Raw genomic sequence first — 51130 nt, 5'->3', positions numbered from 1 at the left:
TAAGGCTAAGTTTTTACTAAAAATAGCAAAAATATTCCTATTCATAGAAATTGAAAGATTTATTCAACAGTCTTTCTTATGATGTGGGTTAGGATTATTATAATAGGCTTTTTAACATTTATTTTGATTGAAATTGAAAAAAAGTTAACAAAAAAATACTTAAAGTAAATTAAGTTATTTACCTTCTTCCTCCAGCCATTCTCATACCCATACCCATTGGGTCTGACATTTGAATACTTCTATTAGAATTCATATTTTGGTGAACATAATAGTTTGTTTCTTTATTCATACTATACGACTTTCTCTTAGCAACATTATCAAGTTGATAATCATGTCTATGAAAGAAATATTCACACATATATGGAACATAACTATAGGAGGAGTAATAATTATTATAGTATTCGGAACAGTAACTTGGATAGTAATTGTCTTCTAATTGACTGTTATTATTACTCTGATTTGAAATGTTAATATTATTTTGTATTGTAACCTTATCAGGACTTGAAGGCTCATTAATTACATTTATATTACCAAGATCTATTTTTTTAGAGTTTTTAGTTGGAGTGTTAGAAAAAGAGGGTACTCCGTTATCGTTATTTTCATATATATCAGATGCAAAAGAGCAATTAAAAATAAGACTAAAAATGTTAATTAAAAATATCTTACTTTTCATTTGATACTCCTATGAAATTCTTTATTTAAGAATAGAATTTTTTCTTTTTTGTGTTATTTCTTTTAAGATTACACCAATAATTAAGCTAAGTATTATAAGACCAAAGATAAGGTTCATACCTATCTGCATCCATATGGTTTCATGACTATTCAAATATATGGTTTTTTCTAATATTCCTCGAGTATCTTTAGGTAGTTCTTTTTCTATTTTTCCTTTTGAGTTTATAACAGATGTTATACCATTACTTGTTGTTGTTAAAACAAACTTAGAATTTTCAATGGCTCTTACTTGAGATATTTGTAGTTGCTGTTCACGGGCTATAGAATCGCCAAACCATGAATCATCACTAATTACAGATATTAGTTTTGCTCCTTGTAGTTGATCTCTTACTTGTTCAGGGTAACCTACTTCATAGCATATGAAATTAGCTAAAGGATAGCCAAAAGCATTCATTATCGGTTGAATTTCTTGTCCAGCATTAAAATTACTAAGACCAGCACTATCAACATAGCCGAAAAACTTAATTGGGAAATACTCACCAAAAGGTACAAGATGATGTTTATTATAAACTCCATGACCTTTACCAATTATAATAGAGCTATTGTATATTTTAGAAGAATCTTTTGATTGTTCTATGCTTAAGGAACCAATTAGTAAAGCACTATTATTTTTATTAGCTATTTTGGCAAGATTATCAAAATAGGAGCTTAAATATTGTCTATAGCTAGGAATTGCATTTTCTGAAAATATAATCAAAGCATTTTTATGTTCTTTAGCAACGGTTTCGTAATATTGCTGCATTCTTACAAAGTTATCTTGATCCCATTTAAAACCTTGGATAAAGTCACCTTGAACTAAATCAACTTTTTGTGTTTGATTCGTTTTTACTAAAGGTTGATTGTGTTGAATAGCAAACCCACATATATATAAAATAGCAATAACAACTATAGATGAAATGACCTTTTTGCTATTACTTTTGTTACAGATATAAAAAGTGATTAAACAAGCAATAAAAGCAATGATATAGCTAACTAAGTAAACACCACCAATATTTGCAAACCATATTAAAGGAGATTCTGTTTGTGAGTATCCTAATGAAACCCAAGGGAATCCGCCCCATAGCAAGTTTGCTTTAACTATTTCAAAAAGAGTCCAAAGTGCAGGGTATATTAGTACTTTAGTAAAATTATTTGCCTTTCTAGTTAGTATATAACTAAAAGTTCCAAAGGGAATAATATGCAAAAAGTTTAAAAGAATAACTAGAGCAACAGCTGCTGCTAAGCCTGCTGCTACAGATTGAGTAAATAGATGAATACTTATATAAACCCAAGATATACTAGTTCCAAAAAAACCAATTCCAAATAAAATAGAAGTAAGAAAAGCTCCTCGAATTTTTTTAGAATTATTTAATATATAGAAAAATATTACTAAAGATATTATCGCTAATATATCTATACGGAAAGGTGCAAATGCTAGCGTTAACAGAGCACCACTTAAGATTGTGATTATTGCTTTAAATATACTACTTTTCATTATTCTTTAAATTTTCGATTAAAACTTTAATAATTTTACGATTATCAGCTTCTTGTATTGTGAATTTTAATCCATCAACAACAATGCTATCACCTTTTTGAGGTAGGCATTCTAGAGTTTGGATAATCATACCAGCTATAGTGTCATAGTCATTATCATCATCTATTGATGTATTAAAATATTCATTAAAATCTTCTATAGATGTTGTAGCATCAATTACAAATTTATTACTAGCAATTTTTACAATATTTTCACTAGTTGTATCAAACTCATCCTCAATGTCACCAACAATTTCTTCTAAGACATCTTCTATTGTAATTAAACCAGAAATAGCTCCATATTCATCAACTACTATAGCTATATGATTTTGACTATTTTTAAAATCTTTTAACATAGAGTTTAGTTTTTTTGTTTCTGGTATGAAAATAGCTGGACGAAGAATATTTTTGATATCTTCTACTTTTAACTCTTCATCTTCTGAAGATTCTACTTCTTTTTCAAAAATTAATTTTAATAAGTCTTTTGAGTGTAATATTCCTAGAACTTCAGATTTATCTTCACAGTATACAGGCAAACGTGTATGACTAGAGTTTATAGTTTTTTTTAGAATTTCCTTAATAGACATAGACATATCTACAGCAACTATTTTAGTATGCGAGATCATGATATCACCAACATCTAATGATGATATTTTCATTGCACCAATAAGCATATTTTGAGAAGTTTTATCAATTACTTCATTATCTGCTGCTTTATTAATAGCATCTATAAGTGCATTTTCACTTTTAATATTAAATATGCTTGATGCAATTCTTTTTATGAAAAGGTTGTTTTCTGACATTGATTAGTTCTCTTGTATAAAATATGGATTATCTATTCCTAGCTTGGCTAATAATTCTATTTCTAAACTTTCCATTTCCTCGGCTTCTTGGTCATTTAGATGATCATATCCTAATAGATGCAATAAGCCATGTATAAATATATGTTGCCAATGATTTTCTAAAGCTTTATTCTGCTCTTTTGCTTCTTGTTCTAGTACTTTTGGAGCTATAACAATATCTCCTAAGAAATCATCTACTATATGATCTGGTAAACCCTCTGGTTTTTCAAATTCAAAAGATATTATATTCGTAGGTTTATCTTTGTTACGAAACTGTTTATTTATTTGTTGAATTTCATCATTTGAAATAATACTTACATTTACTTCAGCTTGATCAATATTATGTTTATCTGCAACAAGTTTAAAGCATTTGATTAGAAGATCTTTACCCGGTATGGGGTGTTCATCATCATTGATTATATTTAGAGTTAAATTATCCATTCCTATATTTTTCTCTTTATACTTTTTAGTATATGTTTTAGTCCTTTATATTATTTCTTAGATAAATAAAATACTTATAGTAAATCTAAGATCTTCTGAAATATTAATTCATTCTAATTCAGAAGTTACGAGTTAGATTCCTAGAATATCATAAACAAGAATAATATCCTATACATTGATATATTATATAGACAGAAAGCAAAAAATACGTTATGAAGATAACATATTTTTTATGTCCCCTCATGTTATAGTAAAGGTAATTCATTGTTGAAATTGTGATACATAATCTTACAAATTACAACTTTTAGTAAATGGTTAAGACTTATTTTATGTTTAACTTTTAATAATATAGGTAAAATAATCATATTTATCCAGACTTTAAATATAGAAAGAGCTACAAAAGCTTAAGAGAAGATATAGTCTATGACAAACAATAAAGAAGATAATTTAAAAGAAGTAGAAACTATTCTTGGAACTCCCTTTGAATGTTTATATGATGAAAAAGATAATAAAATTAGAACTAAACTTTTAGCATTTAGCTTTATAACAATTATATTCAAGTGGTTTAAGCTAAATGTAAGTAGTGATTCATCATTTATTGGGATAAAAATATCAGGGTTATCTAATCAAATATTTGATTTAACTTTATTTATTCTTGTATCTTATTTTTTAATAATTTATATAATTACTTTTTATGAAAAGTTTACAGAATGGAAAATCCGTCTTACAGGAACTAGATTAATATTTTCTCCATATCAGTCAGGAACTTATGCCGATGGTGGACATGATTGTAAGGATCATCATAATGATCCTAGGCAATCTACCTTATATAATTGGATTCAACAAAGATTTATTCTACCTAAAGATTTTCAAAAAAACTTAAATAAACTTGAAAAAAAATTAGAAGACCCTAACTGCAAAATTACTTTAGAAGATATTAATAAAATAAAATATGAGATAACTAGTCTTAAAAGTTCTTATGATAACTTTTATTGCTTACTGGAAAATCCAAGGTTAGAAGTTTCATTAAAAAGGTTTGATAATTGGTTTAAATATTTTAATAAACTCCAGAATTGGAGATGGTTGATAATAGATTCGTTATTACCTGTATTATTGGGAGTTATTGCAATAATAATGTTATTTAAATAAGTGTTTTATCTAATCTTTATTCTCATACTTATCATAAGCATTAACAATTTTTTGAACTATTTGATGGCGAACAATATCTACTGATTTTAGATAAGTAATCGCTATACCATCAATATTATCAAGAATTGATAAAGCATGCCTTAAGCCAGATGTTACATTTTTAGGTAAATCAACTTGAGTAATATCACCTGTTATAACAGCTGTAGTATTAAAACCAATTCTTGTTAGAAACATCTTCATTTGCTCTTTAGTAGTGTTCTGACTTTCATCAAGCACTATGAAAGAGTCATTAATTGTTCTACCACGCATATATGCTAATGGTGCAATCTCAATAGCTTGTTTCTCAATTAGTTTTGTAACTTTTTCAACGCCCATAAAATCAAATAAGGCATCATACATTGGACGTAAGTATGGATCTATCTTTTGTGCAAGATCACCTGGTAAGAATCCAAGTTTTTCACCAGCTTCAACAGCAGGGCGTACAAGTACAATTCTTCTAACTTCACCTTTTTCATACGCAGATACCGCACAAGCTATAGCCATATATGTCTTACCAGTACCTGCTGGACCAACTCCAAAAGTTACAAAGTTATTTTTAATATTATCAAGATATATTGCTTGATTATGAGTGCGGGCTTTAAGTTTTTTACTTCTAAGTTGAACTTCAGCTTCTTCTAATTTCTTTTTAGATTTTGCTTGAGAGGTTTTCTCTTTTGCCGTTGCATTTAGAATGGTTGTTATTTGCTCTAGATCTAACTCGCTATTGCCTGCTAAAATCTCAGCATAACATGATTTAATAAATCTTTTTGCTTGAGTATTATTAGCACTTGAATCACTTGATATTTCAAACTCATCAGCACGGTGTTTGATTTCAACATTAAAATAGTTTTCGATAGCACGAATATTTTCATCAAGATTGCCACAAAGTTGCATCATGGAATCATAATTGTAAGGCTCTAAAACAAATTGAGTTTTATTCATATATTAAACAAGCTCTCCTCTTAGAGAATTTGGTAGGCTTTCTGTTATTGTAACTGTAGTAAACTGACCAATCAAAGATTTATCACCTTTAAAGTTAACAATTCTATTATTTTCAGTTCTACCTGCTAAAACATTTTCATCTTTTTTAGATGTTCCCTCAACCAATATACGCTGCTTTGTATCAACCATTTGTCTAGAGATAATTTGAGCATTACTATTTAATAGGTCTTGTAATCTTTTTAGTCTATCTTTTTTAACTTCCATAGGAGTATCATCAGGTAGATCAGAAGCTGGAGTACCTGGACGCTTACTATATATAAAGCTAAAAGATTGATCAAAGTTAACATCTTTTACTAGATCAAGAAGCTTCTGGAAGTCTTCCTCTGTCTCACCAGGGAAACCAACAATAAAGTCAGAAGATATTGTAATATCTGGACGGATAGCTCTTAGCTTTCTAATTTTTTGTTTGAATTCTAAGATAGTGTGGTTTCTCTTCATATTTGTAAGAATCCTATCCGAGCCATGTTGTACAGGCAGATGTAGATGATTTGCTAACTCTGGAACACTACCATAAGCATCAATCAAATTTTGTGAAAATTCAACAGGGTGAGATGTTGTAAATCTAATTCTCTCAACACCATCTATTTCAGCGATAAAATGTATTAATAAGGCTAAATCAGCTATTTGACCATTTTCCATTGGGCCTAAATAATGGTTTACATTTTGTCCTAATAGTGTGATCTCTTTAACACCTTGTTCTGCTAATATAGCACATTCAGCTAATACATCTTCAAATGGTCTATTTACCTCAGGCCCTCTTGTGTAAGGAACTACACAGTAAGAACAATATTTATCACATCCTTCCATAATAGAAACAAATGCTTTAGCTCCTTCAGCTTTTGGCTCAGGCAAATAGTCAAATTTCTCAACCTCTGGAAATGATATGTCAACTTGAGACTGTTGAGTTTGTCTTTTTTGTTTGATCATTTCTGGAAGTCTATGAATAGTCTGTGGACCAAAAACCAGATCAACAAAAGGTGCTCTTTTAATAATGTTTTCACCTTCTTGAGAAGCAACACAACCGCCTACGCCTATAACTAGATCTTCTTTAGTTTTTTTAAGATTTTTCCATCTTCCTAACTCATGAAATACTTTTTCTTGAGCTTTTTCTCTAATAGAACATGTATTGATTAAAATGATATCAGCATCTTTGTAATCATCTGTCTTTACTGTATGGAAATGTTCATCTAGAACTTCATGCATTCTAGCAGAATCATATTCATTCATTTGACAGCCTAAAGTTTTTATAAAAACCTTTTTTTGTTCTTTCATTTATTAAAACCTTTAATTTTAGTTATTTCTCATTATTAAAATATGAGAGAAGTTTATTTATAGTAAAATGCGCACAAATTCTATCATAAAAATAAAATAAAAGCACTTTTTGAGGCTAGACTAATTATTTGCATTAATGCAAAATACTAAAAGTTTTTATAAAAAGCATCTATATGATGAAGCAGAATCAATTTACTCAAGATGATATTTGGCAATACTGTCTTGATCATACTAGTGAATTATCGACAGATCTTAATCAGCTAAGTTCTCAGACGAAAGAGCAAGTTCATGGAGCTCAAATGTTATCTGAAAAGATAGTGACTAAATTACTTCAGTTCTTTGTATTTGCTAGTAAAGCTAAAATATGTGTTGATGTTGGTACATTTACAGGAATGTCAGCTATAGCAATGGCTGAAATTTCAGCTGATATTGATGTATATACTATTGATAGGCCTAATCAATCAGGTGAGAAAGTAGCAAAAGAATTTATATCCAAATATCCAAATATAAAATATCTTGAAGGAAATGCGATAGATATATTACCAAATTTACCTGATAATATTGATATAGTATTTATTGATGCTGATAAAAAGCAAACTCAAAGTTACTTTGATACTCTAATAAGTAAAATATCTGATAACGGTATAATTATCGTGGATGATATTCTATGGAGAGCAGAAGTCTTAGATCCACAGGATAAGCGCGCTAAGGCTCTTGATGAATTTAATAAATATGTAAATCAAAGAAATGATTTAGAAACATTAGTTTTACCTATCCGCCATGGTATTAATATAATTAGGAAAGTTTAGATTTAGGAGAAATTATGATATTAAAAAAAGTAAATTTAGCATTGTTTTTAGTTGTTGGAGCTTCAAGCTCTGTATTTGCTGTAGGTTGTAATCCTAATGTTGATGGTGTTAAGTGGTATCATGTTTCAGCTGAAAAAAAAGCACTATATTATCAAGCATATAATGTGGCAAGTCAAAAAATAAAGCATGAAGTCAAAAAAGATAATCTTAAAAAAGACACTTGGGGTGTCATATTAGATATAGATGAAACTGCATTAGATAGCTATGCAAATGAGTATAAGAACTATAAAGATTATAAGTTTAAAGAAAGTATGTATAATCAAGCAGATGCCATAGCTACTCCTGGAGCAGCTAAATTTACTCATTTAATCCATGAGCTGGGAGGTTATGTGAGCTTTGTTACTAATAGAGGCGGTAATGATAAAAAAGAGTTTGATGCAACTGTTAGAAATCTAAAACAGCAACATATTTACTTTGATCAAGTTCTTTTTTCAAACGAAAAGGATGGTAAAGAGCAATTTAATAAGAATCCAAGGTTTAATGCTGTAAAAACAGGTGAGTATAACAAAGATATAATTCTAACAAATGAACTACCTGCTCATAAGGTTATAGCTTATTTCGGTGATAATATTCAAGACTTCCCTAATTTGCAGCAAAAGAACATGCAAGTTGCAGATTCAAAGGCATACAAAGAGTTTGGCTCTAAATATTTTATTCTGCCAAATCCAATGTATGGTAGTTGGCAATAAATAAGGAATTTAGCGTGGCAAAATTATATTTTAGGTATTCATCAATGGATGCTGGAAAAACTTTAGATCTTTTGAAGGTTGCATATAACTATGAAGATCGTGGAAGAAAAGCATTAATTTTAACTTCTGCAGTTGATAAAAGAGCAGGGTTAAATAAAGTTAAATCACGAATAGGCATTGATCAAGATGCTTACTCTTTGACAGATTATGATAATATTTATGATTTTGTTAAAAAATATAATCAAGAAGTTTCTATTGATTGCATACTAATAGATGAAATTCATTTTTTTAAACCTAATCAGATTTGGCAATTATCAGAAATTGTTGATGATTTAAATATTCCAGTAATTTGTTATGGTTTACGTACTAATTATTTAGGACAGCCTTTTGAAACAGCTGCTTTATTACTAGCTATAGCAGATACATTAGAAGAGGTTAAGACAATATGTCATTGTGGTAAGAAAGCTAGCTTTAATATGATGGTGCAAAATAGTAAAGCTATAAAAGAGGGTAATCCTATAGTTGTAGATGATGATTCATTAAAAGAAATAGATACTAGATATGTCTCAGTATGTCGCAAACATTGGAAAGATGGTGTATATGAATAGTTTTGGAGTAGAATAATTTATTAGTTCATAAGCATTAATAGCTGTTCAGCATTTGTAACTCCTAGATCTGCAGCCTTTTTATAGTACATCATAGCTTTTTCTTTATTAAAAGATACGCCATTTTCTTGTTCATCATAATACATATTTCCTAGCTCATAATATGCAGGGCCGTAGTTTTTATTAGCAGCTTCTTTGAAATACTCTATAGCTTTTTCATAATCTTTAAGATTATAGTAGTATATACCTGTATAGTATATTGCATAAACGTCTCCTTTTTGTGCAGCATGCTCAAGATTATAAAGTGCTTTATAGTCTCCTTTTTGTGCAAAGACCTGCATTCTTTGAACCTTTTCTTTAGGTGTCAATTGAATCTCTTTATTTGGATTTGCTGCTTGTTGAGATTGTTTATCCTGCTCTTTTATTGTTTTAGTATTATTTGAGTTTATAGTAGTATTTTGTTGTTGTGTTTTTTGGTTATTTTTAGTTGACAAATTATCAAAGACTACAGAATTATTGTTATCTAATTTTGTTGGTGTTGTTAGAGTTGATTGTTTTGGCTTATTCTTTGTAATACTATCAATCAAGTTTTGTATAAATTCATTTTTATTATTATAGAAGTAATATCTTAAACCCGCATATCTATTATTACTATCTTTATCACCTAAGTTTGTATTTAAAGATGAATTATTATTTTTAAATTTAGAGATTTCTAAAAATTTATTTATATAATTAAACTCAGTGTTTTTAGAGTTAATTATCCAATCATTTTCAATTTCTATGTCAGATATATTTTTATAAAATTCTTGTAGTTTATTTTTATCAGTATTTAATAAGTTGATATATATTAAACCATCTAAGTTTTTAAGTTTTTGTTTAGAGAGAATAGAGGGGTCAAGTTGTTTTCCCTGAGTCTCAGCTTTCTCTTTTTCCCCTAAAGCTTTTTGACGTTGTTTTCTTAATAGATCTTCAGACTTATCAATTTCTTTTTGAGCAAGATCTGCTACTTTACGATCAGAGCTATAAAGTAAAGATTGCCATAGTATTAATGCTTCTTTATGATTTTTTGCTTTTTCAAACATTATAGCTTGATCTATCATTGCAGGCTCATATTTTTTAGTTACAGCAGCTGCTAGATATTTGTCTTTAGTATTTGGCTCTTTTGCAGTTATTTTATTAGAGTCATATGCCAAATATATTTGATATAGAAGTTTTGGATCAGTTGTTGATATTAATCTAGGATTCGTCTCAAGAAGTTCAGCTAAACCTAAAATGGCTTTTTTATTACCAGCATCATATGACTTTTTGAAATATTCAATGGATTTCTGGTCATCTTTATTAACACCTTCTCCATACCTATATAAAATTGCTATTTGATTAAATGCTTGAGATGTATTAGATTTTTTATAATATTTATATGCATTTGAGTAGTTTTTTTGTGTTCCTAGGCCATACTGATATAAGTATCCAAGATAATAATAATCTAAATCTGTAGCTTTATTATCATCAGCAAGTTCTTTTAATATTTCAAAAGCAGCTTCATAACCTTTTGAATTTTTATTTTTGATATCAGATATGGCTTTAGAATGAGCTTCTAAAAAAGTTTGGTGAGTATAGTCTATATAGCTATTAACCCCTATAGCACAGGCACCAACTACCACAATCCCTATTAAGACTTTAATAATTCTTTTCTTTTTTGAGACTATTGGTTTAGTTTCTTCAGAAGCTTCAGGCATGTTATCTTGTTCAGACATTGATATATGAGTTTCTAATAAAATATTACTGTAAATTATATAACAGCTTTATCTTATATTTAAGAAATTTAGGTATTTTATATATATAAAAGTGTAATGATTAAATTAAAATTTAGTATAAATATAAACTATTCTTCAGAGGGAGTATTTTGTTTACTTTTATCTATTAACATTTGTTCTTTCTCAGCTTGTATAGTTTCAGGATCTTCTAAAGAAATCTTACCAAAATGTCCAGCTCTAAAATCATGAACTATATTTTTAGCAGCTTGTTTAATATTAAAATTAGTCTTTATTCCTGAGATATCTTTAATTATCTCTTGAGGATGTTTTTCTAGAAAATCTTTCTGATTTAAGAAATTATAGCGGACTAAGAAATTCTTAGTGTTTTTTTCTTTAAGAAAATCTAATAAGTAGCATGCGGTAGCTTCATAATCCATAGCTGTATCACGAATAGAACCTATACTTGCGATCCTAAAACCACTAGCTTCACTTTTGGGACTAGGAAACATAATCCCTGGAGTATCAAAGATCATGAAGCTTTTACTTATATCAATGCGTTGCTGAAGCTTTGTTACAGCAGGTTCATTCCCAGTTTTTGCAACTTTTCTGCCTGCTAATTTATTTATCATAGTAGATTTACCAACATTAGGTAGACCAAAAATAATAGCTCTAATTGGTTTTAAAACTGTGCCTCTATTAGGACATTTCTTCTGTGCAAGATCTATGATTTTTTTAACAATATTTTTATCCCGTAAGGTATTTACAGCAATAGCATTACCATTGTAGTAATTAAGCCATTCTTTAGTGATTTTAGAATCTGCAAGATCATTCTTTGAAAGTATTTTTATAATAGGCTTATCACCAACTATTTGTTCTAGAACTTGATTACTACTAGAGTCTGGAATACGAGCATCAACAATTTCTATAGCAATATCAATAGAGGGCATTTTCTTGCGAAACTCTTTAGTAGCTTTATGCATATGCCCAGGAAACCAATGTAACATTGTAGATAAAAATAATAAATTTAGTTAATATAAACCAAGATTTTACCTATTAGGGGGTATATATGCAAAGCTATATTTTAAAAGATGCTAGAATTTATTCTGATGAAGGTTTTGAAAATAAAGATATAGTAGTTAAAAATAATGTTATTCATGCTGTAGTTAAGCAAGTAAAAGTTACAGAATTTAATTTACCAGTTATTAATCTGACATCAGATGATTTTGTTCTACCTGGATTTATTGATATCCATATTCATGGATCAAAAGGTGCTGATGTAATGGATGGTGATGTTGATGCTCTTGAATTGATTTCAAAATCAATTTATAAGCAAGGTGTTACAAGCTATCTCGCAACAACAATGACAGCTCCAAATGAGCAGATTCTAAAATCTATGGATGCAATTAAGTCATTCAATAATAGATCTTATAATGATAGTGCAAAAATAGTTGGAGTTCATTTAGAAGGGCCATTTATATCTCCAGGTAAGATAGGAGCTCAAAACCCAAACTACCTTCAGGAAGCAGATGTTAATAAGTTAGCAAATTGGCATACAGCTTGTGATAATTTGATAAAAAAAATAACGATAGCCCCTGAAATAAAAAATGCTAATAAAGTAATTGAGTTTTGTAATAGTAAAAACATAGTAAGCTCTATAGGACATACTAATTGTACAATGGCTCAAGCTCTTGATGCTATAGAAAATGGCTGTACTCATGCAACCCATTTATTTAATGCAATGAGTCCAATTGAGCATAGAAATCCAGGAGCTGCTACGGCACTATTGATGTCTAAAAAAGTTTTAGCAGAATTAATTGTAGATGGCATACATTTACATCCTGATATGGTTAAATTCACATATGAGATAAAAGGTTCAAATAATATTGCTTTAATTACTGATGCAATGTCAGCACAAAATGCTGGAGAAGGTATTTTTGAACTTGGTGGACAAAAAGTAATAGTAAAAAATGGTCAAGCAAGATTGGAAAATGGAGTGCTTGCAGGTAGTGTCTTAACTATGAATAAAGCCCTAGAAAATGTGATAAAGTTTACAAGTTGTACTTTGCATGATGCCGTTAAAATGAGTAGCACAAACCAAGCAAAATCATTGGGATTAAAAAAAGGTCATATTAAAGTAGGATTCGATGCAGAGTTCGTTGTCTTAGATAAGAATTATCAAGTTAAACAAGTTATTGGTTAAAATATGAATTTTTTAGTATTAGATACATCAAGTAGATATTGTTCAGTTGCTTTATCTGTGAATGGTATCATTTATAATGATACAAGAGAAATACCTCGACAACATAATAAATACCTTTTAGAAATGATAAAAGGTGTTTTTGAAAAAGCAAATGTTGATAAAAAATCATTAGATTTTATTGCTTATGGGGTAGGTCCAGGAAGCTTTGTTGGAGTTCGACTTGCTGCTGCTGTTTGTCAGGGTTTTGCAGTTGGATTAGATATTCCAATTATTGGTTTTTCAAGTATGTTTACAATTGCAAAAAGTACAAAAGGTAACTTAGAAAAAATAGCAGTTATCCTTGATGCTAGAATGGGAGATTTTTATCTTGGTCTATATAATATACAAGAAGATAAGATTATTTCTGAAAACGTTCATAAACTAGAAGAATATTCTCAATACTTGCATGAGGGTTATAGATTAGTTGGTGATTCAATTGCAGAATTAAATATTCAAAATGATGATTTTAAATTAGATGTTGGTAATATTGTTGGATATGTTTCTGATTTATATACTAAACAAAAATCTCAAGGAAAACTAACACAAGAGGTATTCCCTATATACCTGAGAGGGACATCTCATTGGAAAACTAAGGAGTAATATTTTATGTGTAGATGGATTATGTATCATGGCGATAAGATAAAAATGAGTGATCTTTTAGTAGATCCAGAAAATTCATTAATGCATCAAAGTATACATTCATCTCAAGGAGCTGTGCCTGTTAATGGTGATGGTTTTGGGGTTGGCTGGTATACAAGTTTACATAAAGAGCCAGGGATATATAGAGATCCACTGCCAGCTTGGAATAATCAAAATCTAATATCTCTATCAAAGCATATAAAGAGTAGAAATTTTATGGCTCATGTTAGAGCTAGTACTATTGCACCAACATCTCGCTTAAACTGTCATCCTTTTAGGTTTGAAAGACATATGTTTGTACATAATGGCTCAATAGGTGATTTTGATGATATTCGTCAAGAGATTGAGCAATTAATTAAGCCTATGTATTTTAAGGCAAGATTTGGATCTACAGATTCAGAGGCAATGTTTTTATTGGCATTATCAAATGATTTAGAAAATGATCCAAAGGCAGCTATAATGAAATCTGTTGATCAGATTTTGAAAATCCAAGCAAGAAATGGTTTAGAAGAAAAAGTTAAAGCTAGTATTGCATATTCAAATGGAGAAACCTCATATTCTCTAAAAATCTCTACCATTGGAGATAAGCCATCATTATACTATATAAGTTATAATGACATTATAGATACTCTTGAAATAAAAAAGAAAAATAAACTAAAAAATGGTTTTGTAGTATTGTCAGAGCCTTTAGTTAAATCTGACTTGTATACATATATAGATAATTATACTTGTGTTGAAATTAAAGAAAATAAATTTAAAGTAGAAAAGTTATAAGGAACAAAAATGGCATCGCTAAATAAGAAGATTCAAAATGTTTCAGTTTCACCAACTAATGCAATGGCTGCATTAGCTAAACAAATTAAAGATGATGGTAATGACGTAGTCTCTCTGGCTATTGGAGAACCTGGTTTTAATACGCCTGATATTGTTAAGCAAGCAGGTATTGAAGCTATTAATAAGAATGTTACAAAATACACTAATGTTGATGGTTTAAAAGAACTAAGAGAAGCAATAGTAACACGTTACAAAAGAGAGTATGGTGTTAGTTTTGCTGCAGATCAGGTATGTGTGACATCAGGAGCTAAGCACAGTTTACATAATATTTTTAATTGTATTTTAGAAGAAGGTGATGAGGCAATTTTCTTTGCACCATATTGGGTATCTTATCCTGATATGATTGCTTTAACAGGAGCTAAACCTGTAGCTATTGAAACTAAGTTTGAAAATGATTTTGAAATTGATGTGGCAGATTTAGAAAAACATATTACAGATAAAACTAAAGCTGTAATTATTAATTCTCCAAATAATCCAACTGGTCTGATTTATTCAAAAAAATGTATTGAAGATTTAGCTAAACTTTTAAGAAAATATCCAAATATTTGGATTATTGGTGATGATATATACGATCAATTATTCTTTAAAGATAGAATTACATTAATTACAGAAGTAGCTCCAGATTTAGCAGATAGATATGTAATTGCTAGTGGAGTATCAAAGAACTTTGCTATGACAGGGTGGAGAGTAGGCTTTACAATTGCTCCTAAGATTTTGAATGATGCTATAAAGAAATTCCAATCTCAATCTGCTACGTGTGCTTGTTCAATATCTCAGTATGCAGCAATTACTGCTATGAACATGCCAGCTGAAGATTTGTTATACTTTGCAGAGTCTTATCAGCAAAAAGAGCAATTTGTTTCAAAATGTTTAAAAGATATGCCTTATATAGATGTTAAAAGTGCAGATGGTACTTTTTATTTATTTCCAGATCTTAGAAATCTAATTAAACATACTAATTTTAATAGTGATATTGAATTATGTAGTGCTTTGCTAAAAGAGGAATATGTTGCTATGATGCCAGGTACAGCATTTGGCTTGTCAGGCTTTGCAAGAATTAGTTGCGCAAATGAGATGTCTGAGTTAGAAAAAGCAATGGATCGGCTAGCTAAATTTGTTGATAGACATATTTCCAAATAATTACTTTTAAAATTAATACTCTTATACTTCTAAATCTATATATCTATTTAAATATTATAAATAGTTTCGACACATCAATTAATTACTGTTAAAATCGTATTATTATTGCTTTCTAAAATTCTTATATGAAAAAGTGTGGTTACATTTCAATAATTGGTAGGCCAAATGTTGGTAAATCTACTTTACTAAATAATATCCTTAAATATAAGGTTAGTATCACTTCTCGCAAACCTCAAACTACAAGACACCAAATTACGGGAGTCAAAACTATTGGTGACACTCAGTTTATATATGTAGATACTCCTGGAATTCATACTAAAGAGCCAAAAGCTATTAATAGATTTATGAATAAAGCGGCAACAACTATGGTGAAAGATGTTGATGTAATTTTATTTGTAGTAGAAATGGGTAAGTGGACTGAGCTTGAAGATAATATAGTTGAAAAGTTAAAGTACTCAGAAATACCAATATTTCTTGTAGTTAACAAAGTTGATAAAAAGAAATCTTTAGAAGCATCGATGTTTATTGAGTCTGTTAAAGAAAAATTAAGTTTCTATGATGTGATTTATGTATCTGCTAAGCAAGGTCATAATGTAAATGAGCTGGAGTCAAGAATAGAAAAGCTTTTGCCTGAGTCAGAGTATTTCTTTTACGAAGATGATCAAGTAACTGATAGAAGTATCAAATTTTTAGTTTCGGAAATTATTCGTGAAAAGATAATGCGTACAATAGGTAATGAAGTTCCGTATCAAATAGCTGTTGAGATTGATAGCTATAAGGTAGATCATGAAAAAAATATTGTTGATATTTATGCAAGTATCTTGGTTGAACGAGATAGTCAAAAAGGTATTGTTATAGGAGCAAAGGGAGCTAAACTTAAAAAGATTGGTACAGATTCACGTATAGATATTGAACGTCTAGTAGATATGAAAGTTAACCTTAAAACACATGTTAAAGTTAAAAGTGGTTGGTCTGATGATGATAGAGCATTAAAATCACTTGGTTATGACCTTATGTAAATTATGCAAAAACTTATTATTAATAAGTCGCGAAAGTATCGAACTATATTTTATGGATGCTTAATATTTTCAGCTAGCTTTATTTTGATAGTTTATTTTAGTGGCAGTAATATTAAGTATTTAGGATTATTGTTTATTCTAGGTTCAATATTTTTTGAATTTAAAGATAATAAACGATCTATAGATGCTATTGTTTTACCTGAGTTAGATGATAATAGTTTGAAGTTTATTATTGATAATAAATTAAGTGACTTTTGGCTAATAAGAAGACATATAATTATAAATGACTGGATATATTTATATGTTATCCAGCAAGGCTCAAATAAAAAGTTAAAGATATGGTTTCATAAGTCTAATTTTAATGACCAAAATGATATTAGAGATTTAGCAAGATATCTTTTATTTAATTAAAATAATTAATCTTTATCGTTCTATTGTGTATACTTCTAAATTAAGATATTTCCAATATATATTTTCTGATGTTACAGGAATTTAAATCTAAAATTAATAGCTTTTTAAATAGCACTCAAATAATAGAAAATGAGCTTCTAAGATATGCATATTCTACAGATGCTAGCCTTTATAGAATGGTTCCTAAGCTTGTATTATTTGTGAAAAATGAGCAAGAGGTAGTTGAGCTTATAAGAGTTGCGAATCAATATGACATTAAACTTACTTTTAGAGCTGCTGGGACTAGTCTATCTGGTCAAGCTGTAACTGATGAGGTATTGGTTGTATTAGCTTCTGACTCTTGGTTAGATTATGAAATTTCTGATAATGGTAAGAAAATTAAATTACAACCAAGTATTATTGGTGCTGAAGCAAATAAATATCTTAAAATCTATGATAGAAAGATAGGACCAGATCCTGGATCAATTAATACAGCTAAAATTGGTGGTATTATAGCAAATAACTCGAGTGGAATGTGTTGTGGAACTGCTAAAAACTCATATGCAACGTTAGAATCTATGCGAGTTGTTTTTGCAGATGGTAGTATTCTTGATACATCAGATCAAACTAGTATTATCAATTTTAAAACTACTCATAAAGAGTTTATTGATTCAATTTTAGAAATTAAACAACAGCTAGTAAATAATCCAGAGTTGGTTGATTTTATAACTAAGAAATTTGCTATTAAAAATACTAGTGGCTATAGCTTGAATGCTTTTCTTGATTTTAAAGATCCTATAAAGATTATTGAACGGCTTATAATAGGTTCTGAAGGTACTTTAGGTTTTGTAAGTAATGTCACATTAAATACAGTCCCAGAGTATAAGTATAAAGCTTTAAATCTAATATATGGAGATTTGGAGGATTTAATAAAATTAACAACGAAATTAGAACCTTTTTCACCATCATCTGTAGAGTTGCTTGATTATTTATCTTTAAAGTCTGTATCAAATGTGGCAGAACTGAAACCTTTTTTGATTCCTCTAGAAAATCCAAATATTGCTGCAATAATGGTAGAGTTAGCGGAAGATGCTGAGGAAGATTTAAATAATAGATTAGAACTTGTAAATAAATGTATACAAGATACTAGTATATACCATCAAGTAGGATTTAGAAAAGATGAATCTGAAATGCAAATTTTATGGAAAGCAAGAAGTGGTGTACTACCGACAATCGCAGGACAAAGACCTAATGGAAGTAGCGTTTTAATTGAAGATATTGCTGTAAATATTTTAGATTTACCGAATCTTATTACAGATGTTAAAGAATTATTGAATAAATACAATTACTCAAACGCCGCTATTTTTGGACATGTATTAGCTGGAAATATTCACTTTGTTTTGACTCCCAATTTCAATAATGAAAAAGAGGTTCTAGAATACGATCAGTTTATGCATGAACTTACACACTTGGTTGCTAAAAAATATAATGGTTCTTTAAAAGCAGAACATGGCAGTGGTAGAAATATTTCTCCATTTGCCATAGTTGAGTGGGGTAAGAAATGTTGGGATATTATGTGGCAAATTAAAAAATTATTTGATCCAGCAAATATTTTAAATCCAGATGTTAAGCTTACAAATGATAATAGTTTACATTTAAAAAATCTTAAAGAGCTAAATAGTGTTGATACTCAAATAGATAAATGTATGGAATGTGGTTTTTGTGAGCCTGTATGCCCATCAAGAAATTTAAGTTTAACACCAAGACAAAGAAATACTGTTGCTAGAAAAATTCAAACCCTAGATGATAGTACAAAACAGAGATGGGTTAAGGATTTTAATTATTATGGTATCGAAACATGTGCAACAACTAGTTTATGTAAGACTCGTTGTCCAGTGGATATAGATACAGGGGCATTTATTCTTAGTAAAAAAGCAAAAGTAGATAAGATAGTTAATCATGCTAGAGAAATAAATATAGCAAAACAGAAAGTTAAAATAGGTAATATGGCAGGTAGTGTCATTGGTAGAAGTAATTTACAAAATTTAACACAAAATCTTCATAACAGATTTAAATCTATACCAATATATTTAGAAACAATGCCTAGAGTACAAAAATCTAAATTTAATGATTCTCATGTTCTTAATAAAAAAGAAAAAGTTCTTCTTTTACCTGCGTGTCCAAATAGAATTTTTGCTAGTGAGCAAGATTATGCTAAATATCCTAGTCAAATGATTTTAGAAAAGCTTGGTTTTGATATTAGCTATCCAAATAATGTAAATAAGCAATGTTGTGGGCAAATGTATCATTCACAAGCAAACTACACTCAGCAAAAAGAAACACAAGATTTCTTAAAAAATAGTATAGATTTTAATAGTTATAAACATGTTATAACTGACAATAGCTCTTGTGCAAATTTTGTTAAAGATCAAGATCTTAAAATATCAAACATTAATAATCTAATTTTAGATAATTTAGAAAAGCTAAGCCTAGAAAAGAAATTTAAAAGAATTGCTCTACATATAGATTGCTCAACGAGAAAGCAGAATTTAGATCAGAAATATATTGATGCTTTAACTAAGTGTTGTAATGATGTGGTAATACCTGAGAGAATATATTGTTGTGGCTTTGCTGGAGATAAAGGTTTTACGACACCTGAATTAAATAAGGCTAGTCTCAACTCATTAGATACTCAAATAACAGATTGTGAGATAGGTGTTAGTTTTAATAGAAGTTGTCAAATAGGTTTATCCTACTATGGAAAAGTTAAATATATTTCTTTTATAGAATTACTTTTAGAATGTTCTACTACTAAATAAATCTATTTAGTCAATATTATTAAAGATATCTTGAGATACTTTTTCAACAGCTTGATCACCATTAACTTTAATATATTTTGGAGTTTTTGTATTGTTTGAGGAGAAGTTTCTATAAAAATCAATTAATTTCGCTGTTTGTTGATGATATACAGAAAGTCTTTCTCTTACAGTGTCTTCGTTATCATCTGTGCGAGTTATTAATGCTTCTCCAGTTATATCATCTTTATCAGCAACTTTAGGCGGATTAAATTTAGTATGATAAGTCCTTCCTGATGCAGGATGAACTCTTCGACCTGTAATTCTCTCTATAAGAAGTTCATTGGCAACATCAACTTCAACTATATAGTCTATATTTATACCAAGCTTATCTAATTGCTCTGCTTGAGCTATAGTTCTAGGTACACCGTCTAATAAGAAGCCATTTTTACAATCATCTTTAGATATTCTATCTTTGACAATTTCTATAATGAATTCATCTGAAACTAATTGACCAGCATCTAAGACTTTTTTTAACTCATTTCCAATTTGACTACCTGACTTAATAGTTTCTCTAATCATATCTCCAGTAGAAATATGAGCTATATTATATTTTTGTTCAATTATTTTTGCTTGAGTCCCTTTACCTGCTCCAGGAGCTCCTAGAAGTATTATACGCATAGTTTTATTAGCCTTAACCTTGAAAGAATAGTTTACATAACATGCATTTAATTATAAAATAAATGCCAATATATATCTATAAATAGCGTATTAAATTTTATATTAAGAAATATTAGTTTTTAGATTAAAGATAGCTAATTTTTAGGTTAAATGGGTAAGAAAAGAGAGCCAGATGATATCCTTATTACTTGAGAAAAAACGAAGACAAGCGCAAAAAACAGTTTTAGGTGTTGAGTTTGATACAGCATCACTAGCTGCTGTGAAGCTTAAAAAAACTCATGATAGCTACTCATTACTAAGTTGTGATAGTGATATTTTTCCTCCAGAAGCATATTTTGAGGATCAGCTGACCTCTGATTATGTTGGTGGGGTAATAAGTAATATAGTTACTAATAATAAATTAGGTTATTTTACGAAGTTGGGATTTACAAGTTATAATGACATAGATGTTATAAAAGAAGAACTTATATGTGATAAGAAAGGTTTAGAAATTATAGAGAAGCAAGGCGTGTTATTTTATATAGTGGAGCATTTTTTAAAGAAAAAATTTCCAGAAACCTATGCCCAAATTGCATTTGATTATGAAGATGATGTTAACAATAAAGGTCTTTTAACAGTATATTATATATCTGATATTGATAAGGTTAATCAATTACGTAATATAGCATCTAAAGCTAAAAAATCCTTATCAGTATGTACTTTAGATAAAATTATTATAACTAGTTTTGTGAATGATCTTTTTTTATCTGAAATCTCAAATAATTCGGGAGATATAGTATTATTGGGTTTGTATGCAGATAAGTTATCGATATGTAGTTTTTCTCCTAAAGGGGATTTTAGAAATTATGAGGTAATAAAAATCTTTGATACAAAAATGTCAGACGTCAGTTATATTGATGAGGTTATTCAGCTTTTATTAAGATTTATGGACTTTATGTCTCTAGATATAAGTGGTAATGATTTTGACTATTTTGATGAAGCTAATAATGCAAAAGTATATGTATATGGCCTTAAACAAAATTTTGAGAGTATTTTTGAATCAATTAGAGATCTATCTCAGAAACAATGTGAAGTATTAAATCCTTTTATTAATATTAACCATGATAATTTTGGAGAAATAGAACAGCCATATCGTTATGTAGTACCTGTAGCAATAGCTATGAGGGAGGCTTTATAAGATGAAAGAACTAAATTTTATTAGAGGGCGTTGGAGGAAAAAACAATTAATATACATGGTAATAGACTTTGTATTTATGGGAGTTGTTGCTTTTGTTTTAATGCTTTCAATATCTATAATCTTCTCATGGTCAAGTGATGAAGATATAAAAGTGAAAAACTATTTACAAACACAAATTTCCAAACTAAATAATCAAGCTTCGGAGTATAAAACAGTAAAAGATCAGCGAGATAAGCTTCTTGATCAGTCTTCAGATTTGGCAAATATTAAGGCAAGCCAATACTATATTTTACTTGGTATAGAAAAAATATCACGCGCTATTACAGAACAATTATATATAACAAATATTAACTATGTTACAAGTTCTGATATTTTAATATTAAATGGAGAGGTTAAGGATCTTAAACTTCTTTCTGTATTTATGAAGAATTTAGAAACAGAATTTAGAGTTAAAAAAGTTGAACTAAAAAGCCTAGGTTCTGAGAAGAATGGCCAAAGAAGTTTTGCTTTAGAGTTTAAGTTTGGTGAAGAAAATGCATTTAAGGGAGATAGTGTTAGATGAAGGAAAAAGTAGAAAAGTTTTTTCTATCTAATAAGTATTCAAAACTAATTATAGATGCTCCTTTAAAGATTAGACTTCCTATAATGTTTATTGTGCTTGTTATTTTTATGTTCTGTTTTTACTTGATGCTTGTAAATCCTGTATTGTTAGAGGAGCAAAGAGCTCAGGCTCAGATTAAATCTATGGAAGCAAGAATTCCTAGCCTTGTTAAAAAACAAAAAGACTTAGTAGCTTTGCAAAATGAAGTGAAAATACTAGAACATCATAATGCTGAAGAAAGGTACAGTATTCCAGAAAAGCACTCAGTACCAATATTTTTATCGACTCTTAATGAGGCTATTAGTAGTTCTGGAGTAACTGTGATAGATTTGTCTCCAGCAGGTGTTGAAAAGAATAAATATTTAGATTTATATGCATTAAATTTTAAAGCTAAGCTAAGCGGAACGTTTCCTCAGATGATAAAGCTATTTGTTGCTTTAATTGATATGAAAGATATTGCAGTTATTACAAACATAAATATTAAAAAAGAGTCTGATACTAAGTTGCTTATAGAATTAAATTTACAGACCTATTCACGTCAGGGTGTGGGGGCTTAGTTCAAATGATTAGATTTAATTTTTTAGTATTTATTGTATTTACTTTTCTAGCTACATATAGTTTAAGCTTTGCTAATTATGAGTCTAGAGTTAAACAGATTGATCAATTAATAGCAAATAAAATGAGTACTATAAAAAGCTCAGAAAAATTAGAAATCCCTGAATATAAAGGTGATACATTAACTTTTAAAAGGCTTTCAAAAATAAGAAATTTATTTGATATAAATCATAGTTTACCTTTTGAAAAAAAGAAGATAACTCCAAAACAACATAAAGAAGTTGTTAAGCTAAAACCAATAATTATTCCTCCACAATTACAAAAAATTATGGATGCTAAACCTACAAATCTTCAACAATATCCAGTAAATTCTTTTAAGTTTGAAGGGACTGTTTATCAAAATAATCAAAAATGGGGAGTTGTTGAAAATCCTCAGGAAAAAAAACCTATTTATCTAAAACAGGGTGAGTTAATAGGTCAAAATTATGGCCAAATTGAAAATATTACAAAAGAAGGCATTCTTGTAAGCGAATGGAAAAAAGATACAAATAAAAGAGTTTGGGAAAAAACTCAGGTAGTTATACATTAAGGTAAAACAATGTTTTTTAGAAAAAAGAAATTATTAGCTATTTTGACGATATTAGGTGGAGTTTTGGGATATGATTCAGTTTTGGCTGAAGCAACAAAAAATGGTTCGGTAACTACTAATTCAAACCAGTCTGAAAAAGCAACAACCCCTGAAACGAAAGTAGTTGGTCGTGAAGAAAATAAAAATACTAATGATAAGCATATAAAAGATCTTGAGTTTCACCGTAGTTTAAATGGCGGTGCTGTATTTGAGGTTTTGTTTGAAGAAAATATTAGTGGTTTTTCTGATTATAAAACCAAATTATCACAAGATGGATATACTCTAACAATTACTTTTAATGACACTACAATATCTGATAGATGGGTTAGTAATATAGATACTAAAGTATTTAATACTATCGTAGACTCTATAAGAGTGCATAAAGAAAAAAATGATGTTGTTTTTGTTATACATTCACTTGATAGAATTGCTTTGAATGATTTAAAAGAAGGTGATGCTTTTAAATTTAAAATTGATAGACGTAATAGTCGTGTAGAGGGATTTAATATTAATGAGCCAATTTCTATTTCTTTTAAAGATGCTCCTGTACAAACAGTATTACAAGTATTATCAGAGTTTGCTGGATTAAATCTTGTTGTTAGTAGCAGTGTTCGAGGAAATATATCTATTGATTTAAAAAATGTTCCTTGGAATGAGGTTATGAATATAGTTCTTGTAAGTAAAGGTTTAGCAACTAAAAAAATGAATAGCATATTATATGTTGCAACAGCTGCTGAGATTGCTGCTCAAGAACAACTTGAATTACAGACAAAACGTTCTTTAGAAAATAACGCGACCTTGGTAACAGAGTTTATACCACTAAATTATACTACAGCTCAAGCTGCACAAACAGTAATTACATCTATGGCAAAGCAAAATGGTGGCATAATGTCGCCAAGAGGTAGTATAACTTCAGATGCTCGAACGAATACACTTATTGTAACTGATACAGAGGAAAAGATGCCTCGTATTAAAGAGGTTCTTAATGAAATTGATATTCCAAACGATCAGGTGTTAATTGAGTCAAGGATTGTCGAAGTTGCTAGAAGTAGTACTTTAAAACTTGGTTTTAATTATGGTTTTCAAGGTGGTGGAACTAATGTGGCATTTAATACTTTTAATTTAGGCGCGGCAGGTGCTGCGGCAAATCCTGTAACTGATTTAGCAGGAGCTACAGCCGAGCTAGGCTATGCTATTTTTGGCGGAGCTAAGTTAACTGTTGAAATACAAGCTCTAGAGGAAGAAACTTTAGCTAATCAAGTTGCTTCGCCACATTTAGTCGTAGCGAATAATGAGACAGCTTTTATTAAGCAAGGTGAGGATATTCCTTATAACCAATCTACAGCATCAGGTGCGGCATCTATTGCTTTCCAAGAAGCTGTTTTAGAGCTTCAAGTTACTCCACAAATTGCTCCAGATGGTAATATAGTTATGGATTTGCTGGTAACAAAGAACAGTGTTAATCCGTCAACAGCAACAGGTGAGGGTAATCCTCCTGCTATTAACAAACGAGAAATAACAACTAAGATAATGACCAAAGATGGTCAAACAGTTGTGATTGGTGGAATCTATGAGAAGAAACAAAATGAAACCCGTAATAAAATTCCTATTTTAGGAGATATTCCATACTTAGGATATTTATTTAGTTATACAGAAATATCTGACACTGATACTGAACTTTTAATATTTATAACACCAAAAATTATCGAAACAAAAATACAAAGATAAATAAGTATATAATAGTTGCAAAAATATACTTATTTAGGTATCTTATATAGCTATATTTTTATATAAAAGGGGTGATTAGTAACTAACTATCACAGTGTGTAATTAACTTATAATTTTGAGTCAAAAATGATAAGAACAAAAAATATTTTCTTAATAGGTCCAGTAGGTGCTGGAAAATCTACTATAGGTAAACAATTAGCTAAAGAATTAAAGCTAGAGTTTGTTGATTCTGATGAAACCATAGAAAAAAAATGTGGAGTTGATATTAATTGGATCTTCGATTTAGAAGGTGAAGAAGGTTTTAGAAACCGTGAAAGAGATGTTATTGCTGAGATTTTGTCTGAAAAACAAAATATAGTATTAGCAACAGGTGGTGGCGCAATACTAGATCCTGATACAAGATCTTTATTGTCATCTAGAGGAAAAGTTGTTTATTTGGAAGCTACTATTGAGCAACAATTAGAAAGAACTGCTAAAGATACTAAAAGACCTTTGTTAAGAGTAGATGACAAAAGACCAGTTTTAGAAGAGTTAATGGCTGAGAGAGAGCCTTTATATAGAAGTATTGCTGATGTTGTTGTTGAAACAAACGGAGCAACAGTGAAAAATATTGTTAATAAAATATCTACATTTTTAGTAGAAGAAACAATCCTGTGATAGACAAATTACATGTAACTCCAACATCTAGCGATAATTATGAAATAATTATAGATTCATCGTTAGATTTTTCTTATATATCTAAATATTTATCTAATAAACAAGTTCTAATTATAACAAATACTACTATTGAAAAGTTATATTTAAATAGTATATTTGAATATGTATCTAGTAAGACACAGGTAAAAGCATGTATTCTAGAAGATGGTGAACAATTTAAATCACAACAAAGCTTAGATAAAATTTTAACTTGCTTGTTAGAAAATAAATTTACGCGCTCTTCTACAGTGCTAATTGCTCTTGGTGGAGGTGTAATAGGGGATATAACTGGTTTTGCAGCAGCTATTTATCAGCGTGGAGTTGATTTTATTCAAATACCAACAACGCTACTTTCGCAAGTAGATTCTTCTGTAGGGGGTAAAACAGCTATAAACCATACTCTTGGAAAGAATATGATAGGCGCTTTTTATCAGCCAAAGCTGGTTTATACATCAGTAGAGTTTTATAAAACATTACCTTTAAGAGAGTTTATCTCAGGGATGGCTGAAGTAGTAAAATATGCCTTTATTTCGAAAGATTTTTATATCTGGTTAGAATCTAATCATCAGAAGATCTTAGATAAAGATCAAAAGACTTTAATTGAGATGATAAAAAGAAGTTGTCAGATAAAAGCTCAAGTAGTTGCTGAAGATGAAAAAGAGTTAACAGGAGCAAGAGCAATTCTTAATTTTGGACATACATTTGGTCATGCTATTGAGAAGTGTCAGAAGTATCTTGGTTTAAAACATGGCGAGGCTGTTGGTGTTGGTATGGCTCAAGCTATTGATTTTTCATGCTTTTTAGGAATATTAAATTTTCAGCAAGCTAAAGAGTTTAAAGAATTTATTACTAGTTTTGATATATCTATAGAATTTCCAAGTAATATTGATAAAAGAGAATATCTTGATGCAATGCTTTTAGATAAAAAAAATAGTAATAAAATGCTTAAATTTATTTTAGTTAGAGATATTGGAGAATTACAGTTAATATCCGAATCACGTAGTAATCTTCAGAAATTCTTAGAAAACTAAGTTTGTCTAGAAAATTTTATTATTTTTATTATAAACTCTAATGAAATTTGAAATAACTAATAGAATTTATGATTAGAAACTTTTTAATCACAATTAAATGTTTCTTTTCGCAGTGATTTTATATATCAAGAAAGGTAATATTAACTCTTACTATCAATTAAATTTCTTGTAGCTTTTTTTAACTGATTTCTATAGTAATCTAGATTTCTAGATGATTCATCTTTTAGATCTTTGATTTGTTGAGTTAGAAAAATTATTTGATTTTCTAGACTTTCTTTTAAATCTGATATTCTTTGCTTTGTTTGCTCTTGGATAAGATCACTATATGACTTTGCATCTTTAGCTAATCTTTCAGCTGTTTCACGACGGATACTTTCTTTAACTAAAGCAGAGTAAAGTTTTTTAATTTTTATTTCATCATTTGGTTCATTTAAAAGTGTAGACCATTCTTCCGATATATTACTAAATAGATCTAGTTCATCAATTTCTTGAAGTATTTTTATAGCATTTTGACTAATAGCCATTAGATTTAAGTCCTTATAAATTTTTTGGTAAAACTATATTTATAGAGAAAATTAGTACGTAAATTGAGTTATTTTCATAAAACTAGCTAAATAATACCTAATTGTTTGGTTAATTTAAAGAGTATTTTTTTAAATAATTTGGTTAAGTATATTGGTTGTATCAATTGTATGGTATAAACTAGTGTAATTCTTATATTATATGGTTTATTTAAAGACATGCTTATAAAAAATAATGATCTTATATTTAGTTCTTCTGAAAAGATAAAATACTCGGCAAGAAGAGGCATGCTTGAGTTGGATATTATACTAGCTCCATATCTAAATAATTGCTATATGAAAGAAGACCTTAAAAATAAAAAACTTTTTGTAGAATTCTTAACAAGTGAAGATAGTGATATGTTTGATTGGCTTTTCAAAGGAGTAGAAGCTCCTCAAAAATATCAAGAATTAATACAAAAAATTGTAAATGAAAAGAAAAAATTTAATAAAGATAATTTAAAGTAGGAAAGAGGAAGTCTTATGAATAATTTACTAAACCATACAGGTGAGTATCCTATTTCTAAGGAAATAATGAGTATTTCTCAATATTGGCTTATAAATGAAAAGCAAGCGGTTACGAATCTTGTAGAAAAAGCACAAATTTCAAGTGTTTCAAAAGCAAAAGTTCGTGAGAGAGCTTATGATTTAGTAGCACAAGTGAGAAAAAATAGACTTAAAAAATCTGGTATAGATGCATTTATGATTGAGTATGATCTCTCATCAGAAGAAGGTATTGTTCTTATGTGTTTAGCTGAAGCATTATTAAGAGTACCTGACAAATATACTATAGATTTACTTATTAAAGATAAATTAACAAGTGCAGCTTGGAAAGAGCATGTTGGTATGGAAAAGCATTTATTTGTGAATGCTGCAACTTGGAGCTTAATGCTAACAGGTAAAATCTTAAAAGATAGTAAAAACTCATATAGAAAAGTTTTCCAAAATTTTCTTAAGAAAACAAGTGAGCCTGTAATTCGTCAAGCAATGAAACAGGCTATGAAAATTGTTGGTAAGCAATATGTGCTTGGTGAAACAATAGAAGAAGCTCTAAAAGTATCTCAAGTGAAGGTTGCTAAAGGATATAGCTATTCTTATGATATGCTTGGTGAAGCTGCAATGACTATGGAAGATGCTGAGTATTACTACAGTCAGTATTTACATGCTATAAAAGAACTTGCCAAATATGCAGTAAATAAAGAAATCAAGAAAAATCCTGGGATTTCAATAAAGTTATCTGCCTTACATCCACGTTATGAGGTTGCGAAACATCAAAGAGTTCATGATGAATTATATCCAAAGTTATTAAAATTAACTGAACTAGCAAAAGAATATAATGTAGGAATGAATATCGATGCTGAAGAAACAGAAAGGCTTCAAATATCATTAGAATTAGTTGAAAGATTGGCTAATGAAAAATCATTAGAAGGTTTTAATGGAATAGGTATAGTTGTTCAGGCATATCAAAAGAGAGCTCCTTATGTTCTAGAGTATTTATCAAACCTTGCAAAGAAAACTAATAGAAGATTCATGGTACGTCTTGTAAAAGGTGCTTATTGGGATGCTGAGATAAAACATTCTCAAGAACAGGGCTTAGAGGGTTATCCTGTATTTACACGTAAATATCATACTGATGTATCATATCAGGCTTGTGCTAAACAACTTTTTGAAAATCATCAATATATTTATCCGCAGTTTGCGACGCATAACGCTCAAACAGTAGCTGTTGTAATGGAACTAGCTCAAGGGAATAAGGATTTTGAGTTTCAATGTTTACATGGGATGGGAGATCCCTTATACGATAATATAGTTGGTAAAGATGGTTACGAAGAGATTCCTTGTAGAATATATGCTCCTGTTGGTGGACATAAGCATCTTTTAGCTTATTTAGTTAGAAGACTTTTAGAAAATGGTGCTAATAGTTCTTTTGTAAATAGAATTGTTGATGAAAATTTACCAATAGAAGAATTAATTGAAGATCCAGTTAAGAAGGCTGTAGATCATGGTTGCGATCAACATCCAAATATTCCTTATCCAAAAGACATTGTAGCTCCTAGATTAAATTCTCAGGGCTATAATACTAATGATTTTGCTATTTTAGAAAAAATGTATAGTGATATAGAGAAGTATACTTCTAAAAATACATATAAAGCAAAGCCAATAGTATCTAACGTTAAGTTTGATAAAGAAGAATCTGAAAATGTAATTAATCCAAATACAAATGAAGTTATTGGTAGTGTGATTAATGCAGATGCTAAAATAGCAAAAAGGGCATTAAAAAATGCTCAAAGCGCATTTAATGATTGGAATGATACTCCTGCAACGCAAAGAGCAGAGATATTAGAACGCTTTGCAGATCTATTGGAAAAAAATACAAATGAGTTTATTGCTATAGCAATGATTGAAGCTGGTAAAACTATATCTAATGCGATAGATGAGGTCAGAGAGGCTGTAGATTTTTGTCGTTATTATGCGGCTCAAGCTAAAAAAGAATTTAATGGTCCGATAGATTTACCTGCTCTATCTGAAAACTTAAAACAAATAGAGTTTAGTGGACGAGGAGCTATGGTATGTATTAGTCCATGGAATTTCCCATTAGCTATATTCTTAGGTCAAATCACAGCTGTTCTTGCTGCGGGTAATACAGTTGTAGCAAAACCAGCTGAACAAACTCCTATAATTGCATACAAAGCTATCAAACTTTTATTCAAAGCGGGTTTACCAAAAGATGTATTACAATTTACACCGGGTGATGGAGCTACAGTTGGTAGTGCTCTAGTTAAAAGCCCTGTTTGTAAAGGTGTTATTTTTACAGGCTCAACAGAAGTTGCTGGAATTATAAATCAAACACTAGCAAATAAATCTAGTGAGATAGTTCCATTTATTGCTGAAACTGGTGGTCAAAATGCAATGATTGTTGATTCATCATCTCTTCCTGAACAGGTTACTGCCGATGTTATGCGTTCAGCATTTGATAGTGCTGGTCAGCGTTGTTCAGCATTACGTATTTTATGTCTTCAAGAAGATATAGCTGATAACTATATTAAAATGATAGTTGGAGCAATGAAAGAGCTTAAAGTAGGTGATTCTAAATATATTGATACTGATGTTGGACCTGTTATTGATAAAGAAGCAGCTGATAATTTAAATGCATATATAGAGCAGAAGAAAAATCAGTTTAAGCTAGTATATCAATTAGAGCCAAATGAGAAGACAAAAAATGGCACATTTGTGATGCCTACAGCTTTCGAAATAGAAAAACTATCTGACTTAGGTAGAGAACAGTTTGGGCCAATTTTACATATATTAAGATTTAAAGCTAATCAATTAAGTACTCTTGTTGATGATATTAATGCTACGGGTTATGGTTTGACAGCTGGTGTACATAGTAGAATTAATGAAGTGATGAACTATGTTAAAAATAACATCAAAGCTGGTAACGTTTATGTAAATAGAAATATTGTCGGTGCTGTAGTTGGTGTTCAACCATTTGGTGGCCAAGGTAAATCTGGTACTGGTCCTAAAGCAGGAGGTCCTTTTTATATGCATCGCCTAGCAAATGAAAAATTATCAGGTGTTGGCGCTGTTGAAGAAATATACAATCCTGAAAAGGTCGCAAATGATGAGAAAGTTACTAATAAGCTTATAAAAGATAATTATACTATTTCAAGTATAATAGCTGGAGAGAAGATTAAAAAAGGTAATGCTAGAAATCTTAAGTCGGCAAATGAAAAAATAATAGGTAAAGCTTTTTATGCATCAGTTAATGAGGTTGATAAAGCTGTAGAAATAGCTAGCAAAGAAGCAGATATTTGGAATTCTATTAATGCAGAACAAAGAGCCAACACTATTGAAAAATTCTTAGAGTTGTTAGAAAAAGAGCGCAATTTAATAGCTTCATGTCTTGTTGTTGAGTCAAATGTATCTGTAGAGGATGCTCAGATTCAAATAGATAAAACTATACAGCAAGTAGCATACTATTGTTTACAAGCTAAAAAAGAGTTTTCACAACCACAACTTTTACCAGGGCCTACAGGTGAGATAGATGAGTTAAGTTTAAAAGGACGTGGTTTAGCTGTTAGTATGTGCTCTAGTTGTGATTTGCTAATTAGATTTGTTGGTCAAACTACAGCAGCATTACTCGCTGGTAATACTGTAGTAGCTAGACCAGCTTATACTGGTAACTTAACTGCTTATAAAATTATTGAGTTAATGCTTAAAGCTGGAGTTAGTAATAAGGTTTTACACTTAATATTATCTGATGAGGAAGAGATATCTTCCGCTTTATTATTTAGTAGTAAGGTAGCATTTGTTACATTCTCTGGTAGTGTACCTGCAGTTAAACAAGTTCATCAAGCTTTAGCATTACGTCGAGGCGCTATTATTCCTTTTGTGGCAGAGAGTGTTGCTAAAGATGGCAAATGTACAAGTTTAGCTATAGAAACAGCTTCACCATTATACCTGCGTAGATTTGTCGTAGAAAAAACAGTTAGTGTTGATACGACAGCTTCTGGAGGTAATGCTTCATTAATGAGTTTAGAAGAATAAAAAAATATTGCAAACTCATTTTCTTAATGATAATTTAAATCTTATAGCCTTTTTTCTAATAAAATATTAATTCTAAATTTTTATTAGAAAAATGTTTAATAGGGTTAGTAGAGATGTTTAATTCTCTGCGGGATTTTTAATTCAATTATTAGGGAATAAAATGAGTGATAATGTATCTGTTAAAAAGATGTCATTGTTTAGTGCTGTTTTGATTGGTACTACTTCAATGGTTGGTTCTGGTTGGCTTTTTAGTGCTCAATTAACTGTTAAAAATGCTGGAAATTGGGCATTTTTAGCATGGATATTTGCAGCTATTTTAGTTTTAATGATAGCTCTTTGTTTGGGGAAAGTTGTTTCAATGTATCCTGTTAGAGGCGCTACTACTAGATCAAGTGCTATATCGCATAATAATATTTTTGCAATGCCTTTTGCTTTTGCAAACTGGTTTGGGATAGTAGTTGTAATATCCTCAGAAGCTTTAGCAACTACACAGTATCTGGCAGGTGTTAAGTCTATGGATTGGCTTATGCATAATAATATTCTAACTATGGCTGGAACAATATTTTCTCTTTTTGTTTTAGTTATATATCTTATTATTAACTTTTATGGGGTTAAACTTCTATCAAGAGTTAATAATGCCATTACAATTTTTAAGATGGCTGTTCCTGCAATTATTGTTTTAATATTCATAACATATGCTTTAATGCATAGTTCTAATCATGTGAGTATGTTTTCAGCTGATATTCCAGGTAATAGCCAATTTGGTTTTACATCTGCTTTGACAGCAATTGTTGCTGGTGGTCTTATTTATACATTTAATGGTTTCCAGACAGTTGTAGCATATGCTAGTGAAGTTAAAAACCCAGGTAGAAATGTACCATTAGCAATAGTTTTAGCTTTGATTTTAGTATTGGCATTATACCTTAGTTTACAATATGCATTTATGCAAGCAGTTCCTCATAGCTACTTAGTAAATAAAGGTGGCTGGGCTAATTTAGATTTTGAGTCTCCTTTATTGCAATTAGCAACAATATTAGGATTAGGCTATATCTCTATGTTATTGATTGTTGATAGTGTTATTAGTCCATCAGCTACGGGATATAGTTATTTAGGAGCATCTTCTAGAATGTTATATGCAATGTCTTCTGAAGGACAAATGCCAAGATTCTTTGCAAAGATAACTCCAGTTGTTAATATTTCGCGTAGATCTTTGATAGCTAATTTCATATTAGCTGCAATATTCCTACTTTTCTCAGATAACTGGACAGCTTTAATGCTTGTTGTAACAGGATTTCATATTATAGGATATATGGCTGCTCCAGTTAGTATGGGTGCATTAGCGCCTAAAACTAGGATATATGGATTAATTGTTTTTGTAGTATTAGCATTACTTTTAAATACTGTTGAAATACAAACTAATATTAATATGAGTATTATATTAATAGTTCTTATGACAATTTATGGTGCGATTGAATTTAGAAGAGTAGGTGTTAAAAACCTTATCTATTTAGCAGCACCTTTCATAATATTCTTATGTGTAACGTCACCTATTGACAGCTATCTTGTAAATGCTATATTTGGAGTTATATTCTATTGGTTTGCTACAGATAAACGCTATGTTGCCTTCTGTAAGGCTACTGCTAATGAAAAAAATATTATTGTAGATTAAAATTACTAAATCTTGTATGGTTATATTCCAGCTTACAATTTATAATATAAACCTAATATCATAAATCTTCTTTTAAATTTTAATGAAAAATACAAAATGGATTTTACTTATCCTATGTTTAGGATATTTTATAGATTTTTATGACCTCACTGTATTTAGTGTTTCTTATGTAGATATATTTAAGCAGCAATTTAATATATATGATTCTACAGAAATACAGAAGATGTATTATCTTGTTAACAATATTCAGATGGCTGGCATATTAGTTGGAGCTATAGCTTTTGGAATATTAGCAGATAGATTTGGTCGTATAACAGTTATAAAGTATAGTATTTTACTTTATTCTTTTTCAACAATAAGCTGCATTTTTATAACTAATCTACATATATTTTTATTATTTAGATTTTTAGCTTATTTAGCTTTAGCAAGTGAATTTGCAGTTTCGAGTGTTTTAATTGTTGAATTTTTCCCTCCTAAAATAGCAGCTTGGGGAATGAGTCTTCTATATGTTTTAGGAGTTTTAGGCGGTATTGTTGCAACATTATTTGGAGTATTTTCTTATCAGGTAATGTTTGTTTTTGGCGGTTTAGCTGGATTAGCAATATATTTATTTAGGAGGGTATTAGAAGAGTCTCCATATTTTATTGAACTATATGAATCAGATAGATTTAAAAATGCTGGTAGTATAATTTTTTTATTTAAAAATTATAGTAAACCATTAATATTGAATTTCTTAATTACATTACCTTATTTCTTTGTTATTACTGTAATGTTTGCTTTAGTCAAATTTATAGCCTCTGATGTTGATTTTGCTAGTTTAGTCAAAATATTTTTGTTTGGATTCTTTGCAGGAAATATTATTAGCTGTATTCTTAGTGGTTTTTATAATCAATACTTTAAGTCACCAAATTTATTTTTTGTGATAAATATAATTATATTTTTAGTAAGTATTTTTAGTTATAAATATTTATCAAGTAACGTTGTATTTTTCTATGGAGTATTTATAGGCCTTATTGGTGGGGGCTATAATATTATGTGGGCTCAATACGCAGCGACAGAATTTCCAACAGAAGTACGCTCACTAGCTTGTAATATGATATTTGCACTTGGAAGAACTAGTAGTATTTTCTTTGGAATTATTTTTGCTTCATGGCTTACTAATGAGCAAGTATTTAGACATAATGTAAATATTTTTGCTTCAATTATTGCAGTTATGGTTCTATTAATAATTATTTTTTATAAAAGAAAAAAAGTTTTAAATAAATAGCGAGTATTTTATGACAAATAAAATTCTATTTGGAATTACAGGAAGTGTATCAGCTTTTAAAGTTATAAATTTAATACGCCTTTTTATTAAGGATGGATCTGAGTGTAGAGCTATCGTTACAAAAGGAGCCCAGCAATTTATAAAACCTGAATTACTAGCTGCTCTTGGGTGTAATGTATATACTGATGAGTCATTAAATATGTATGATTATAATCAGAGTATGGCTCATATAAGCTTATCACGCTGGGCGGATAAGATATTTATAATACCAGCCTCTGCAAATACTTTAGCAAAGTTAGCAAATGGTCATGCAGATGACTTACTTAGCCAATGTATACTTGCGAATAATCAAGCTGATAAGGTATATTTTGCACCTACAATGAATGTAAATATGTGGCAAAATCAACTAACACAAGAGAATGTAAAGAAATTACAAAACTTTGGTTTTAATCTAATTTCTCCTGATGATGGACTACAGGCTTGTGGTGACGTTGGAGGAGGTAGATTACATGAGCCAGAAGAGTTATTTAAACTACTTTCAGATAATAATCTGGATTATAAAGATAAAAAAGTTTTAATAACTGTAGGAGCAACTGTAGAAGATATTGATGGAGTAAGATATTTATCAAATTATAGCTCTGGAAAAATGGGATTTGCATTAGTAAAAGAGCTAATTAATAGAGGGGCAAAAGTTACTATTCTTAAAGCAAAGACATCGATAGATTTAACTTTAAATCATTTCAATTTAAATATTATCAAAACCTTAAGTGCTGATGATATGAATCAGGCTATGTTAGAAGAAGCTAAAGATAGTGATATATTTATAGGTTGTGCAGCAGTTGCGGACTATAAAATAAAACATAAATTTGATAATAAGATTAAAAAGACTGATGAGAATTTAACTTTAGAGTTTATTAAAAATCCAGATGTCTTAGCAAATTGTAAGAAGCATTATCCTAATATATTTGCTATAGGGTTCGCAGCTGAGTCACAAAATATAACTGAATATGCCAAAGCAAAGCTAATAAAGAAAAATTTAAATATGATTGTTGCAAATTCTACAAGTGTCTTTGGAAAAGATAATTCTTCTGTAACAATTTTGTCAGAAAAGATAAGTAAAGAATATGTTAATAAAACTAAACTAGAGATTGCTAAGTTAATATTAGATTTTGCTAAGGAGATAATATGAGTATTAAAGAAATCCATATAGCTAATAAGCCATATAATTTAATAACATTAAAAAATGATAATGTTGAAGTTACTCTTCTAGATTTGGGAGCAGTTATTTACTCACTTAAAACAAAAGATAGAGATGGTAAGCTAGAGAATATTATATTGCAGTATCAAGATATTCAAGAATATTCTGGTAATCCATCATATTTTGGAGCAACTGTAGGTAGAGTTGCTGGTAGAATTAAGGATGCTAAAATTACTTTAAATAACAAAACATATAATTTAGAAAAAAATTATCAAGATAAACATACTCTTCATGGTGGATTTAATTGTGTAACTCATCAGAAGTTTGATTTTGAAATCATAAATAGTAATAAAGTTAGGTTTACAAATATACAAAAGTCATCTATGGATAAGTTCCCAGGGGATGTAACAATAAATGTAACTTATGAGTTATTAGAAAAATCTTTAGTAATAAATTTTGATGCTATATCAAATGCAGATACTGTCTTAAATATGACAAATCATTGTCACTATAATTTATCAGGAGACTACAAAGAAACTATAGTTGATCATGAGCTTAAAGTTCCAGCTACAAAATTTGTTAATGTAGATGATGATTTAATACCTACTGAGATAGCTAATTTACCAGAGGAAATGGATTTTAATAAAAAAACAAGAATTCGAGATAAGCTAAAAAAACAAGACTCTAAATATTTCCGTAAAGGCGGAATAGATCATTGTTATATTGTTGATGGAGCAATTACTCTTGAAAATCATGCTAATGGTAGAAAATTAAACGTTTCAAGCTCATATCCTGCAATGCAGATTTATACATGCAATTTTAGTAGAGGTCATATTCTTTCTAATGGAAATATATTAAAACAATATGATGCTATTTGTTTTGAACCTCAATATGTTGGATCTTTTGATGGCAATTATGATAACCATCCAGCTAAGTTAAAAAAGGATCAAGAATATAAGCATTTTATAAGGTTAGATTTTTAATTTGGTTTTCCAACACCGCTTGGTCGATTTTCTGTATTAGCATTTGAACTAGCATGGCAGCTATTACTTGCGGTAGAGATACAAGTATCATTTAGATCAACTAACGTTTCTTCTAAACATTTATTAGGTAGTAAATTAACAGTCAAAGTCGATCCTGCAGCATTCTCACAACTCCATATCAATGTAGTATTTACTATAAATGGAACAAGGTGTATAGCGGCGATAGAGTCAATAATAGGGGCCTCAGGTGAAGGGATATCTAAGTATGGAGTATTACCTAGATTAATTGTAATGATACCATTTGTAGCTATACCAACATTTTGAGGTATATTGGGAGTATTATATATATTTTTAATTTGATCTCCCTCATTAAAGTCACCCATAGAAATTAAATCATTAATATGTGCTTTTACAGCGCCAGTTTTAGTTATTTCTCCTCCAATTTTTGCTCGAGTTTTATAATCAGAATATATAGGTATAGATATGGATGCTAAGATAGCAATCAATGATATTGCTACCATCAATTCAACTAAAGTAACACCATTATTTTTAGTTTTATATAGCGTATAATTAGCTAACTTACTTCTTTTAGAAACTGTTTCTGGTAAGTTAGAATAATTATTTTTTAATTTACGCGCCATATATTACGAAGTTAAAATTATTATATAGTTATTATACATCTTATTTTTTAATTAAAAAATATTTAAGATTATCTTAGTTTTATAGAGATATTAAAATTTTGAAATTTACTATTTGAGGTTTGAGTATGAGATGGTTACTTCCAGTAATAAAGAGCATCACTTCCAAGCTCTCTTTCTATTTCTAATAAACGATTATATTTAGCTATACGTTCACTACGGCAAGCCGAACCAGTTTTTAGGTGTCCGCCATCCATAGCTACTGCAAAGTCAGCTAAGAAGTCATCTTCTGTTTCTCCTGATCTATGTGATATAAAATAACGCCAGCCATTGTCTCGACACATTCTTACAGCCTCTATAGTTTCAGAAACAGTACCTATTTGATTAAGCTTAATTAATGCTGAGTTTGCAGTTTTTTCTTTTATACCACGAGAAATATATTCAGTATTTGTGACAAATATATCATCTCCAACTACTTCTATATGCTCACCAAGTTCAGCTGTGAAATCTCTAAAACCATTCCAATCAGCTTCAGACAAAGGATCTTCCCATAGAATTATTGGATATTTTTTTACCCATTCTTTTGCCAAAGATATTAGATCTTGATTAGTTTTTTTACCAATTCCAGACCATTTTAGATCATATTTATCATCAATATTTGGAGAAAATGAACTTGCTGCTGAATCTATAGCTATTGCGATATCTTTACCTGGGGTATAGCCTGCTTTTTTAATAGCTTCTATAATTAGTTCAATAGCGGCTTCATTACTTTCGACATTTGGAGCAAATCCTCCTTCATCACCAACGCTAGTTACTAGATTACGTTCTTTAAGAATATTTTTTAATATATGAAAAGTCTCTGCTACATAGCGTAAGCCCTCACTAAATGATTGAGCGCCAATAGGTACGGCCATAAACTCTTGGAAATCAACATTATTATCTGAATGCTCGCCACCATTTAGGATATTCATACATGGTACAGGTATTCTTCTAGCTCCAGCACCACCAAGATATTGATATAAAGGTATTTTATGAGATAGTGCTGCAGCTCTCGCAGCAGCCATTGATACTCCTAGTATTGCATTAGCTCCAAGTTTTGATTTGTTTTTTGTACCATCAAGCTCAATCATTATACGATCAATTTGTGATTGTTTATGGGCATTTATTCCTATCAATGCAGGAGCTATAACTTCACTAACATTTGCAACAGCTTTTAATACACCTTTGCCACCGTAACGTGATTTATCTCCATCACGTAGCTCAACAGCTTCATTTTCACCTGTGCTAGCTCCAGAAGGTACAGATGCTGTAGCTTGTGTACCATCTTCAAGTTCTATATAAACTCTAACAGTTGGGTTACCTCTAGAGTCTAAAATTTCCATAGCTTGGATAGAAGTTATTTTATCATTCATAGATTAATCTCCTATAGTGTAAATCTATAATCTACTATAAACCATAAACAATTAAGAATAAATAATTTAGCTTGTTAGAAATAACTTATTTAATCTTTTTATATAAATCTAAAGCTTTATCTCGAGAGCTTTTAAGGTTGATTATTGGTTTTGGATAATCTTTGTTAAGAGTAATCTTCGCATCATTTAGAATACTCTCGGGAGCTTCCCATGGTTTGACTAAAAACTTATTAGGTAAATTAGCTATTTCGGGTACATACTTACGAATATAATCATGAGCTTCAAACTTCTCAGACTGTAGTACTGGGTTAAATATTCTAAAGTAGGGTGCAGCATCTAAACCACAACCTGCTACCCACTGCCAGTTAGCATTATTACTAGCAATATCTGCATCAAATAAAGTATCAAAAAACCACCTTTCTCCATATTTCCAGTAAATTAGACAGTTTTTTATAAGAAAGCTAGCGACTATCATACGTACACGATTATGCATATAACCAGTTTGCCAAAGTTCTCTCATTCCAGCATCAACTATAGGTATGCCAGTTTGTCCTTGTTGCCATTTTTTTAGAATAGTTGAGTTATTATCCCATTCAAAATTATCAAATTTTTGATTAATATTTTTATTATGAAGTTCAGGATAGTAATATATTTGATAATATGAAAAATCACGCCAAACAAGTTCTTTTATAAAGTGCTCTTCATTACTTCCAATAGTATCTAAGCCTTGTACAGCATTAAAAACTTGATTTGGAGATATTTCACCAAAATGTAAATAGGGTGATAGTGCTGATGTAGCATCTAGACTCATATAATCTCTGGCAGTTTTATAGTTTTTTACTTTATCTGCTAAAAATTCTTCAAGTATTTGGCTAGCAGCACTTTCCCCAACTATCCATTGTTTGATGATATTTTGCCAGGAGTGTTTTGGTTCTAATAGTTTTAGGGAGTCTAGATCACTTGAATCATTGAGCTTTATTAGGTTATTAAAATTTGGTTTAGTAATATTTGATCTATATTTTCTAATTTTAATAAGTTCTTTATAGAATGGAGTATAAACTTTATAGTGTGTACCATCGTCTTTTTTACATTCCCAAGGTTCTATAAGTAAGCTTCCATTAAAACTTTTTACATTTATATTTTGCTCTTGGAGAAAATGTTTAATTTCAGTATCTCTATCTATGCTATATTTGTCATAACATCTATTCCAGTAGAAGTCGGTGATATTATTTTCTTTAATAAGTTTTTTTATAACTTCTAAAGGTTTTCCAATATATAGATTAAGTTTGTTATCTAAAGATTTATTTAAACTAATTAGAGAGTGATGTAGCCATAATTTACTTGCATCACCAATATCTTGGTTTTTATCAAGTATAAATATCGCAATTGTTTTATCTGTTTGACTAGCTTGATATAAAGCAGGATTATCTGTAAGGCGTAAATCTTGTCTAAACCAATGAATAGATGTTGTTTTATGAGAATTAATTTTCTTTTTCATATTCTGTAAAATTAGTATTTCTTAAATAATTTGCCCAAGAATTTTCCCATTGAGAAATAGCTTTACCTGTAACTTTATTTATAGCCTCTTTTGTATTATTAGCATTATAGATTTGCATAAATTTATTAGCACCTAATTGTGTAAATAAATACTCAGTGAAAGAACCCGATAATATATAAAATATTTTCTTTTTATGAATTCTTTCTTCCTTAGGGCCTTTGAAGAAAACTAGGCCATTTTCTCCGACTTTATATTTATCTGCTAGTATACTGCTTAGGTTGCCATTTGAGGATATACTTTCGATATGTTTTTTTGCTAAGAAATTTAGGTTCTTACCAAAGTTAGGGAATGTTGGCTCACCACCAAGTTTTTGATTAAGATATACCGCTAGTCCTTCCTTGATCCAAACACTACGCCAATGCCAAGCGATAATATGAACAGTTTCATGTACATAAGGAGATCTACCTTGAGCATACCACGTAATAAAAGTTGTTGGATGAGCTTTATCAAGCATATGATATCCTGTTATAGCATGGGATGCTTCATGAGCTCCATATACATAGTAATGTATAGTAAAGTTTCTTTCATTCTTAGGAATTTCTAAAGTATTACGAATTTCTACAATAGCTTTATCAATTTTTTGTTGTAGATCTAATGCCTGTTGTTTAGTTAAATAGTCTTTTTGAACCCATATTATTGATAATGGTTTATTAGAGTTTGTTTGAGTTGTTTGTTTTGATATATACTCTTGTCCTCCATCTTGAATTCTTTGAATTATTTCATCATTTCTTTCTATATTGCCGTATTTTCCATAAGAAAAGCATAAGCTACTGGAGAGAACTATTGCTACAATTATAATCAAACTTTTAATATAGGTTTTCATAGCCTTTACATTAGCTTACTCATTTATAATTATATTGTATAACATTTCAACATGTTCTTGAGAATCATTTAGACAAGGTATTAAACTAAACTCTTTACCACCTTTATCTAAGAAAGCCTGTTTTTCAGTGATCGCTAGTTCTTCTAAAGTCTCTAAACAATCAACACTAAAACCAGGAGCTATAACAGTTACTTTTTTATTTTGCTTAGCAAACTCGTCTAGTTTGATAGTAGTATATGGCTCTAGCCATTTTTTAGGTCCAAAGCGAGATTGGAATGATAATTCAAAATCTATCTTTGGGTAGTTATTCTGTAAAGATTCTTTAACTAAACGGTAAGTTTTATGACAATGACAATAGTAAGGATCACCTTTATCAAAATACTCTTTTGGTAAACCATGAAATGAAAATAATATCGTATCTGGAGTATAGTCTAAATTCTGTAAGTGATCTTTTACTTGCTGGCTAATAGTTCTAATATGAAATTTATTATCATAATAAGGGTTTATACCTTTAATAGTAGGTTGCCATCTTAGTTTTGATAGAACTCTATAAACTTCATCATAAACAGTAGCTGTAGTAGTTGCCGAATACTGCGGATATAGTGGGAAAATTATTATTTCAGTAGCTCCTTGTTCTTGTAAGCTTTTAATCTTGCTTTCAATACTTGGATTACCATATCGCATAGCGCAATCAACTATATAGTTATCTAACTTTGTATTTAACTCTTTGGCAAGGTTTTCTGTATAAAGCAATAATGGAGATTTATTGTGCTTTTTATTCCAAACTGCTTCATAAGAGTGAACATTCTTTTTTGAACGAATAGGTAAAATAATTAGGTTTAATACTAATTTCCATAAGATTGAGTTAACTTCAATTACTCTTCTATCAGATAGAAATTCTTTTAAATATTTTTTTATAGATTTAGCATCAAAACTATCTGGGGTACCAAGGTTGATTAGTAAAATTGCTTTTTTGTTATATTTTTTGCTATATTCTTGCATTTTATTATTTAAGTATAGAATTTATCTAGATGTTATTGTAACAAAAAATAGTTCTTCTAAAGTTAATTTTTATTTATATAAGAGTTAAACAAGCTATAATTGAATGTAGACTAATAAAGGTCTTAGTTAGGAGATATAAACTATGAAAAAAATTGTTTTAATGTCTGTAGGGATATTAAGTTTTGTTGTAAGCTATGCATATGTATATAGTCCATATATGTATGAAGGGCCAGAAGTTCAAGAGGAAATGGCGGAAGGCTCTGCTTATGTACCACCAGATAGAGAATTTATTAACTCAAGATATGGTGAATATATAGATAATAGAGAGACTGAGTTTAGACCCGATCAAGATGCTCAAAGGCTTTTCTGGTCTTATAGTCAGCCATAGTAAGGTAATATTTCAAAGTCTTAATTTATGTTGTATGTCTATAGTATTTTAGATCAGTCATTACAACTCTTATATAAGAACTATTTTTATCAAAGAAAACAAAAGAAATGAAAAATACAAAAAGAGCTCGAAGGTTAATCAGGAAAAGAAAAAGATTAGAGAGCTCAAAATTTTTGGGCTTTGTAGCACATAAACTTACAAATAAAAGTCTATGGATTGCTAATTATGATAGTGTCGCAAGAGGTGTTTTTGTTGGGTTCTTTTGGATGATGATTCCTTTACCATTACAGATGACTCCAGCTATTATTTCAGCAGTAGTTTTGAAAGCAAACATTCCAACAGCTATTTCAACTGTGTGGATTAGCAATCCTTTAACTTGGGTGCCGATGTATCTAGGCAATTATATATTTGGATGTTTTTTGCTTGGAGAGCAGGTTGACATTTCAGATTGGAAAACATTTGGTACTTATATGCTAAATCATTTACATGAGTTTTGGCAACCATTGTTTTTAGGTAGCTTTGTAGCTGGTATACTTGTAGCAACTGCTGGATTTTTAGCAGTTTATGTATTAAGGTTCATAAATCATGTTTTATTAAGAAAAACTAGGTAAACTAAACTATCAAGAAAAAGCTTTATAGATAATTCAAATTTGGTACTAGTCAAATATTAAATGATTAATTTAATCTAGCTGTTAATTATTTTATTTAGTATCATTTCACGATATATAAAGTTTTGAGTTATTTTTATAAAATGCAACAATGGCACCAATTACAGTTTAGTGTAAAATCTAATTTTTTTGAGATTATTGAAGACTATCTTTTTAACAATAATGCAGGCTCTATAACAAGAGTTGATAAAGCTAATGATATTGTTAATGTTATAGTATTGTATGAAAACCACTATGATATAGATCTTATTATAAGTACACTTAAAGAAGAGTTTAAAAATATCTTAGAAAGCCAGATAGATTATGAAGTTATAAAAGATCAGCAATGGGAAGCTGCTTGGCTATATGATTATGATCCAATTAAAGTTGGTAGAAATATAGTTGTCTATCCAAATTGGCGTGAGTTACCAAATGATAATGATCACACTTATATTATCGTAGACCCAAGTATTGCTTTTGGCTGCGGCAATCATGAGACTACAAAGATGTGCTTAGAATGGTTAGAAGATCATGTGACTGAGAACTCTAAAGTTTTAGACTATGGTTGCGGTACAGGAGTTTTGGCTATAGGTGCTGTGAAATTAGGAGCAAATTATGCCGAAGGTATAGATATTGATCCAAATTCTATAGAGTCATCTATTAAAAATGCTGCAGAAAATAATGTGACAGAAAAGACCCACTTTAGTGATAACTCACCGACAAAAAAGTTTGACTTAGTGGTAGCAAATATCTTTTCAAATGTGCTAATAAGCTTAGTTGAAAGTATTACCGAAAGTCTAAAGCAGGATGGTAGGTTAGCTTTATCTGGGATAATAGAAAATCAAGTTGATGAAGTTCAAGCAGAATTTAAGAAATATGGCATAAGCTTTAATAAACTAAAACAGATGGGACAATGGTTCTTATTAGATGGTGTCAAAAATGGGCTTTAAAATAGCTGATATTGAAATAGAAAATAACGTTGTACTTGCGCCTATGGCAGGTTTTTGTGATAGTGCTTTTCGTACTATATGCAAAGAGCATGGAGCAGGACTGATATATACCGAGATGGTTAGTAACAAAGCAGTGGTAGATCGTAACTGGGAAACCATGGAAATGCTCTATATGGAAAATAGTGAAAAACCCCTTGGTATTCAGATATTTGGTACTGATTTAGAGAGCTTTGTTGGAGCAACCAAGTATATTGCAGAAAATACAGAATGTGATTTTTTAGATATAAATATGGGTTGTCCAATGCCTAAGATTGCTAAGAAACTCCAAGCAGGAGCAGCACTTCTTAAAGATGTTAATAGAATTCATGAGATACTGACAGCAGTAGTAAATGCTGTACATAAGCCTGTTACTGTAAAGATGCGTATAGGTTGGGATGATGAAAATATCAATGCTATTGAAGTAGCTAAAGCTTGTGAAGATGCTGGAGTGAGTGCTATAGCATTACATGGACGTACTCGAGAGCAGATGTATACTGGTAAAGCAAACTGGGATATTATCCGAGATGTTAAAAAAGCTGTCGATACTGTAGTGATTGGTAATGGAGATGTATTCTGTCCACATAGTGCTAAAGCAATGATAGATCACACAGGTGTTGATGCTGTAATGGTAGGGCGTGCATCACGTGGTAATCCATGGATTTTTAGACAAATTGCAGAGTATCTAAATACAGGAGAAATAGTTCCTCCACCTACAGCAATAGAAAGAGTTGAGGTATTAGGTGAGCATCTAAGACGCCTTATAAAACTAAAAACTGCTAAAGTAGCTGTTAAAGAAATCCGTACTCATGCAAGTTTTTATCTCCAAGATATGCCCAACTCAAAAGAGTTTCGTCAGAAATTAAATCAGTTAGATAATGAAATTAATATTTTTAGTCTATTAGATGAGTATAAGGACTTTTTAGCAAAATCTGTTTAATCTTTATGTCTTTGTAAAATAATTAGCAACACACCACAAACACAAATCAAAACTCCCTCTAAATAAAATAGGTCTATAGATATATATGACTCAATAAATACAAGTGCTCCAAAAGCAAAATATTGAATTAGTGAGAATAGTCCTGAAGCGGCATTAAATAATGTCTTTACATTTGTAAATATTCTAGTGCTTGCGATAGAGAATGTTATTGAAGATGCTAAGTTAAGTAATACCCCTGGAATGACATATATAAAAGCATAATCCCATGTTTTTAGACCAACTAGTATTGCCAATATACCACTTAATATAAGAATTATAAGCCCAAGTTTAATTATGGAATTTCTATGTATAAACTTATCTAAGATTTTAACAATTATAGGGCAAAGTAATCCTGGAAGTGCTAATGGGAACAAGTAAAAGGCTAGATATTTTGCACTAATGTTGAAGGTATCAGCTAACCAAAATGGTAAAGCAATAATATAAGTCCATGCAATAGCATCTAAAATTGCTACAAATAATGTATAGCGAATAAACCATTTTGTTTTTAAATGAAAGAATATAGTTGTAATATTTTTTATAAAGCTAGTTTGTTGAGTACTATTTTGTCTTTCTTTTAATTTAGCAATTGCAATGATTATAATTACAAGCCAAGCAAGCACTAGTACATAGCCGAACTGCCAGCCTAAATAAAATCCAATCCAACCCGAGAAAAATGGAATTATAAAAGAGCAAAAATACACTCCCATAAAGGCTATAGATATTGCATGCTGCTTTTGTTGAATATTATTAAAATAAATAAAAGGAAAACCTCTAGAACATACAGAAAGAGAAAGGATAATACTTGTTGCGATAATATAAGCTAATGTAAATATTATAATATTTGCAGTTAAAAGCATTATGCCAGTTATTATAAAACTTAGAATGCTTGCATATATAGCAAAGCGTTTAAGTCCTACGTGATCAATTAAAGGTCCTGATATTAGAGGAGATATTGATGAAATAATGAGCGATAAAGATAGAATCTGCTGAATACTTTGATGTGAGACATCAAAAAAATGACTCATATCGTCAACAAAAGGTAGTCCAGCTTTTATAATTACCCAGTAACAGCTCATTAATATCATTGGATAATAGGCTAAGTACTTATTTTGCATAATTTTAATATTTAATACTTTTATCAAAGAGTAGAAGTATATTTGTATATTGAGATTATAATGAGATTTCTTAGAAAGAATATTTTTTTATAGCTGTAAAATTATTTTTTATAATTTATAAGTTAGGTTTAAAAAAGCTAAGAAATAAATTAGTTATCTTCTGCTTGATTATGAGTATCTAAATTAACAGAGAATGTAAATACTAAGAAGTTTGGCTTGAACTCTGGATCTAAACCAGATGTTGGAGATGTGAAATGTTCGTGGCTAACTACATTAAAGACATTCCAAGCATTAAGTGGTTGGTTAAACTTATAAGTACCAGGGAACATATAATCCATATTTCTAACACTGAAAACATTCCAGTTTTGTAAGGGTTGGTTAAATGCTCTAGCTCTATAAAACATATGATCCATATTTGTCACACTTGAAGTATTCCAATTACCTATAGGCTGATTGAAGGTATCAGCATGAGCAAACATATAGCTCATATCTTTAACATTTGAAGTATCAAAGTCAGTAATATTACCATTGAGTTCTTTAGCATCTTCAAAAAGATTACTCATATCTGTGACGTGTGTAGTACATATATGATCGATTTTTTTACCTTGATAAATAAAAGGCATATTTCTTCTTAAAAGATTAGTAACATTACCATCTCTTATCGATATATCATCAACTACTAATGTATAACTATTTCCTACACCATTTTTAATTAAATCGCCAACTTGATTTTTAGGACATGTATAAGTTGTTGGTTTTGCTACAGTTTCTTGAAAAGGATTGTATTCATCATATATATTGCTTACAGTTTCACAGCCTGTTAGAGATATAAATAGTGACGACAATGCTAAAATAGCTACTCGCTTAGAAATAGACATCTTATTTATGATATTTTTTTGTTGAAGAGATTATATGATATATCGATAATTAATTAAAGATCTAAGCTAATGTAAAAGTTATTTTAAGACAATTATAATTTTAATTAGACATATTTAGTTTCTAGTAGAAAAGCTAAGCTAATAATCATATTATATAAAATATATGTGATTAAAGATCTCCTAAATGTCATATTTTGAAGCAGATACCAAGGCTAAACTTATAACCCCAAAACTACGTGATAGTGGCTGGGATGAACGTAGTATTACACGTGAATATTATTTTACAGATGGGCGTAAACAAGCTGGTGGCGCTAGAGGTGAAAAAAAGTTTGTAGATTATCTATTACGTTATCAAGATATAAACCTAGCCATAGTTGAGGCAAAAAAAGAAGATGTAAACTATAAGCAAGGTCTGCAACAAGTTATCACGTATGGTAGAGCACTAGATGTTGAATATGTTTACTCAACAAATGGGCATAATATCCTTGAGTATCATATCCCAACAGGTCAAAGCCAAGATATAGATGAGTTTCCGACACCTAGAGAACTTTTTGAGCGTAAATATCCAAATATTAATAAAGTTAGACAAAATGTCATTACACAAGAGTTTTTCTCAGATGGGACAAAGACACCACGCTATTATCAAAAGATAGCTGTACAAAAAACTATAGATGCTCTTAGTAGTGGTCAAGATAGAATCTTACTAACATTAGCGACAGGGACTGGTAAAACATATATAGCTTTTCAGATAGCATATAGAGTGCTTGAATCAAGATAGCGAAAAAATGATATAGGTAATAAAAAGCCGCGAATCCTGTACTTGGCAGATAGAAATATCTTGATAGAACAAGCTATGAATGAGTTTAACCCGCTAGAGAATGATTGTAAAAGATTACAAGGTGTTTCGATTAAGAAAAATGGTGGTAAAGTGCCAATTAGTGGTAATATCTTTTTTGCAATCTATCAAGCAGTAGCCGAGAATAAAAATCGCCAGTATTTAGCTACAGATAGTGAGGATGACAGCTTAACAGCATATTATAAGCAATACCCAGCAGATTTCTTTGATTTGATAATTATAGATGAGTGTCATCGTGGTAGTGCTAATGATGATAGCTCATGGCGTGAGATTATTGAGTATTTTTCTAGTGCCGTATATCTAGGGCTGACAGCTACACCTAAAAGGGATGTCAATGGTGATACTTATGATTACTTTGGTGAGCCTATTTATGAGTATTCCCTCAAAGATGGTATCAACGATGGTTTTTTGACTCCGTATAAGGTCAAACGTATCACAACAAATATTGATGAATATCGACCTAATACTCATGATAGTGTAGATGGAGATTTGCCAAATAAAGTCTATGGTATTAGCGATTGGGAGAAGACTATCACTAGTCAACAACGCCATGAGCTAATTGCAAAAACTGTGTTAGATAATATTAACAAGATGGATAAGACTATCGTATTTTGTAAAAATCAAAATCATGCACTAGAACTAAAGCTAGCGATAGATAACTTTAAAAAGGTTAAAAATCCTGACTACTGCGTGCGGGTGACTTCTGATGAAGGACAAATTGGTCGTGATTACCTCGAGCAGTTTCAAGATAATGATAAAGATATTCCTGTAATTTTGACATCATCAAAAATGCTAACTACTGGTGTAGATGCTAAAAATGTCCGCAATATCGTGCTGACAGCTCCGATAGAGTCAATGATTGAGTTTAAACAGATAATCGGTAGAGGTACTCGAACTTTTGAGGGTAAAGACTTCTTTACAATCCTAGATTTTGTTAAAGCGAGCGATAAATTCTATGATAAAGATTGGGATGGTGTCGCTGATGCGGTTACAGATGTCAAAGCTGATGGCAAATCTAAAGATGATACAAAAGAAGTTAAAGAAATAGATCCTATAGAAAATCTTAAAGAAAAAGATGATGAGCCTAAAAAACACGAGCCAATCAATATCACAATCAAAGGGCGTAAGCTCAAAGTACTAGATATAGAGACTAGTTATGTCGGAGTTGATGGGCGACCAATTGCAACACAAGAATATCTTGAGCAACTAATAGGCGTATTAGGTAAATATTGCCAGCATAATGAGCAAGCTCTCAAAGATGCTTGGGCAAATCCTAAATATAGGCAAACACTATTAGACAAGCTTGAGGAGATGTTAAGCTTTGGGCAAAATATCGACAATATCAAAGCGATATTTAAAGCAAAAGATAGCGATATCTATGATGTGCTAAATCATCTGGTTTTTAGTAAAGATATTATCACTCGTGAACAAAGGGCAGTTGCTGCAGAGTCATCAGAGTTTATACAACAGTTACAAAATGCTAAGGCGAGGGAGTTTCTACTTTTTGTCTTAAATAAGTATAAAAAAGATGGCGTGGTTGAGCTAGAGCAAAAAAGGTTACCGTCATTAGTTGAGTTAAGTGGTCTTGGGACAGTTTCGGAACTTGCCAATGATTTTGGCGGTATGGCACAGTTAAAAGAAAGCTATTTGCAGTTGCAGAGGGAGATTTATAGATAAATTGATAGAATTTATGGTAGGGGTCGAATCCATTTCGACCCTAATTTAAAAATTTGGAATATGATTATAAAAGGGCAGATATAGAATCTGCCCCTACGACAAATAATAAAATTGTGAAAATGTATGGTAGGGGTTGACCTGCGTGTCAACCCGTTATGAAATATAAACCATAATATGAAATAGGGCTAACACATAGGTTAGCCCCTACGACAAAAAAATGTAATATGATGAACCAAAATAACCAAACAAAATATTTTAAAAATCGTAAAAATTTGCGGTTAAAAAATTATGATTATTCATCGAATGGTGCATATTTTGTCACAATATGTGTCAATAATCGTGAATGTTTGTTTGGTAATATTATTGATGGTCAGATGTGTTTAAATGATGCAGGATTAATGGTTGATGAAATTTACCGTGATTTAGAAAATAAATTTGCCAATATACAATGTGGTAAATATGTGATTATGCCAAACCATTTTCATTGTGTAATTCATATTTGTAATGATATTAAATCAAATGTAGGGGTCAACCTATGTGTTGACCCTAAATTAGAAAAGGGCGAACACGCAGGTACGCCCCTACATAAAATAATTCAATGGTTTAAAACCATGACAACCAACGCATACATCAACGGTGTAAAAACCAAAAATTGGCAACCATTTGATAAACGCTTGTGGCAACGAAATTATTATGAACATATAATTAGAAATGAAAATTCATACAATGAAATTATAAAATATATCCAACTAAATCCTTTGAAATGGGAATTAGATGAATTAAACCCAAAATTTGAGAACAAAAATGCAATCAAAAAGACTGTTGAATTAATATCCCAAATTGTTAGATATATTTTGTAAAATACAGATGTTACAGATATTAGTATT

General features: G+C 30.1%; 46 protein-coding genes and 1 pseudogene. 30 read left to right on the top strand and 17 right to left on the bottom strand.

Going from position 1 to position 51130, the window contains the following annotated elements; translation table 11 throughout:
- Positions 1-178 precede the first annotated feature (178 nt).
- Genes R8535_RS04175 through ybeY form a run of 4 tightly spaced genes read right to left on the bottom strand, consistent with a single transcriptional unit; the run spans position 179 to position 3527 of the window.
- Positions 179-673: a hypothetical protein gene (locus R8535_RS04175; RefSeq protein WP_329496783.1), complete on the bottom strand. Its 495-nt coding sequence runs from the start codon at positions 671-673 to the stop codon at positions 179-181.
- A gap of 21 nt (positions 674-694) precedes the next feature.
- Positions 695-2206 (bottom strand): apolipoprotein N-acyltransferase, encoded by a 1512-nt coding sequence (gene lnt / locus R8535_RS04170; RefSeq protein ID WP_329496785.1) that lies wholly within the window; start codon positions 2204-2206, stop codon positions 695-697.
- Complete coding sequence (locus R8535_RS04165) at positions 2196-3047, bottom strand: HlyC/CorC family transporter (protein WP_329496787.1); 852 nt, start codon at positions 3045-3047, stop codon at positions 2196-2198. The genes lnt and R8535_RS04165 overlap by 11 nt, the downstream gene beginning before the upstream one ends.
- Before the next feature lie 3 nt (positions 3048-3050).
- The gene (gene ybeY / locus R8535_RS04160) at positions 3051-3527 is read right to left on the bottom strand and encodes an rRNA maturation RNase YbeY (protein ID WP_329496789.1); all 477 of its coding nucleotides are present in this window, start codon (positions 3525-3527) and stop codon (positions 3051-3053) included.
- Between the two features lie 423 nt (positions 3528-3950).
- Between ybeY and R8535_RS04155 the strand changes: the two genes are divergently transcribed.
- Positions 3951-4676 carry a hypothetical protein gene (locus tag R8535_RS04155; RefSeq protein ID WP_329496791.1) on the top strand — a complete coding sequence of 242 codons (726 nt, stop codon included), beginning with the start codon at positions 3951-3953 and terminating at the stop codon, positions 4674-4676.
- A 9-nt stretch (positions 4677-4685) separates the two neighbouring features.
- On the opposite strand, the gene R8535_RS04150 is transcribed toward R8535_RS04155, so the two are convergent.
- Both R8535_RS04150 and miaB read right to left on the bottom strand, forming a co-directional pair.
- Positions 4686-5657: a PhoH family protein gene (locus R8535_RS04150; protein WP_329496793.1), complete on the bottom strand. Its 972-nt coding sequence runs from the start codon at positions 5655-5657 to the stop codon at positions 4686-4688.
- A 3-nt stretch (positions 5658-5660) separates the two neighbouring features.
- Complete coding sequence (gene miaB, locus R8535_RS04145; protein ID WP_329496795.1) at positions 5661-6989, bottom strand: tRNA (N6-isopentenyl adenosine(37)-C2)-methylthiotransferase MiaB; 1329 nt, start codon at positions 6987-6989, stop codon at positions 5661-5663.
- 176 nt (positions 6990-7165) lie between these two features.
- Between miaB and R8535_RS04140 the strand changes: the two genes are divergently transcribed.
- Genes R8535_RS04140 through R8535_RS04130 form a run of 3 tightly spaced genes read left to right on the top strand, consistent with a single transcriptional unit; the run spans position 7166 to position 9155 of the window.
- Positions 7166-7798 (top strand): O-methyltransferase, encoded by a 633-nt coding sequence (locus R8535_RS04140; RefSeq protein ID WP_329496865.1) that lies wholly within the window; start codon positions 7166-7168, stop codon positions 7796-7798.
- A gap of 14 nt (positions 7799-7812) precedes the next feature.
- Positions 7813-8547, top strand: a complete 735-nt coding sequence (locus R8535_RS04135; RefSeq protein WP_329496797.1) for an HAD family acid phosphatase — start codon at positions 7813-7815, stop codon at positions 8545-8547.
- A gap of 14 nt (positions 8548-8561) precedes the next feature.
- Entirely contained in the window at positions 8562-9155 is a 594-nt protein-coding gene (locus R8535_RS04130) for a thymidine kinase (protein WP_329496798.1), read from the top strand.
- Between the two features lie 20 nt (positions 9156-9175).
- On the opposite strand, the gene R8535_RS04125 is transcribed toward R8535_RS04130, so the two are convergent.
- Together R8535_RS04125 and ylqF are read right to left on the bottom strand one after the other, a co-directional pair.
- Positions 9176-10906: a tetratricopeptide repeat protein gene (locus R8535_RS04125; protein ID WP_329496800.1), complete on the bottom strand. Its 1731-nt coding sequence runs from the start codon at positions 10904-10906 to the stop codon at positions 9176-9178.
- A 128-nt stretch (positions 10907-11034) separates the two neighbouring features.
- Positions 11035-11910, bottom strand: a complete 876-nt coding sequence (gene ylqF / locus R8535_RS04120; RefSeq protein WP_329496802.1) for a ribosome biogenesis GTPase YlqF — start codon at positions 11908-11910, stop codon at positions 11035-11037.
- Positions 11911-11972: 62 nt separating this feature from the next.
- Between ylqF and nagA the strand changes: the two genes are divergently transcribed.
- From nagA to R8535_RS04085, 7 genes are all read left to right on the top strand, one after another.
- Positions 11973-13106 carry an N-acetylglucosamine-6-phosphate deacetylase gene (gene nagA / locus R8535_RS04115; protein ID WP_329496804.1) on the top strand — a complete coding sequence of 378 codons (1134 nt, stop codon included), beginning with the start codon at positions 11973-11975 and terminating at the stop codon, positions 13104-13106.
- A gap of 3 nt (positions 13107-13109) precedes the next feature.
- On the top strand, positions 13110-13745 hold the full coding sequence (gene tsaB / locus R8535_RS04110) for a tRNA (adenosine(37)-N6)-threonylcarbamoyltransferase complex dimerization subunit type 1 TsaB (RefSeq protein WP_329496806.1): 636 nt from the start codon (positions 13110-13112) through the stop codon (positions 13743-13745).
- Between the two features lie 6 nt (positions 13746-13751).
- On the top strand, positions 13752-14558 hold the full coding sequence (locus R8535_RS04105; RefSeq protein ID WP_329496808.1) for a class II glutamine amidotransferase: 807 nt from the start codon (positions 13752-13754) through the stop codon (positions 14556-14558).
- 9 nt (positions 14559-14567) lie between these two features.
- Positions 14568-15758: a pyridoxal phosphate-dependent aminotransferase gene (locus R8535_RS04100; RefSeq protein WP_329496810.1), complete on the top strand. Its 1191-nt coding sequence runs from the start codon at positions 14568-14570 to the stop codon at positions 15756-15758.
- Positions 15759-15883: 125 nt separating this feature from the next.
- Positions 15884-16777: a GTPase Era gene (gene era, locus R8535_RS04095; RefSeq protein WP_329496812.1), complete on the top strand. Its 894-nt coding sequence runs from the start codon at positions 15884-15886 to the stop codon at positions 16775-16777.
- A gap of 3 nt (positions 16778-16780) precedes the next feature.
- Positions 16781-17188: a hypothetical protein gene (locus tag R8535_RS04090; protein ID WP_329496814.1), complete on the top strand. Its 408-nt coding sequence runs from the start codon at positions 16781-16783 to the stop codon at positions 17186-17188.
- Positions 17189-17256: 68 nt separating this feature from the next.
- On the top strand, positions 17257-19986 hold the full coding sequence (locus R8535_RS04085) for an FAD-binding and (Fe-S)-binding domain-containing protein (protein WP_329496815.1): 2730 nt from the start codon (positions 17257-17259) through the stop codon (positions 19984-19986).
- Positions 19987-19992: 6 nt separating this feature from the next.
- Here the strand turns inward: R8535_RS04085 and adk are convergent, their stop codons facing one another.
- Entirely contained in the window at positions 19993-20643 is a 651-nt protein-coding gene (gene adk, locus R8535_RS04080) for an adenylate kinase (protein WP_329496817.1), read from the bottom strand.
- Positions 20644-20815: 172 nt separating this feature from the next.
- Here adk and R8535_RS04075 point away from each other — a divergent pair, with 172 nt between their 5' ends.
- From R8535_RS04075 to aroB, 7 genes are all read left to right on the top strand, one after another.
- Positions 20816-21820 (top strand): type IV pili, encoded by a 1005-nt coding sequence (locus R8535_RS04075; RefSeq protein WP_329496819.1) that lies wholly within the window; start codon positions 20816-20818, stop codon positions 21818-21820.
- A gap of 1 nt (position 21821) precedes the next feature.
- Entirely contained in the window at positions 21822-22382 is a 561-nt protein-coding gene (locus tag R8535_RS04070; protein WP_329496821.1) for a PilN domain-containing protein, read from the top strand.
- On the top strand, positions 22379-22978 hold the full coding sequence (pilO, locus tag R8535_RS04065; RefSeq protein WP_329496822.1) for a type 4a pilus biogenesis protein PilO: 600 nt from the start codon (positions 22379-22381) through the stop codon (positions 22976-22978). Before R8535_RS04070 ends, pilO begins: the two co-directional genes overlap by 4 nt.
- 5 nt (positions 22979-22983) lie before the next feature.
- Positions 22984-23565 carry a pilus assembly protein PilP gene (locus tag R8535_RS04060; RefSeq protein WP_329496824.1) on the top strand — a complete coding sequence of 194 codons (582 nt, stop codon included), beginning with the start codon at positions 22984-22986 and terminating at the stop codon, positions 23563-23565.
- Between the two features lie 9 nt (positions 23566-23574).
- Positions 23575-25332, top strand: coding sequence for a type IV pilus secretin PilQ (locus tag R8535_RS04055; protein WP_329496825.1), 1758 nt, complete (start codon positions 23575-23577; stop codon positions 25330-25332).
- Positions 25333-25458: 126 nt separating this feature from the next.
- Positions 25459-25989, top strand: coding sequence for a shikimate kinase AroK (aroK, locus tag R8535_RS04050; protein ID WP_329496827.1), 531 nt, complete (start codon positions 25459-25461; stop codon positions 25987-25989).
- Positions 25986-27059: a 3-dehydroquinate synthase gene (gene aroB, locus R8535_RS04045; protein WP_329496829.1), complete on the top strand. Its 1074-nt coding sequence runs from the start codon at positions 25986-25988 to the stop codon at positions 27057-27059. Before aroK ends, aroB begins: the two co-directional genes overlap by 4 nt.
- Before the next feature lie 140 nt (positions 27060-27199).
- Here aroB and R8535_RS04040 read toward each other — a convergent pair whose 3' ends face one another.
- Positions 27200-27583, bottom strand: a complete 384-nt coding sequence (locus R8535_RS04040) for a kinesin (protein ID WP_329496831.1) — start codon at positions 27581-27583, stop codon at positions 27200-27202.
- Between the two features lie 216 nt (positions 27584-27799).
- Here R8535_RS04040 and R8535_RS04035 point away from each other — a divergent pair, with 216 nt between their 5' ends.
- The 6 genes from R8535_RS04035 to R8535_RS04010 all read left to right on the top strand — a co-directional run bounded on the left by R8535_RS04035 (position 27800) and on the right by R8535_RS04010 (position 37284).
- A complete protein-coding gene (locus R8535_RS04035; RefSeq protein WP_329496833.1) occupies positions 27800-28087 on the top strand; it encodes an FAD assembly factor SdhE in 288 nt (95 codons plus the stop codon).
- Between the two features lie 15 nt (positions 28088-28102).
- Positions 28103-32167, top strand: a complete 4065-nt coding sequence (gene putA, locus R8535_RS04030) for a bifunctional proline dehydrogenase/L-glutamate gamma-semialdehyde dehydrogenase PutA (protein ID WP_329496835.1) — start codon at positions 28103-28105, stop codon at positions 32165-32167.
- Between the two features lie 160 nt (positions 32168-32327).
- Positions 32328-33836, top strand: coding sequence for an APC family permease (locus tag R8535_RS04025; protein ID WP_329496837.1), 1509 nt, complete (start codon positions 32328-32330; stop codon positions 33834-33836).
- An 82-nt stretch (positions 33837-33918) separates the two neighbouring features.
- On the top strand, positions 33919-35103 hold the full coding sequence (locus R8535_RS04020) for an MFS transporter (protein ID WP_329496838.1): 1185 nt from the start codon (positions 33919-33921) through the stop codon (positions 35101-35103).
- 10 nt (positions 35104-35113) lie between these two features.
- A complete protein-coding gene (gene coaBC / locus R8535_RS04015) occupies positions 35114-36292 on the top strand; it encodes a bifunctional phosphopantothenoylcysteine decarboxylase/phosphopantothenate--cysteine ligase CoaBC (protein ID WP_329496839.1) in 1179 nt (392 codons plus the stop codon).
- Positions 36289-37284 (top strand): aldose epimerase family protein, encoded by a 996-nt coding sequence (locus R8535_RS04010; RefSeq protein ID WP_329496841.1) that lies wholly within the window; start codon positions 36289-36291, stop codon positions 37282-37284. Before coaBC ends, R8535_RS04010 begins: the two co-directional genes overlap by 4 nt.
- Here the strand turns inward: R8535_RS04010 and R8535_RS04005 are convergent.
- The 5 genes from R8535_RS04005 to hemH all read right to left on the bottom strand — a co-directional run bounded on the left by R8535_RS04005 (position 37281) and on the right by hemH (position 42717).
- Positions 37281-37925 (bottom strand): pilin, encoded by a 645-nt coding sequence (locus R8535_RS04005; RefSeq protein ID WP_329496843.1) that lies wholly within the window; start codon positions 37923-37925, stop codon positions 37281-37283. The two genes, R8535_RS04010 and R8535_RS04005, sit on opposite strands and share 4 nt — an antisense overlap.
- Positions 37926-38059: 134 nt before the next feature.
- Positions 38060-39334: a phosphopyruvate hydratase gene (gene eno, locus R8535_RS04000; RefSeq protein ID WP_329496844.1), complete on the bottom strand. Its 1275-nt coding sequence runs from the start codon at positions 39332-39334 to the stop codon at positions 38060-38062.
- 85 nt (positions 39335-39419) lie between these two features.
- Positions 39420-40832, bottom strand: coding sequence for a cryptochrome/photolyase family protein (locus tag R8535_RS03995; RefSeq protein WP_329496846.1), 1413 nt, complete (start codon positions 40830-40832; stop codon positions 39420-39422).
- Positions 40816-41715 (bottom strand): hypothetical protein, encoded by a 900-nt coding sequence (locus R8535_RS03990; protein WP_329496848.1) that lies wholly within the window; start codon positions 41713-41715, stop codon positions 40816-40818. Before R8535_RS03990 ends, R8535_RS03995 begins: the two co-directional genes overlap by 17 nt.
- Positions 41716-41730: 15 nt before the next feature.
- Positions 41731-42717: a ferrochelatase gene (gene hemH, locus R8535_RS03985; protein ID WP_329496850.1), complete on the bottom strand. Its 987-nt coding sequence runs from the start codon at positions 42715-42717 to the stop codon at positions 41731-41733.
- Positions 42718-42859: 142 nt separating this feature from the next.
- On the opposite strand from hemH, the gene R8535_RS03980 reads away from it, so the two are divergent.
- From R8535_RS03980 to dusB, 4 genes are all read left to right on the top strand, one after another.
- Complete coding sequence (locus R8535_RS03980; protein ID WP_329496852.1) at positions 42860-43105, top strand: hypothetical protein; 246 nt, start codon at positions 42860-42862, stop codon at positions 43103-43105.
- 107 nt (positions 43106-43212) lie between these two features.
- Complete coding sequence (locus R8535_RS03975) at positions 43213-43716, top strand: DUF2062 domain-containing protein (RefSeq protein WP_329496854.1); 504 nt, start codon at positions 43213-43215, stop codon at positions 43714-43716.
- Between the two features lie 140 nt (positions 43717-43856).
- On the top strand, positions 43857-44702 hold the full coding sequence (gene prmA / locus R8535_RS03970; RefSeq protein WP_329496856.1) for a 50S ribosomal protein L11 methyltransferase: 846 nt from the start codon (positions 43857-43859) through the stop codon (positions 44700-44702).
- Positions 44692-45678, top strand: coding sequence for a tRNA dihydrouridine synthase DusB (gene dusB, locus R8535_RS03965; protein WP_329496857.1), 987 nt, complete (start codon positions 44692-44694; stop codon positions 45676-45678). Before prmA ends, dusB begins: the two co-directional genes overlap by 11 nt.
- Here the strand turns inward: dusB and R8535_RS03960 are convergent.
- Both R8535_RS03960 and R8535_RS03955 read right to left on the bottom strand, forming a co-directional pair.
- On the bottom strand, positions 45675-46832 hold the full coding sequence (locus R8535_RS03960) for an MFS transporter (protein ID WP_329496859.1): 1158 nt from the start codon (positions 46830-46832) through the stop codon (positions 45675-45677). The two genes, dusB and R8535_RS03960, sit on opposite strands and share 4 nt — an antisense overlap.
- 149 nt (positions 46833-46981) lie before the next feature.
- On the bottom strand, positions 46982-47710 hold the full coding sequence (locus R8535_RS03955; RefSeq protein WP_329496861.1) for a BspA family leucine-rich repeat surface protein: 729 nt from the start codon (positions 47708-47710) through the stop codon (positions 46982-46984).
- A 184-nt stretch (positions 47711-47894) separates the two neighbouring features.
- Here R8535_RS03955 and hsdR point away from each other — a divergent pair.
- Positions 47895-50243 (top strand): annotated as a pseudogene (gene hsdR, locus R8535_RS03950) (EcoAI/FtnUII family type I restriction enzme subunit R).
- Positions 50244-50467: 224 nt separating this feature from the next.
- Complete coding sequence (locus tag R8535_RS03945; protein ID WP_329496863.1) at positions 50468-51103, top strand: transposase; 636 nt, start codon at positions 50468-50470, stop codon at positions 51101-51103.
- Positions 51104-51130: the final 27 nt, after the last annotated feature.

It is taken from the genome of Francisella sp. 19S2-4 (assembly GCF_036281795.1).
Classification (GTDB): Bacteria; Pseudomonadota; Gammaproteobacteria; order Francisellales; family Francisellaceae; genus Francisella.
The sequence above is the reverse complement of the archived record's forward strand: the minus strand, read 5'-3'. Positions and strand labels throughout refer to the sequence as shown.

What these genes read in the sequence shown, in the direction of transcription:
- R8535_RS04135 (WP_329496797.1), top strand. Translation starts at nt 7,813, where the DNA reads ATGATATTAAAAAAAGTAAATTTAGCATTGTTTTTAGTTGTTGGAGCT.
- R8535_RS04150 (WP_329496793.1), bottom strand. Translation starts at nt 5,657, where the DNA reads ATGAATAAAACTCAATTTGTTTTAGAGCCTTACAATTATGATTCCATG.
- R8535_RS04085 (WP_329496815.1), top strand. Translation starts at nt 17,257, where the DNA reads ATGTTACAGGAATTTAAATCTAAAATTAATAGCTTTTTAAATAGCACT.
- R8535_RS04055 (WP_329496825.1), top strand. Translation starts at nt 23,575, where the DNA reads ATGTTTTTTAGAAAAAAGAAATTATTAGCTATTTTGACGATATTAGGT.
- era (WP_329496812.1), top strand. Translation starts at nt 15,884, where the DNA reads ATGAAAAAGTGTGGTTACATTTCAATAATTGGTAGGCCAAATGTTGGT.
- aroK (WP_329496827.1), top strand. Translation starts at nt 25,459, where the DNA reads ATGATAAGAACAAAAAATATTTTCTTAATAGGTCCAGTAGGTGCTGGA.
- R8535_RS03995 (WP_329496846.1), bottom strand. Translation starts at nt 40,832, where the DNA reads ATGAAAAAGAAAATTAATTCTCATAAAACAACATCTATTCATTGGTTT.
- R8535_RS04040 (WP_329496831.1), bottom strand. Translation starts at nt 27,583, where the DNA reads ATGGCTATTAGTCAAAATGCTATAAAAATACTTCAAGAAATTGATGAA.
- miaB (WP_329496795.1), bottom strand. Translation starts at nt 6,989, where the DNA reads ATGAAAGAACAAAAAAAGGTTTTTATAAAAACTTTAGGCTGTCAAATG.
- putA (WP_329496835.1), top strand. Translation starts at nt 28,103, where the DNA reads ATGAATAATTTACTAAACCATACAGGTGAGTATCCTATTTCTAAGGAA.
- tsaB (WP_329496806.1), top strand. Translation starts at nt 13,110, where the DNA reads ATGAATTTTTTAGTATTAGATACATCAAGTAGATATTGTTCAGTTGCT.
- R8535_RS04010 (WP_329496841.1), top strand. Translation starts at nt 36,289, where the DNA reads ATGAGTATTAAAGAAATCCATATAGCTAATAAGCCATATAATTTAATA.
- ybeY (WP_329496789.1), bottom strand. Translation starts at nt 3,527, where the DNA reads ATGGATAATTTAACTCTAAATATAATCAATGATGATGAACACCCCATA.
- R8535_RS04005 (WP_329496843.1), bottom strand. Translation starts at nt 37,925, where the DNA reads ATGGCGCGTAAATTAAAAAATAATTATTCTAACTTACCAGAAACAGTT.
- ylqF (WP_329496802.1), bottom strand. Translation starts at nt 11,910, where the DNA reads ATGTTACATTGGTTTCCTGGGCATATGCATAAAGCTACTAAAGAGTTT.
- coaBC (WP_329496839.1), top strand. Translation starts at nt 35,114, where the DNA reads ATGACAAATAAAATTCTATTTGGAATTACAGGAAGTGTATCAGCTTTT.
- adk (WP_329496817.1), bottom strand. Translation starts at nt 20,643, where the DNA reads ATGCGTATAATACTTCTAGGAGCTCCTGGAGCAGGTAAAGGGACTCAA.
- pilO (WP_329496822.1), top strand. Translation starts at nt 22,379, where the DNA reads ATGAAGGAAAAAGTAGAAAAGTTTTTTCTATCTAATAAGTATTCAAAA.
- R8535_RS03975 (WP_329496854.1), top strand. Translation starts at nt 43,213, where the DNA reads ATGAAAAATACAAAAAGAGCTCGAAGGTTAATCAGGAAAAGAAAAAGA.
- R8535_RS04140 (WP_329496865.1), top strand. Translation starts at nt 7,166, where the DNA reads ATGAAGCAGAATCAATTTACTCAAGATGATATTTGGCAATACTGTCTT.
- dusB (WP_329496857.1), top strand. Translation starts at nt 44,692, where the DNA reads ATGGGCTTTAAAATAGCTGATATTGAAATAGAAAATAACGTTGTACTT.
- R8535_RS04070 (WP_329496821.1), top strand. Translation starts at nt 21,822, where the DNA reads ATGAAAGAACTAAATTTTATTAGAGGGCGTTGGAGGAAAAAACAATTA.
- R8535_RS04100 (WP_329496810.1), top strand. Translation starts at nt 14,568, where the DNA reads ATGGCATCGCTAAATAAGAAGATTCAAAATGTTTCAGTTTCACCAACT.
- R8535_RS03980 (WP_329496852.1), top strand. Translation starts at nt 42,860, where the DNA reads ATGAAAAAAATTGTTTTAATGTCTGTAGGGATATTAAGTTTTGTTGTA.
- hemH (WP_329496850.1), bottom strand. Translation starts at nt 42,717, where the DNA reads ATGCAAGAATATAGCAAAAAATATAACAAAAAAGCAATTTTACTAATC.
- eno (WP_329496844.1), bottom strand. Translation starts at nt 39,334, where the DNA reads ATGAATGATAAAATAACTTCTATCCAAGCTATGGAAATTTTAGACTCT.
- R8535_RS04035 (WP_329496833.1), top strand. Translation starts at nt 27,800, where the DNA reads ATGCTTATAAAAAATAATGATCTTATATTTAGTTCTTCTGAAAAGATA.
- R8535_RS03960 (WP_329496859.1), bottom strand. Translation starts at nt 46,832, where the DNA reads ATGCAAAATAAGTACTTAGCCTATTATCCAATGATATTAATGAGCTGT.
- R8535_RS04175 (WP_329496783.1), bottom strand. Translation starts at nt 673, where the DNA reads ATGAAAAGTAAGATATTTTTAATTAACATTTTTAGTCTTATTTTTAAT.
- lnt (WP_329496785.1), bottom strand. Translation starts at nt 2,206, where the DNA reads ATGAAAAGTAGTATATTTAAAGCAATAATCACAATCTTAAGTGGTGCT.
- R8535_RS03955 (WP_329496861.1), bottom strand. Translation starts at nt 47,710, where the DNA reads ATGTCTATTTCTAAGCGAGTAGCTATTTTAGCATTGTCGTCACTATTT.
- R8535_RS04155 (WP_329496791.1), top strand. Translation starts at nt 3,951, where the DNA reads ATGACAAACAATAAAGAAGATAATTTAAAAGAAGTAGAAACTATTCTT.
- R8535_RS04165 (WP_329496787.1), bottom strand. Translation starts at nt 3,047, where the DNA reads ATGTCAGAAAACAACCTTTTCATAAAAAGAATTGCATCAAGCATATTT.
- R8535_RS04025 (WP_329496837.1), top strand. Translation starts at nt 32,328, where the DNA reads ATGAGTGATAATGTATCTGTTAAAAAGATGTCATTGTTTAGTGCTGTT.
- R8535_RS04075 (WP_329496819.1), top strand. Translation starts at nt 20,816, where the DNA reads ATGATATCCTTATTACTTGAGAAAAAACGAAGACAAGCGCAAAAAACA.
- nagA (WP_329496804.1), top strand. Translation starts at nt 11,973, where the DNA reads ATGCAAAGCTATATTTTAAAAGATGCTAGAATTTATTCTGATGAAGGT.
- R8535_RS04125 (WP_329496800.1), bottom strand. Translation starts at nt 10,906, where the DNA reads ATGTCTGAACAAGATAACATGCCTGAAGCTTCTGAAGAAACTAAACCA.
- prmA (WP_329496856.1), top strand. Translation starts at nt 43,857, where the DNA reads ATGCAACAATGGCACCAATTACAGTTTAGTGTAAAATCTAATTTTTTT.
- R8535_RS04060 (WP_329496824.1), top strand. Translation starts at nt 22,984, where the DNA reads ATGATTAGATTTAATTTTTTAGTATTTATTGTATTTACTTTTCTAGCT.
- R8535_RS04090 (WP_329496814.1), top strand. Translation starts at nt 16,781, where the DNA reads ATGCAAAAACTTATTATTAATAAGTCGCGAAAGTATCGAACTATATTT.
- R8535_RS03990 (WP_329496848.1), bottom strand. Translation starts at nt 41,715, where the DNA reads ATGAAAACCTATATTAAAAGTTTGATTATAATTGTAGCAATAGTTCTC.
- R8535_RS04020 (WP_329496838.1), top strand. Translation starts at nt 33,919, where the DNA reads ATGAAAAATACAAAATGGATTTTACTTATCCTATGTTTAGGATATTTT.
- R8535_RS03945 (WP_329496863.1), top strand. Translation starts at nt 50,468, where the DNA reads ATGATGAACCAAAATAACCAAACAAAATATTTTAAAAATCGTAAAAAT.
- R8535_RS04105 (WP_329496808.1), top strand. Translation starts at nt 13,752, where the DNA reads ATGTGTAGATGGATTATGTATCATGGCGATAAGATAAAAATGAGTGAT.